Here is a 56,058-nt window from a genome sequence, read left to right as displayed (position 1 = left end):
ACGCCGCGCCCGACGCGGTGCAGACGCTCGACGCCGAGCGCGTCGCGCAGATGATGAAGTTCAACGAGGACCTGCAGAAGGCCGGCGTGCTGCTGGCGCTCGACGGGCTGCATCCGCCTTCGATGGGCGCGCGCGTCTCGTTCAAGGACGGCTTGGCGAGCATCACCGACGGCCCCTTCGCGGAGGCCAAGGAAGTCGTGGGCGGCTACTGGATGATCCAGGTGAAGTCGCGCGACGAGGCGCTCGCCTGGGCCAGCCGCTGCCCGGCCTCCGACGACGAGGTGATCGAGGTACGCCAGGTGCAGGAGTTCGCCGACTTCACGCCCGAGGTGCAGCAGGCCGCCGGCGGCTATGCCGACATGCTGGCGCAGTCGGCGAACGCCGCCAAACCGTGAGGCGGGAGCGGCCGTGTTGAAGACCCTCGCCCTCTTCGTGCTGATGCTGGTGGTGCTGGCGACCGCCGGCCTCGCGATCTACGCGGCGACCAAGCCGGACAGCTTCCGCGTCGAACGCCGCACGGTGATCCAGGCGCCGCCCGAAAAGATCTATCCGCTGATCAACGACCTGCAGGCCTTCACCAGCTGGTCGCCCTACGACCGCAAGGACCCGGCGATGAAGCGCAGCTTCAGCGGCCCGCAGGCCGGCCCCGGCGCGCTGTACGCGTGGGACGGCAACCGGGAGATCGGCGCCGGCAGCATGCAGATCGTCGAGTCGCGCGCGCCCGACAAGGTGCTGGTGAAGCTCGATTTCGTGCGGCCCTTCAAGGTGCAGAACCACGTCGAGTTCCTGCTCGCGCCGCAGCCGGCCGGCACCGAGGTGACCTGGGCGATGCACGGCCCGAGCCCCTATGTCTCGAAGCTGATGGGCACGATCTTCGACATGGACAAGATGATCGGCCGCGACTTCGAGGCCGGCCTCGCCAACCTCAAGGCGCTGGCCGAGAAGTGAGCGAGCCGCACGACACCGGCGCGACGCACCGTGCGATCGAAGCCATCTGGCGCATCGAGGCCGCGAGCGTCGTCGCCAAGCTCGCGCGCATGCTGCGCGGCGACGTCGGCACGGCCGAAGAACTGGCGCAGGACGCGCTGGTCGCCGCGCTCGAGGACTGGCCCGCCCACGGCGTGCCTGCGAACCCGGGGGCCTGGCTGATGGCCACCGGCAAGCGCCGCGCGATCGACCGCCTGCGGCACCGCACGATGGCCGAGCGCGAGATCGGCGCGATCGGCCAGGACATGGACGCGCTCGGCACGAGCGTCGAGCCCGACTTCGCCGACGCCCTGATCGACGCGATGGACGACGACATCGGCGACGACCTGCTGCGCCTGATCTTCACCGCCTGCCACCCGGTGCTGCCGAAGGAGGCGCGCGTCGCGCTGACGCTGCGGCTGCTGTGCGGGCTCGGCATCGAGGAGATCGCGCGTGCCTTCCTCGCGCCGGTGCCGACGATCCAGCAGCGCATCGTGCGCGCCAAGCGCGCGCTCGCCGAGGCCCGTGTGCCCTTCGAGGTGCCGCACGGCGCCGAGCGCGACGCGCGGCTCGCATCCGTGCTCGAGGTGATCTACCTCGTCTTCAACGAAGGCTACGCGGCGACCGCCGGCGACGACTGGATGCGCCCCGCGCTGGTGGACGACGCACTGCGGCTTGGCCGCGTGCTGGTGGGCCTGGCCCCGCACGAGAGCGAGGTGCACGCGCTGGTCGCGTTGATGGAGATCCAGGCCTCGCGCATCGCCGCGCGCGCCGCGGCGAACGGCGAGCCGATCCTGCTGCTTGACCAGAACCGTGCGCGCTGGGACCCGCTGCTGATCCGCCGCGGCCTGGCCGCGCTCGGGCGCGCTCAGCAGCTCGCCGACGCGAAAGGCGCCGGCCTCGGCGCCTATGCGCTGCAGGCCGCGATCGCCGCCTGCCATGCCCGCGCGCTCAGCGCCGAGGCGACCGACTGGCCGCGCATCGCCGCGCTCTACGACGCGCTCGCGCAGGTGCTGCCCTCGCCGATCGTCGAGCTCAACCGCGCGGTCGCGGTCGCGATGGCCTACGGCGCCGACGAAGGCCTCGCGATCGTCGACCGGCTGCAGGCCGATGGCGTGCTCGACGGCTACCACCTGCTGCCCAGCGTGCGCGCCGACCTGCTGGCGAAGCTGGGCCGGCACGACGAGGCCCGCGCCGAATGGCTGCGCGCCGCCGGCATGACGCGCAACGCGCGCGAGAAGGCGCTGTTGATGAAGCGCGCCGGCAGCGGCGTGCACTGAGGCGGCCGCAGGGCCTCGATCGCGGCCGAAGCGTCGGCGCAGGCTCGCTGACTAAGATCGTCCGCCGAGGAGACCGACGATGGCCTACATGCTGATGATCCTGGAGCCGCGCGAGCAGCGCGGCGAGCGCAGCCTCGACGAGGGCAAGCTGCTCTACCAGCGCATGCTCGACTGGGGCGACGAGCTTCGAGCCCGCGGCATCTTCAAGGCCAGCGAATCGCTGCGCCCCGATGCCGACGCGGTGCGCGTGCAGGTGCGCGAGGGCCGCCGTGTGCTGGTCGACGGCCCGTTCACCGAGGCCAAGGAAATGGTCGGCGGCTTCTACCTGCTCGACTGCAAGACCCGCGACGAGGCGATCGCGCTCGCCGCCGAATGCCCGGCCGCGCAGTGGTGCAGCGTCGAGGTGCGCGAGGTCGCGCCCTGCTACATCGCGTGAGCTGAGGCGAAGCGGGCGGCGGCAGCAGCCGCGGCTGGACACGGGTACAGCGCTTGCCAGGAAGCGGGCCCATGCAGCCCGCCCTTGCATCGTGAGAATCGCCCAGGTCGCACCGTTGTTCGAAAGCGTTCCGCCGCGAGCCTACGGCGGCACCGAGCGCGTCGTCTCCTACCTCACCGAGGCGCTGATCGAACAAGGCCACGAGGTGACGCTGTTCGCGAGCGGCGACTCGGTCACCTCGGCGCAGCTGGTGCCGATGAGCGAGCGCGGCCTGCGGCTCGACCCGAGCCGGCCCGACGGGGTGATGCGCCACCTGGTCATGGTCGATCGCGTGTTCGAGCAGGCCGGCGATTTCGACGCGATCCACTTCCACATCGATGCGCTGCACTACCCGCTGGCCTGCCGCTCGGCGACGCCCTGCGTCACCACGCTGCACGGCCGGCTCGACCTGCCGGACCTGAAGCCGCTGCACGCGCAGTTCCGCGCCCATCCGCTGGTGTCGATCTCGCAGGCGCAGCGCGAGCCGCTGTCCAACGCGAACTGGTGCGCGACCGTCCACCACGGCCTGCCGCGCGAGCTGTACCGCTTCCATGAACGGCCCGGCGACTACTTCGCCTTCATCGGCCGCGTCTCGCCCGAGAAGCGGCTCGACCGCGCGATCGAGATCGCGATCGCCTGCGACACCCCGCTGCGCATCGCGGCGAAGGTCGACGATGCCGACCGCGCCTACTTCGAGCGCGAGATCGCGCCGCGGCTCGACCACCCGCTGATCGAGTTCGTCGGCGAGATCGGCGACGTCGAGAAGAACGATTTCCTCGGCCAGGCCCGCGCGCTGCTGTTCCCGATCGACTGGCCCGAGCCTTTCGGGCTGGTGATGATCGAAGCCTTCGCCTGCGGCACGCCGGTCGTCGCCTGGCGCTGCGGCTCGGTGCCGGAGCTGATGCGCGACGGCGTCACCGGCTTCGTCGTCGACGACCAGGAGGGCGCGATCGACGCCGCGCGCCGCATCCACCGGATCGACCGTCGCAGCTGTCGCGGCTTCTTCGAGCGTCGCTACACCGCCGACCGCATGGCGCAGCGCTACCTGCAGGTCTACCAGGCCCTGATCGACGCACGCGCCTGCCCCGACGACGGAGCCGCTGCCGATGCCGCGGAACTGCCGCTCTGAGCCGTGTCGAACCGGGCCGGCCGCCGAGCCGCGCCTCCTCCAGGAACACGCCCGTGACCGAGACGATCCAGATCGGCAACCAGTGGTACGTCGCCGCCGCCGCGGCACGCGCCGACGAGCAGCCGCACGTGGTGAAGTGCGACGACAGCTTCGCGCTGTTCGACCGCCACGGCGACATCCACCCATGGGGCGCCGGCGAGCAGGGCCTGTACCACGAGGACACGCGCTTCCTCTCGCACGCCGAGCTCACCCTCAACGGCGTGCGGCCGATGTTCCTGGGCGCGACGGTCAAGGAGCGCAACAACCTGCTGATCGTCGAGCTGATGAACCCGGACCTCGTCGTCGACGGCCGGCTCGCGGTGCCGAAGGGCGAGATCCACGTCTTTCGCGCCAAGCTGCTCTGGGACGGCGCCTGCTATGAACACATCCGGCTCGGCCACCACGGGCTGGAGCCGGTGGACCTCGAGCTCGCGCTGCGCTTCGACGCCGACTTCCGCGACCTGTTCGAAGTGCGCGGCACGCCGCGCGCGAAGCAAGGCGAGCGCCACGCGCCGCGCTGCGGCGACGACGAACTGGTGTTCCGCTACAGCGGCCTCGACGGCCGCCAGCGCGCGAGCCGCATCCGTTTCGCGCCCGCGCCGAGCGCCTGGGACGATCGCTGCGCCCGCTTTCGCCTGCGGCTCGAGCCGGGCTGCGACCACCATCTCTACTGCACGGTGGACTGCGACATCGAAGGCCAGCCGCGCCGGCGCGCCGAAAGCTACGACGCCGCCTTCCGCGCGAACGCCGAGGCGCGCGCGCGGCAGTCCGGCGAGCAGTGCCGCATCGCGAGCTCGAACCCGCTGGTCGACCGCTGGATCGAGCGCTCCACCGCCGACCTGGCGATGCTGACCACGGAGCTCCCGACCGGCCCCTACCCGTATGCCGGCGTGCCCTGGTACTCGACGATCTTCGGCCGCGACGGCGTGATCACCGCGCGCGAGATGCTGTGGACCGACCCGTCGCTCGCGCGTGGCGTGCTCGCAAGCCTCGCGACGCTGCAGGCGACCGAGCAAGACCCGGCGCGCGACGCCGAGCCCGGCAAGATCCTCCACGAAGCGCGCAAGTGCGAGATGGCGCAGACCGGCGAGGTGCCGTTCGGCCGTTACTACGGCACGGTGGACGCAACGCCGCTGTTCGTCGGGCTGGCGGGCGCCTACTGGCGGCGCACCGGCGATCTCGATTTCGTTCGCTTCCTGTGGCCGCACCTGCTGGCTGCGCTGCGCTGGATCGACGAGAGCGGCGACAGCGACGGCGACGGCTTCGTCGAATACGCGCGCCGCACGCCGCAGGGCCTGCTGCAGCAGGGCTGGAAGGATTCGCACGATTCGATCTTCCATGCCGACGGCCGCATGGCGCAGGCGCCCATTGCGCTGTGCGAAGTGCAGGCCTACGTCTACGACGCCAAGCTCGGCGCGGCCGAGCTGGCCTCGGCGCTCGGCGACGGCACGCTGGCCACGCGCCTGTTCGCCCAGGCGCAAGCCTTGCGGCAAGCCTTTCAGCAGCGCTTCTGGTGCGAGGAGCTCGACTGCTACGCGATCGCGCTCGACGGCGACAAGCGGCCCTGCCGCGTCGCCAGCTCGAACGCCGGCCACGCGCTGTGGACCGGCATCGCCGCACCCGAACACGCCGCGCGGATGGCGCGCCGCTTCGCGCAGCCGGACTTCTTCTCCGGCTGGGGTTTGCGCACGGTGGCGAGCAGCCAGGCCCGCTACAACCCGATGGCTTATCACAACGGTTCGGTGTGGCCCCACGACACCGCGCTCGTCGCCGCCGGGCTCGCGCGCTACGGCCACACCGACACGGCCCTAACGCTGATGGGCGGCCTCTTCGAGGCGACGCTGCACTTCGACCAGCACCGCATGCCCGAACTCTTCTGCGGCTTCCATCGCCGCGACGGCGAAGGCCCGACCCTCTACCCGGTCGCGTGCGCGCCGCAGGCGTGGTCGGCCGCCGCGGTGTTCGCGATGCTGCAGGCGGTGCTCGGCATGGAGATCGACGCGCCGCGCGGCGTGCTGTCGTTCCGCACGCCGCGACTGCCGGGCTTCATCGGCACGCTGGAGCTGCGCGATCTGCGCGTCGGCGCAGCAAGCGTCGACCTGCTGCTGCAGCGGCACGACCAGCACGTCGGCGTGCAGGTCATGCGCAAGGGCGGCCCGCTCGAGGTGCGCGTCGCGGTCTAGCGATGCGCCGCGGCAGCGCCCCGCGCGCTCTCGATCAGTGCCGCGTGGCCGTCATCATCCGGCCCGACGAGATGCGCATGTCGGGCGGCTGGTCGAAGTTCTCCAGCGCCGCGCCGCGCATCGATCGCGGATCGCCGCCGAGGCCGCCCCGGCCGCTGTAGTCGGTCGTCTGCCGCGCGGCATGCGCTTCCTGCTGCAGCGTCTTCGCGCAGATCAGGTCGAGCAGCGTGACGCCGGCGACCGCGAACAGCGCGGCGACCGGATGGCCCGAGCGCGGACGCGGCGCCACGGCGGCCGCCGCGAGCGTCGTCAGGTCGAGCGCATCGCCGGCGACGCGCGCGCCGACCCAGCTCGCCGCCGAGCCCGGCTGCCGCGATGCCAGCAGCCCCAGGCCGTTGACGATCTCGCGCAGCCCGTAGGCGCGCAGCAGCGACTCGTGCCCCGCCAGCCCGATGCCGCGGGCCAGCGGCCGTGCGGCGAGCAGCTCGACCGCGCCGAGCCCCAGGCTGAACCAGCCGAGGCCCCGCGCCAGCGTGCGCGATGCGCTCGGCCGCTGCCCCGAAGCAGGCTGCAGTGCGGCGATGAACGAGCGGGCCTTCCGGTCGAGCGAGGAAGGTTCGTGGGTCAGTTCGGTGTTGGCCATGGTGGGTCCTCAGGGCTTGAGCACGACCTTGATGCAACCTTCCTTCTTGTCGCGGAAGGTCTTGTACATCTCGGGTCCGTCGGCGAGCGACTCGGTGTGGGTGATGACGAAGGTCGGGTCGATCTGGCCCTGCTGGATGCGGCGCATCAGGTCGTCGGTCCAGCGGTTCACGTGGGTCTGGCCGGTGCGCACGGTGAGGCCCTTGTTCATCAGCATCCCGAAGGGGATCTTGTCGACCAGGCCGCCATAGACGCCGGGGACCGACAGCACGCCGGCCGGCCGGCACACGTAGATCATTTCGCGCAGCACGTGCGGCCGGTCGCTCTCGGCCATCACGGCCTGCTTGGCGCGGTCGTAGAAGGTGTCGACCGTCGAGCCGACGTGCGACTCCATGCCGACCGCGTCGATGCACTTCTCCGGGCCCTTGCCGCCGGTGAGTTCGTTCAACCGCTCGACGACGCTTTCCTGGTCGAAGTTGATCGTCAGCGCGCCGCAGGCCTTGGCCATGCTCAAGCGATCGGGCAGGCGGTCGATCACCACCACCTCCTTCGCGCCGAGCAGGATCGCCGCACGCGCGGCGAACTGCCCGACCGGCCCGGCGCCCCAGATCGCCACCGTGTCGGTGCGCTGGATGTCGCACTGCACCGCCGCCTGCCAGCCGGTGGGCAGGATGTCGCCGAGGAACAGCACGCTCTCGTCGCTCATGCCATCGGGCACCTTGACCGGCGCGACGTCGGCATACGGCACGCGGATGTACTCGGCCTGGCCGCCGGCATAGCCGCCGGTCAGGTGCGTGTAGCCGAACAGGCCGGCCGTCGTGTGGCCGAACACCTTGTCGGCGATGTCCTTGTTGCGGTTGCTGCGCTCGCACACCGACCAGTTGCCCCGCTGGCACTGCTCGCATTCGCCGCAGCAGATGGTGAAGGGCACGACGACGCGGTCGCCGACCTTCAGCTTCTTGTTGCCCGAGCCGACCTCGACCACCTCGCCCATGAACTCGTGCCCCATCACGTCGCCGGCTTCCATGCCGGGCATGAAGCCGTCGAACAGGTGGAGGTCGGAGCCGCAGATCGCGCAACTGCTCATCTTGATGATCGCGTCGCGCGGCTCCTCGATCTGCGGATCGGGGACCGTGTCGTAGCGGATGTCGTGCTTGCCGTGCCAGCAGAGGGCTTTCATGAGGTGCTCCAGGTCTGGGCCTCACAGGAAACGCGAAGCCATGCGGGCTGTTCGGCAATCGACGTTCCGAGCGGTCGGCCCGCCCGAGGCCGGCACGCCGGCCCTCTCGCGGCCCGCACGTCGCGGCTCGCGTCGTCAGGCCGAGCTGGCCAACAGGCGCGCCGCGCCATCCCTCGGTCGGCTTGCGGCGGTGCGCGCTGCGGCTTGCCGCCGGCGGTGCCCGACCCCTAGAGTCGCCCGCATGCCGCCCCCGCCGTCCCGATGCGCCTGACGCGCGCGCTGCCCGTCCTGCTCGCGGGCCTGCTGCTGGGCGGCTGCGCCATCGTCGACTACGAGCAGCGCCGCTGGATCTTCATGCCGACCAAGCAGGTCCAGCCGCGAGCGGCGGCCGCGGCGCTCGGCATGCAGGACGTGTGGATCGACTACGTCTCGGCCCACCCCGAGCACACCGGCGCCGCCGTGCGCCTGCACGGCCTGTGGCTGCCGCAGGCCGAGGCCGCCGCGCCGGTGCTGCTGTTCCTGCACGGCACGCGCTGGGACGTGCGCGCCAGCGCGCCGCGCATGCGCCAGTGGCACGCGCTGGGCTTCTCGGTGCTGGGCGTCGACTACCGCGGCTTCGGCCGCAGCAGCGACGCCCTGCCGTCCGAGACGATGGCCATCGAGGACGCCCGCGAGGCCTGGGCCTGGCTCAACCGCACGCAGCCGCAGTCGCGCCGCTACATCGCCGGCCACTCGCTCGGCGCGGTGATCGCCGTGCAGCTCGCGCAGCAGGTGAGCGACGAGCGCGGCGTGATCGCCGAAGGCGCCTTCACCTCGGTCGTCGACGTGCTCAACAGCACGCGCTGGGGCTGGCTGCCGATCCAATGGATGATCACGCAGCACTTCGACGCGGGCTCGCGCATCGCGCAGATCGGATCGCCGGTGCTCGTGATCCACGGCGCCGACGACACGATGGTCTCGCCTCGACTCGGCCGCGCGCTGTACGAGCGGGCGGTGGAGCCGAAGCGCTTCCTGCTCGTCGAAGGCGCGGTGCACGAGGACACCGACGTGGTCGGCCACCGGCACTACCGTGAAGCCTTGCACGAATTCTTCGGGCTGGGCCGCTCGCCCTGAGCGCCGCCCCGGGCCGGCGTGCGCCGCCGCAAGAAAACGCCTGTTGTTCCGCTGATCGCGCGGTGACGCGCATGCCGACCATGCGCGCCCATGCAGTCATCGAAGCACGTGCGGCACGGGCCTTCCGGCGTCATCACCCGCTTCGTCGCGACGGCGCTGGCCGCCTTGCTGAACGCGTGCGGCGGCGGCGGTGCGGACGAAGCGCTGACGTCTTCGAAGGCCACCGCCACCGTGGTGGTGCGCGCGCCGCAAGGCACGCTGCTGCAAACGACGTGGAGCGCCTATCCGCGCCTCGTGCGCCTTGCGCATCAGGCCGACCCGGCGCGCAACGGCCGCATCGTCGCTAGCCTGACCGAGTTCGACGGCGGCGTGCTGCAGGCCGGCTTCCACGCCAGCGGCCACGACGGCGCCACCTTCACGCGGCTCGGCACGCTGCACGATGCCGCCTTCGCCGGCGGCCTGTGCTGCGGCACGCTGTTCGAGATGCCGCGCACCGTCGGCGCGCTCGCGGCAGGCACGCTGCTCTACGCCGCATCGGTCGGGCAGGACCAGACCGGCGCCGCCATGGAGCACCTCATCTTCCGCAGCGACGACGGTGGCGCGAGCTTCCATCGCATCGCCGGTGCCGCCTGCGGCAAAGCGGCCGTGCCGCGCCGGCCCGGCGCCGACGGCTCGGGCGTATGGGAGCCCGAGTTCCTGATCGCCGCCGACGGCCGGCTCGCGTGCATCTACTCCGACGAGACCGAGCCCGGCTATTCGCAGGTGCTGAAGATCACCTCGACGACCGACGGGCTCACCTGGACCGCGCCGCACGTCATCGTCGCCGGCCCCGACGCCACCGACCGGCCCGGCATGGCCGTCGTGCGGCGGCTACCGAGCGGGCGCTATGCGATGAGCTACGAGCGCTGCAGCACACGGCGGCTGGATTGCACGGCGTACCTGCGGTTCTCCGACGACGGGCTCGACTGGGGCGCACCGGCGACGAGCGGGTTTCAGCCGCGCACCGCCGACGGCCACGTGCTGCGGCATGCGCCGACGATGGTGTGGGTGCCGACGGCGGGGACGGCGCACGGGGCGCTGTTGCTAATCGGGCAGCTCGTCAGCGTCGAGGGCGGCGGCGTCGATGCGGCGGTCAACGGGCATTCGATGTTTGTCGACGACCGTGGGGATGGCAGCGGGCCGTGGCGGCTCGTCGCGGCGCCGATCGGCTTGCCTGTGGCGCCGGCGGTGGGGAACTGGTGTGAGAACTACAGCACGCAGTTGCTGCCATCGAGCGATGGGACGGGGCTCGTTTCGCTGCAGACCGACTTCGATGACGAAGGCAAGTGTCTTGCTCGGCACGGTCGAGGTGCCTTAGCGAATTGAGGTCGGTTGTCTACGCGTTGCAAGACGACGAAAACAACGTCAATGTGCTCGCGCTGCAGACGCTGCAACCGATTCAAATGTGTTCGATGCCTCGCGCGACGTTCGTGCGCCTTGGAGAAAGGGGCGACGTGGGAGTAGGCGGGAACGTATTTCGATTGCGTGTCGCGATCGCGGATGCGGCGGTGGGGGTGGAGGCGGGGACGCTTGGGTGGCAGGGGTCGTAAGCAATTGATTAGGCCTAATGGTGGGACGACTGCTTAAGACTGAGTGCTGACAGTCGACTTGAGGCACTGAACGTCAGCAGTTGCGGCAAGCGTTCGTTGACCAATTTGGGAGGCCAGCCGATCAATGTCGAACGCCGACGTTCAGTCGAAGATACGGCGGGGTCCGAACGTGTCATTGATCAGGTGGTCCGTGCGTAGTGCACGGGCTTAACGTGCCACCTTTAAATCCGGCGCCGCAACTACTTTCGTAACGTCGACATAACATAGCCGATGGGGACAGGTTTGAATTGGGCGTTCTTAACCTTGCGGCGTTGCTCGGCTCGAAGTTGCTTGTAGTCAATCTCGCCGAGAACGTAGTAGTCACTCACGCCCCCCTTTACCTGGACAACGTCTCTTGCGTAGCCTTGACTGGCGGGGGCCCTAATTCGGCTGTCGCCATATTTTCGGTTGTTGGTCTGTACAACAAAAGCGTGCAAGTCATTGGCGGCGGACTCAACGAGAGACGCGAACGTTCTCGTGTCGGGGTTCCACTCCAAGACGAATAACGCATCGACCTCGCCTCTTAAGTCACGCCGGTGAGAGATGTTCGTGAGATCGCTGCAGATTAGCGGGGAGAAGAAGAAACCGCAATGTCCGTATACCGTAGGACGGGCTTTGGCTCCGGTGGGCTTGAAGAGCCGGTCACTCCCGCCTAGCAGCTTTCTGAGCTGCAGGCGCTCGCCATGAGATGGTTCAAACTTCGGCTGGAGTACCACGATGCTGCTTGCGTATCCCGGCCAGAAGGTGGTCAATGACACGAGGCAATCGTTTCGCATCCGCCGGGTGACTCGATCACGATGGTATTCAACACCGGCCAGCAGGGACACGCCATTGGTTGCGAGCTTGCGCGCGGCTCGGAGCGCCCAGCGCAGAGGAATGCTCAGCTCCGGCATGACGATATAGTCGGGACGCTTTGGCTCTTTCAGGATGCGATTGACTAGCCCATTAAATGCCACGTAGCGTGCCCCTGAACGATCTTGCTTTCCCCGTACCGCAGCTTCCCATTGCGCATCGGTTGTTTCCAAGCTGGTCACGGCGATTCGAATGCGCTCTCTTGGCTTACCAGGTGCGACGAAGTTCGAGATTGGAGACCCATCATCATTCGGGGCGAAGCCTAGGGATCGCGAGGACACAACTTCCGCACCCCGAAGAAATCGAATCACATTCCGAAAGAGAGCCGGATCAGACAGGACAGCGGGTGCCACCAAGCCCATCTCGTCAATGCGGAGAGGTCGCGTGGGGAAAGCCAGCGCGGGCCAATGCGGCACTTTGAGATCAGTCGCCTCCAGCCGAAAGCGGCGTATCGCTCCAAGGCGCAACTGTCGACGGACCTCCAGCTCGCGCGGCACCTTTGGTCCAATCTCATCTGCATGCTGATCTTGAAACCAGTGCTCCTTATACGGTCGACGACCCCAATCAGCGAGCAGTACCTGCTTTACCAGCGTGTCAAGCCCTCGAACCGTCGACGGCACCCTCAAGCCGCGACTCAGCACCTTCAGTTTGCGAAGTACACCCAGGTACCCTGAACTTAGTTCAACGATCCGTAGCGTCGCGGCCTGCAGTCCAGCTTGCAGTAACGCGTTGGCGTACTGCTGTAGGCAGAGTTCGAAGGCCTGCTTGCTGTCGACCCGGCCGAGCGTCGTCGTCGCACGCAGCAGATCAGCGATCGTCGAGATATCCGTGATAAGTCTCTTGGCCTCTTTCACATCCCCGCAACTTAGCATGAGGCCGAAGACGCGCGGGATATAGCCAACGAATTCAAAGAATCCGCTGGGGGTAACGACATGTCGACTGACGAGTCCATAGAACTCTTTACGAATCGGTCGCCATGAGTTCGGACGTAAGTCGGCGGCGTACGTTTCAATGTCACTGAGCAGAAGTGAAAACCCGAGTCGACGCACCGAGACAACATCCGCCTTTCTGAGCGCATCTGCCTGCAAGGCCGCGTTTGGCGTGGCAAGAAGAGCCCGCGAAGCCATCGCAATGCCGGTCTCGGGGACTGCCGGCAAAAGGCGGTATTCGCTTGACTGCTGTCGTATCTGATCTCGAACGTGATGCACCAGATCGGAGCCATGTGCAGACGAAAGCGCGAAGACTTTCTGCTTCGGACTGGCGAAGACGAGTTCTGAATCCCTCGCGTACGGCAGCTGAAGAGTGAGTGAACCAGGGCCACCATCGTTCTTTTTTACTTTAACCAGCGTTGAAAGAGTCTCCGCAATTCGACCTGTGACGCGCTGAGCACCGTAGTCGTCGCCAGAGGCCTTCAGCACCAAGAAGATGTCGTCAACATACCTGCCATAGTAGATTGGCTCAAGCTTTGCGATTACCGTTTGATCAAATTCCGCCAAGAGAACATTGGCGATGATCTTCGATGCGGACAGTCCAACGGGGATGGCGCCCTGGGGGCGAACTTCGAAATCTGGGGTGTTTCGATACCAAGAATTCATCGCGTCGAGGAGCCGCTCTGTGAAAAGACGCTCCGTTGGCGACAGATGCAGTTGCACAAACTCTAGAAACCTGGGCCTCAACAGAAATTTCGGCGAGACACGGTGGTAGAACTTCTCAATGTCCATCGTGATGGCCAGAATGCTCTCTCCTGCCTCAAGAGCACTCTGCATTGACGAAAGACCTCTCTCCCTCCAATCTCGGTAAGCCGAGAAATACGGTGCGAACAGGCCTGGTGTCGAAAGATTAACGTTAGGCGCTTTGGTTCGATCATCGTTTGACCGGCCGTGAGACCTTCGAAGGCGGTTGCCGAACGAAGTCTTACGATCAAGTGTGGCATCAAACAAATGTCCAACAAAAATGATCCACAGCGCAGAAATGATCTGAAAATCGACAGTCGGTCTAATTACCAAACGGAGAGACGCGCGTGCGGGCTCACCCGACTCATTGAAGCGATGCTGCCAATCCTGCCGCGGATCGAGGGCCCGAAAATGGCCATCGTCATTTGCGTCCCATGGGCCGCAGTCGACAGACTTTGGCAGATACGCATGATCGCCGAGAAAGCTTAGGTCGGCTTGCCAGTCTGGCTTACGTGTCACCAGCCGGGCACGGAGCTTTCGAAGGTTTGCATCAAGCGCCTGCTCGTACTTCGTGAAGGCGAGAGCGTGAAAGTGAGTGTTCTCATAGAACGCCTCAGCCTTCGCTTTTCGGTAGGCAACGTACAAGTTGCCGAGACTGAACATCTCTGTCTGAGTTGTTGACATGGGCCTACGTCTTTCTTCTCTTTGGCGAGTTGGCCACCATGTCGACCAATGGCAATCGGCCCTACGGTAGGTTGCTCTAAGAAATCGGGGGAATTTTCAGCGTGTCTGCGCTGCAAGACTTGCATTGAGTCATCTAATACTGATGACAGTGAGCTTCGTGTTTGAACTTAGGGTTCTTATGGCGCGGCTTCGGCACTGGTGTGTTCTGGGTCATCAATTCACCTACAAGAAACTCGATCTCGTCGAGCGGAACACGCACGTCCTTCGCGATTGTGCCTCTTGTGACGCCGGACTTCCATATCTCTTCAACACCACCTCCCAGAGAAATGATTTCTCACAGGGTAGGCCGCAAACGTGCAAGCTACCGCAGCCTAGGCCTGCATTCGACCAGAATCGGCCCGCCTCGAGAGTCCACATTTAGGCTAGCCAGCCCCCGATATGCGGTCTGCTTCATCGATATAGACTCAAATCGTCTGCACTGGGAACTGCCGATCTGTGCAGTTCTTCGTTCCTTATGCCAAAAGGGATAAGGACCGACGGCGTTGTTGCGGCGGCAGGTTCTAGATGAGAAAGCTGGTCGTCGAAGAAGATGTGCGGCTTGAGCACGTCTAGTACCCGCTTCTTCTCGATTCCTCCCAGCAGGAAGAGCTCGGCCGCTCCAAATCCCCACTCGTGAAGCGATGTGATCATTCGCTCATTGGCCGGCGCGTTCCTGGCCGTGACGATAGCGACACGTAGTGCTGGTATATATGACGGATCTTCAAGGGTTCGGCGCGCCTCTAGCTTTTGAAAGAACCCAATTTTTGTAAAGAGGTCCTTGAGCGGGCCTGGGTCGTGTGGCCTACGCGCGTGAGTCACTTCGTGCTCGTGGAAGTCGCCGAGGTGATCTCGCTTGGCATAAACACGTTCGGATTCGTCATTGGCTAACACACCATCAAAGTCGAAGGCAATCCGGAGCTCATGATCTGTAGCATCGTCTTCTTGCTTTGTTGGCAAGACTAATCCAGCTGGAAAACCACGAAGCGTCGCGTCTACTACGTCCCCGCGCTGAACACTCAAGAAGAGTGATGCGTTGAACGCGCCGATGTAGTGGTGCGGCGACTGCCCGGCCAGGAATGCCCCCCTTGAGATTCCAAGTCCATAGTGCTTGCAGGTCCGAAAGAATCGTTGACCAGTGTCCGCACTATTCCTCGAAAGCACTACTACCTCAACGGGCATCTGGTCAGGGTACAACTCATTAAGGCGAAGGAGCCGTCTAATAAATGGAAATGCGACCCCTCGACCAAATGGCTCGTCTAATCGGGCAAGCTGGTAGTTTCTGTAAGCCTCGACGCCTTCCTTGTCGAAAATAGAGTTAGCGTCATCCATGGCAAATACCGCGCTACTGGACACGGCAATCACAAGCTTTTTCTCTATCGGATAGGGCATGCGCCGATACTATCTTCGCTCGTAGGGCTCGTCATCCAGGGATGCACCGCCTTTGTCCCCCGGTGTGGACGCGGCCCGCTGTACCGACGCTCTCGTCTATGAGTTGAGCAGCCCACTTTGCCAATAAGTCCTTAACGGTGACCGTAGATGTCCGCTGCCGCTGCGCAACTATCGAACGCTCGCCGGCTGAGCGACGGCGACTGGTCGGGAGTGCCGTTCGTGCGGTCGAGAAACGGTTGCCGAGACGATCCGGACCGGCTTGTGCGTGCACTACGACCTTAGTGCCTCGTACAGCTGCCGTTTGTGTTGTCGCCGATCGGCGCGCCGAACGACCGCCTGATGGCGGTGAGCGTGAGTGCATCCACCGACCGCCAACGACAACAACCGCTGCAGAGCGGCCACTGCTTCCCGCTGGCAGAACGACGGAAGCCACAGCAGCACCATCACTCGCGACTTGCCACCCGCTGCTCCATCAGCGACATTCGCAATTCGCGAATAGCGAATGACCGCAGATGGACCTCAAGCCTCAAGACCTCCTCGTGCTGCTGAAGGTGGCCGCCCACCCGCCGCAGCGCTGGACTTATGCCGCGCTTGGGGAAGCGCTTGCCATGAGCGCGTCCGAAGTGCACGGGAGCGTGAAGCGTGCGGTGGCATCGGGCTTGGCGGTCGCACCCTCGCGCGGGGAGTGGTCACCGGTGCGGCCGAACCTGCTGGAGTTCGTGTTGCACGGCGTGCGCTACGTCTGGCCGGCCACGGCCGGGCCGGTCAAGCGCGGCGTGCCGACTGCGTTTGCTGTCGAGCCGCTGGCGGAACTGCTGACGGCAACGCCCAAGGAGGCGCCGGTATGGGCCCACCCGAACGGCAGCGCCAAAGGGCCGACGCTTTCACCGCTCTACCGCACGGCACCGCAAGCCGCGTTGGCGGACGCCGCGCTGCATCGCCTGCTCGCCCTGTTGGACGCCTTGCGCATCGGCCGGGCGCGCGAGCGCAGCCTGGCGGCCAAGCTGATGGAGGCCGAACTGATGCGAGCTGATTCAGCGGTGGCCGATGCGGGCGGATGACCCGAACCTGCCCTACCTGCGCCGCATCGCCGAGGCGCTGGGCGAGCTGCGCGAGCCCATGGTGTTCGTCGGCGGCGCCGTGGCGGGCCTGCTGGTGACCGATCCGCTGGCCGACAGCGTTCGAGCCACCCGTGACGTGGATGCGGTGCTGAACGTCAGCCGGGCAGGCTTCCATCGCATCGAAGAAGCGGTGGCGCAGCGCGGGTTCGCGCGCGACATGCACAGCGATGTGATCTGCCGCTGGGTGCACAAGGATTCGGGCGTGCTCTTCGATCTGATGCCGGTGCAACCCGACGTACTCGGCTTCTCGAACCGCTGGTATCCCTATGCGGTCGAGACCGCCGAGCCGGTGGAACTGAGCCCGGGCGTCTCCATCCGGTTGATCAGCGCGGTCGCTTTCGTGGCGACCAAGCTGGAGGCCTTCGCCGGCCGTGGCGGCGGCGACTTCCTGAGCAGCCACGACATCGAGGACGTGCTCAACATCGTCGATGGACGCGAGGAACTGGTCGAAGAGATCGCCGCCGCCCCCGTCGAACTGCGGCAAGCGGTGGCCGAGGCCTTTCATCGGCTGCTGACCCACCCGGATTTCGCGAACGTGCTGCCGGGCCTGATCGCCGAGCCCGAACGTGCGGGCCTGATCACACAGCGCCTGCATGCCATGTGCCGATGAACAACCATCGAAAACACCCCTCGGCACGCGCGACCGACGCCCTACTCCCCCCACCCCTCCCGCCGCCTCTCCTCCCGATCCGCCCGATCCTGCGCAAACAACTCCTCCAGCTGCTGCCGCCCCGCCTTCGCCATCGAAATCACCTTCGCCTGATCCTTCCGGTGCGGCAGCATCTCTTCCAGCTGATCGACGTTGTGCTTGCGAAACCGCATCGCCAGCGTCCGCGCGCGGTGCGGCTCCCAGCCCATCAGTTCGAGCACGCTGCGCGCGGTCTGCAGTGAGCTGTCGAGGATCTCGCGCTCCGCGTGCTGCACGCCGCGTTCGCGCAGTTCGTACCAGTGCTGCACGTTGCGCGCGCGGGCGACGACCTTCAGGTGCGGGAAGTGCTCGCGCGCGAGGTCGACGACCTTGAGGCTTTGCTCGACGTCGTCGATCGCGACGACCAGCACCTTGGCCTTCTCGGCGCCCGCGGTGCGCAACAGGTCGAGCCGGGTCGCGTCGCCGTAGTAGACGGTGAAGCCGAAGCGGCGCAGCACGTCGATGGCGTCGGCGTCCAGCTCCAGCACCGTCGGCTGGATGCCGTTGGCCACCAGCAGGCGCGTGACGATCTGGCCGTAGCGGCCGAAGCCGGCGACGATCACCGGCGCGTCCTGCGGCTCGTCGATCTCCTTCATGCGCGGCGTGCGGGCCTCGCGCGCGGCGCGCGCCGCGGTCCAGCGGTCGGTGGCGATCAGCGCCAGCGGCGTGAGCAGCATCGAGATCGCGATCGCCGCCACCAGCAGCGAGGACGAGGCCGCGTCGATCACGCCGGTGCCGGCCGCCGTCTGGAAGACGACGAAGCCGACCTCGCCGCCTTGCGCGAGCAGCACGACGTAGGTCGGCCGCTCGCGCGCCGGCACCGGGACCGCATAGGCCATCGCCACGAGCACCAAGGTCTTCAGCGTCAGGAAGCCGGCGACGATCGCGGCGACGACCAGCGGCTGCGCGGCCACCACGTCGAAGTCGATGCTCATGCCGATGGCGATGAAGAACAGCCCGAGCAGCAGGCCCTTGAAGGGCTCGAGGTCGGTTTCCAGCTCGCGCTTGTATTCGCTCTCGGCGAGCAGCACGCCGCCGAGGAAGGCGCCGAGCGCCATCGACAGCCCCACCCACTGCATCAGCGCCGCGACGCCCACCACCAGCAGCAGCGACGCGGCGGTGAAGATCTCGGGCGTGCGGCTGCGGGCGATCCAGCGCAGCAGCGGGCGCAGCAGCAGGCGCCCGCCGAGCACGATGGCGACGACCGCGCCGAGCGCCTGCGCGCCGGCGAGCCAGCCGCCGCCCTGCTGCTGCACCGCGCCGACGGCCAGCAGCGGCAGCAGCGCGAGGATCGGGATCACCGCCACGTCCTGCAGCAGCATCACGCTGAGCATGCTGCGGCCCGACGAGGTGCCCAGCAGGTTGCGCTCCTGCGCGATGCCAAGGCCGGTGGCGGTCGACGAGTCGGCCAGGCCGAGCGAGGCGACGAGCGCGAGGCGCCAGTCGACGCCGAGGGCGACCGCCACGCCGGTCATCAGCGCCGCCGAGCCAAACAGCTGCACGCTGCCCCAGCCGAAGATCGGCCGGCGCATCGACCACAGCCGGCGCGGCTCCAGCTCCAGGCCGACGAGAAAGAGCATCAGCACGACGCCGAACTCGGCGAAGTGGAGGATCGTCTGCGGGTCGCTGACAAGGCCGAGCCCGAAGGGCCCGATCAGCAGGCCGGCGGCGAGGTAGCCGATGATCGATCCGAGCCCCAGCGCCTTCGACAGCGGCACGACGACGACCGCGGCGCCGAGGAAGATCAGGCTGCTGGTGAGCCAAGGCGAGACGCTCGCGGCCTCGACGCTCATGAAAGCCCCCTCGGGCCTGCGGCCCGTCCCCCCGCGGGGGAGTTCGCGCTCGGGAGACCCTCGCCGCTCGCCGCTCACGGCGTCACCTCCTCGGCCATCACCGCGTCGCTCGGCCGCTCGTTCGCCGGCACCACGCAGGCCGGGCAGTTCAGCACGTCGTCCATTTCGGGCCAGGCCGGGTAGCTGCGCAGATGCTCGACGAAGCGCGCGACGTGATCGCCGACGGCCTCCGGCGTGGCCGTGTGCGCGCCGTGCAGCACCAGCGGCGGCAGGAAGCGCAGGCCGCACAGCGCGGCCGTCTGCTCGCAGGGCGGCAGGAAGGCGTCGAAGAAATAGCGGTTGTAGCCGTCGGGTCGGTAGGCGGCTTCGGAGCCCCCGGTCGAGAGCACGAGCCAGAGATCCTTGCCCTTCAGGGCCGTGCCGTTCGCGCCGTAGGCCCAGCCGAGCGCGAGCACGTCGTCGAGCCACAGCTTCATCAGCGGCGGCATCGCGTACCAGTGCACCGGGTGCTGCCAGACGATGAGATCGGCGCGCGCCGCGTGCTCCTGCTCGGCGGGCACGTCGATGACGTAGTCGGGATAGAGCGCGTACAGGTCGCGCACCTCCACGCTGTTGGCGCCGGCGGGGCCGGCGGCGACCTCGCGGGCCGCCTTCAACAGCGCGCGGTTCACGCGCGACTGGCGCAGATCGGGGTGGGCGCAGAGCACCAGGACACGGGCCATGACGATCCTTCACATCGAGCCGGCATGCGCCGCGCGGCACCTGCCGCCGCGGCGAGGTGCCCGCTAACATCCGGCGCGCATTCTCCGGCCCGGCCGTGAATGCGCCGCCGAGCGGTCCTGCAAGGAGCAAGCCATGCCTGTCTTCGTGGTCGCCAATCCCAAGGGCGGTGTCGGCAAGTCGACGCTCGCGACCAACCTTGCAGGCGCGTTGGCGCGCCAGGGCCACGCGGTGATGCTCGGCGACATCGACCGCCAGCAGTCGTCGCGCACCTGGCTGAAGCTGCGGCCCGAAGGCGTGCCCGCCATCCGCAACTGGGACGTGAGCGCCGACGCGATCGCCAAGCCGCCGAAGGGCACGACGCACGTGGTGCTCGACACCCCCGCCGGCCTGCACGGCAGGAAGCTCGACGAGGTGATGAAGATCGCCGAGCACGTGCTGGTGCCGCTGCAGCCGAGCATCTTCGACATCTACGCGACGCAGGCCTTCATCGCCGACCTGGTGGCGCGGCGCCGGCACGCGGGCGTCGAGGTCGCGGTGGTCGGCAACCGGGTGCGCGAGGGCAGCATCTCGGCCGGCCAGCTGCAGAGCTTCCTCGCGACGCTGGGCGTGCCGCTGCTGGGCGCGCTGCGCGACACGCAGAACTACGTGCACCTGGCCGCGCGCGGGCTGACGCTGTGGGACGTTGCGCCGAGCCGTGTCGAGAAGGATCTCGAACAGTGGCAGCCGATCCTGCGCTGGGCCGGCGGCGACCGTGCGGCCCGCCCGGCGCGCAACCTCGAAGGCGCCGCCGCGTGAAGCTGCGCTTCGAAAGGCTCGCCGAGCTGCACGACCGCGTCGGCGAGAGCCTGGGCAGGAGCGACTGGATCACCGTCGATCCATCGATGATCGAGCGCTTCGCCGATGCGACGCTCGACCACCAGTGGCTGCACGTCGATGCGGAACGCGCGGCCGCCGGCCCCTTCGGCACGACCATCGCGCACGGCTTCCTCACGCTGTCGCTGCTGCCTGCGTTCTTCGACACCGCCTTCGAAATCGCCGACACGAAGATGGGCATCAACTACGGCCTGAACCGCGTGCGCTTCACCGACGTCGTCCCGGCGGGCAGCCGGCTGCGCGCGCACTTCAAGCTGTTGGCCTTCGACGCGATCGCCGGCGGCGCGCAGATGGTGGTCGAGGCGAGCATCGAACGCGAGGGCGCGACCAAGCCGGTGTGCGTGGCGGAGTCGGTGACGCGGCGCTACGTTTAGCGCGCGCTTCGGCCCGCCGCGCCGATCGTCTTAGGGAGCCTCGAAACACCCCCCATCGCTACCATCGCCGCCACTACAACATTCAGGAGGAACACGGCGATGAAGGTGCTGCTGATCGACGATCACCCATTGATCCTTTCGGCGCTGAAGGCCGTGGTGCAGGGCTTCGGCGAGAACGTGGAAGTCAAGGGTGTCGAGACCGCCGCCGCGGCGCGCACGAGCCTCGCGGCCGATGCCGACTTCGACCTCGCGCTGCTCGACCTGCAGCTCGGCGACGCCGACGGTTTCGAGCTCCTCGGCGAGCTGCGCAACACCTATCCCGCGCTGCCGATCGTCGTGGTGTCGGCCAGCGACCGCACCAGCGACGTGATCCGCTCGATCGACATGGGCGCGATGGGCTTCGTGCCCAAGCGCGCGAGCAACGAGACGCTGCTCGAAGCGCTGCGGCTGGTGATGTCCGGCGGGATCTACGTGCCGCCGATGAGCATGGACTCGACCGGCGGCACGACCAACCCGCGGCCGATGAACCCGTCGCTGGCCTCCCACGCGGTCGGCCACCACGCGAGCCAGGGCGGCTTCCAGAAACCTCCGACGCTCGCCGGCCTGGGCTTGACGCCGCGCCAGACCGACGTGCTCGCGCTGTTGCTGCAGGGCAAGCCGAACAAGCTGATCGCGCGTGACCTGAACGTCTCGGTCGAGACGGTGAAGGACCACGTCGCCGCGGTGCTGCGCGCGCTGAACGTCAGCACGCGCACGCAGGCGGTGCTCGCGGTTGGCCAGATGCAGCAGCAGTCGGGCGGAAGCCTCCCTTCGTGGCAGCGGCCGGCGCGCTGAGCGGCACCGGCGCCGCGCCGTGAGCCCGGGCCGATGAACGCCCTGCCGTCGCCGGCGGTCCTCGCGCCGAGGCGCGACGCCGCCGCCGTCGGCGAGCGCATCGACGCGGCCGAGCTGCGGCCCGACGTGGTGCGCAGCATCTACGGCCAAGCCTCGCCGGCGCTGTGGGCCTACCTGCTCGGCGGCGTGCTGCTGGTGGCGATCTTCGCGGGCGTCGCGCCGCGCGCGCAGCTCGTGGCGTGGAGCGCGAGCTTCGCGCTGGTGTGGCTGGCGCGCTGGGGGATCGTGCGCTGGTACGCGCGCACGCCGCATGCGCGGCGCAACGCCGAGGCCAGCGCCTGGCTCGCACGCTGGTGCGCGGGCGCACTGGCGGCCGCGGCGGTCTGGGGCCTCGCGGCCTGGTTGTTCTACGGCCTCGGCCGCACCGCGCAGCAGGCGACGGTGATGCTGCTGATCTACAGCTACTGCGTGGGCGCGATCCAGCTGCTGGCGTGGACCTACCGCGTCTTCATCGGCTTCCTGTCGCTGTGCTTCGTGCCGCTGATCGCGCGGGTGCTGCTGAGCGGCGATGCGGACCGCATCGCGCTGACCGTGCTGCTGATCGTCAGCTACATGATGGCGCTCGCGCTCGCCTGGACCTACCGCCGCGTGTTCGAGCGCGCGATCGTGCTGAAGGTGCGCAACGAGCGGCTCGCCGCGCAGCTCAAGGTCGAGAAGCAGATCGCCGACGAAGCCCGGCAGGTCGCCGAGACCGCGAACCGCGCGAAGACGCAGTTCTTCGCCGCCGCGAGCCACGACCTGCGCCAGCCGCTGCATGCGATGGGGCTGTTCGCCGAGGCGCTGCGCGCGAAGCTCAGCGCGCCGCAGCCCGGCGGCAGCGGCGGCGGCAACGCCGAGGTGCTGCACCTCGTCGGCAGCATCGACGCCTCGGTCGACGCGCTCGAAGGCCTGTTCGGCGAGCTGCTCGACATCACCAAGATCGACACCGGCGGCGTCGAGCCGAGGCCGGTCGACTTCTCGCTGCGCGAGCTGTTCCGCCGGCTCGCGCTGCAGTACGAGCCGACGGCTTTCGAGAAGGGCCTGGCGCTGCGTTTTCGCGGCCACCACCGGCACGTGTTCGGCGACCCGGTGCTGGTCGACCGCATCGTGCGCAACCTCGTCAGCAACGCGATCCGCTACACGCGCGACGGCGGCATCCTGGTGGGCGCTCGGGTGCGCGCGGGTCGCGTGCTGATCCAGGTCTGGGACACCGGCGTGGGCATCCCGAAGGCCGAGCAGCCGCGGGTGTTCGACGAGTTCTACCAAGTGCAAGGCGGCGGTGCGGACGCCCCGCTCGATGCGCATCAGGCCAAGGGCCTGGGCCTGGGCCTCGCGATCGTGCGCCGGCTCGCGCTGTTGACGGACGCGCCGCTGTCGCTCGCCTCCGAGCCGGGGCGCGGCACGGTGTTCACCGTGTCGCTGCCGCAGGGCAAGCCGCCGCCACCGAGCCTCGCGCCGGCGCCGATCGCCGCAAAGCCGGTGCTCGGGCTGACGCTCGAGCATCGCCGCATCGTCGTCGTCGAGGACGAAGCCGCGGTGCGCGAAGGCCTGAGCCTGCTGCTCACCGGCTGGGGCGCCGCGGTGCAGAGCTTCGAGACGGCCGCGCGCCTCGAAGCCTGGCTCGCCGGGCCGGCGGCCACGAAGCCGGACCTCGCGATCGTCGACTACCGCCTGCCCGAGGGCCGCACCGGCCTCGACGCGCTGGCCGCGCTGCGCGCGGCCTTCGCCGCGCCGCCGGTGCCGGCGATCGTGGTCACCGGCAGCACCATCGGCGGCCACGAGGACGAGGCCGCGGCGCACGACTTCCACCTGCTGATCAAGCCGGTCGCGCCGACCAAGCTGCGCGCGATGATCGCGTTCAAGCTCGGCTTGAAGTGACCCACCCGCGTTGCGGCTTCGCCGCTCCGCCTCGAGGGGGCCGCCGGCGGACCGGCGGAGCCGGATGCGCGGCGGCTGCTCGCTTGCCCCGGCTCGCGAGGCCGCTGCTTCTTCAGTACCCGTCGATCAGGCCCTGCTCCTTCGCATAGCGCAGCAGCTCGACCGCGCTGCCCACGCCCAGGGTGTGGCGGATGCCGGTCTGGTAGTTGGCGACGGTCTTCGCCGAGAGCCGCAACGTCTGCGCGATCTCCTCGACGCTGCGGCCGGCGATCAGTTGCTGGAGGATGTCGAACTCGCGGCTGGAGAGCCGGGTGTGCGGGGGCTGGCCGGGCGCGCGCGCGGCGGCGGACGCGAGCGCGACCATGTCGGGCGACAAGGCGATCTCGCCGCGCGCCGCGCGCCGCACCGCATCGACCAGCACCTCCGGCGCGCTGCTCTTGGTGACGAAGCCGGCCGCGCCGGCGCGCAGGCACTGGTCGAGCATCGCGGCGCTGTCGTGCATTGTGAACACCAGCACCGGCAGCTCGGGCAGGCGCGCGGCCAGGCGGCTCAGCAGGTCGAGCCCGCTGCGCCCGGGCATCGAAAGGTCGAGCACCAGCAGGTCGGCCGCCGGCGCCGATGACGCCGACGCCACGGTGAGCGCCGAATAGGCCGCATCGGCGTCGCCGAACTCGGCGACGACGGCGATGTCGGGCTCCAGCTCGAGCAGCCGTCGGTAGCCGGCGCGCACCACGGCATGGTCGTCGGCCAACGCGACGCGCAGCGTGCGGCTGCGCAGCGGGGCCTCGGGGAATCGAGGGTTCATGAGGTCGAGGTCGTCGTGGTCGTCGTGGTCGTCGGCGCGGCGCACGCAGCCGCAGGCGACGGGCTTTCGAGGGCGCCGCGCGCGGGCACGGGAATGGCCAGCGTGGCGCGCAGCCGCAGCCCGGGCCAGTGGCCGGCGTCGAGCCGCCCGGCGCGGCAGGGCTCGATCACCAGATCGCCGCCGGCCGCCCAGATGCGTTCGCGGATGCCGGCCAGGCCGTTGCCGCGCGGGCCGGCACGCGCGCCGTCGAAGCCGCGGCCGTCGTCCTCGACCTGCCATGCGATCCGCGCCGCGCCGCCCTCGCCCGCCGCGCCGGCGATGCGCACCGCGAGCCGCGCCTCGCGCGCCTGCGCATGGCGCGCCACGTTGGTCAGCGCCTCCTGGCTGATGCGGTAGACGCACAGCACCAGCTCGCGCGGCAGCGGCAGCTTCGCGACGGCATCGTCGAGCTCGAACCGCAGCTCGAAGCGGGTGGACTGCCCCGGCGACTGCGCCCACGCGGCGACGAGCGCTTCCAGCAACCCGCGCAGCCGCTCGGCGCTTTCGAAGGCCGGCGCGCCGCCGCTCGGCGCCGAGCCGAGCAGGCCGGCTTCGCCCAGCGGACGCAGCCGGCCGAGCAGCGCACGCACCTCGGCCTGCACGCGGCCGCACTGCTCGCTCATGCCGGCGACCACGGCACGCAGCTCGGGCTCGTCGGCGAGCCGGCGTTCGAGCCAGGCGGCGTCGACGCGCAACGCGGTGAGGTGCTGGCCGAGCTCGTCGTGCAGCTCGCGCGCGAGGCGGCTGCGCTCGTCCTCCTGCAGCGTGTGCACCTGCGCGGCGAGCTGGCGGCGCTGCGCCTCGGCCTCGTCGAGCGCGCCGCCCAGGTGGCGCAGCGCGCCGGCGATCGCCTCCAGCTCGCGCACCGGCATCGTCGGCAACGCGCGCAGCGCGCGGCGGTCATGCCGCTCGACGCGCTCGATCGCCGCGAGCAGCGGCGCGAGCGGCCGGAACGCGCGCTGCATGCGCCAGCGCATCACCAGCAGCAGGAGGCCGCTGCAGCCGGCCAGCAGCAGCATCGATTCGATCAGCTGCGCCGAGGCCTCGCGCTGTTCGTAGTCGTGCGAAGCGGTCCACTGCGCCTGCCAGGTGCTGCCGTCGGGCCGCGGCAGCGCGATGCGCACGCTGCGGTCGGGCGGCGGCGGGAACAACCGGTCGGCCAGCGCCGCCAGCGCGGCGAGGCCGTCGTCGCGCGGCACCGGGTCGGCGAGCGCGAGCCGCACGCGCCCTTGCGCATCGACCAGCCGCAGCGTCAGGTGCCGCGAGCCTTCGCGCGGCGCCGAGTCGCCGCTCGCCGGCGCGCGTTCGAGCGACGCGCGCAAGGCCGCGATCAGCGCGGCGTCGTCGAGCTCGTGCGCCGAGGCCAGCAGCGCGCTGCTGCGCGCGAGCGCGATCGCGCCGGCCAGCTCGTCGCCCATGTCGGCGCGTGCGCGCCACAGGCCCAGCAGCAGGCCGAGCAGCAGCGCGAGCGCGACGACCGCGAGCGCGCCGCGCATGACCGCGCCGGGCAGGTCCATCGGCGCCTTCGCGGCTGCCGCAGGGGCCGGCGCGCTCGGTGTTTCTCCGGGGCCGGCCGGGCCGAGGTCGGGAGGCTTTCCCGTCGAGTCCACCGAGATCGACCTCACAAAATCGCCCGCGCCCCGCACCGCGAGAGACGGCCGACGAGGCGCCGCAGACCCATAACGACGAGAGACGAGATCCCCACCATGGCGTTCGATTCACCCTGCGCACCGGCCGCGAGCCGGCTTGTTTCCCTGCGGCGCGGCCCGTGCCGCGCGCACCCCTCACCGCGTGCCGGCCTGCCGCCCAGCGCATCACGATGGCCGAGTCTGCATGCACTGGCAAGTGCGGCGGCGCTCGCGGTCGCCGGCTTCGCGGGCCACGGGGACGCGGCGGCGCAAGCCGCGGCCAACACCGCGGCCGGCGCGACGCAGCTCGATCGCGTCGAGGTGATCGGCGTCTCGCCGCTGCCCGGCCAGGGGATCGACCGCGATCTGCTGCCCTACTCCACGCAGGTGATCCGCCGCGGCCAGCTCGACGACGCGCAAGGGCAGACGCAGGTGGACTACCTGAACCGCCGCGTGCCGGGCGTGCAGATCAACGACATCCAGGGCAGCCCCTACCAGGGCGACCTCACCTACCGCGGCTTCCGTGCCTCGCCGCTGCTCGGCGCGGGACAGGGGCTGTCGGTGTTCCTCGACGGCGTGCGGATCAACGAGCCCTTCGGCGACGTCGTCAATTTCGACCTGGTGCCCGAGTTCGCGATCGGCACGATCTCGCTGGTGCCCGGCGCGAACCCCGCCTTCGGCCTCAATTCGCTCGGCGGCGCGCTGTCGTACACCACGCTCGACGGCCGCAGCGCGCGCGGCGTACGCGCCGAGGTGCAGGCCGGCAGCTTCGGCCGCCGGCGCGTCGATGCGAGCTACGGCACGAGCAGCGATGCGGGCTGGCACAGCTTCGTCGCCGCGTCGGGATTCCGCGAGGACGGCTGGCGCGACGCCTCCGAAGGCAAGCTCGGCCAGGTCTTCGCGAAGATCGGCCACGACGACGGCAGCACCAGCTGGAGCCTCGGCGTGCTCGGCGGGCGCAGCAAGCTCGTCGGCAACGGGCTGCTGCCGGCCTACACGATCGACGACACCGAGCTGGCGCCCGACCTCTACGTCTCGCGGCGCGAAGCCGTCTACACCTTCCCCGACGAGACCGAGAACAAGCTCGGCCAGGTCGCCTTCAACTTCCAGCACGCGCTCGACGCGAACGGCTCGATCGCCGCGCTCGTCTACGTGCGCCGCAGCACGCGCGACACCCTCAACGGCGACGAGGCCGAGGAGGAACCGGTGGATGCCGACGACCCGAACGCCGCCTTCAACACGACCGGCACGCGCCAGACGGGCTACGGCGCCGGCCTCAGCTATGCGCGCAAGAGCGGCGCGCACCAGTGGCAGGTGGGTGCGTCGGTGGACACCGCGAAGGTGCGCTACCGCCAGCTCGAGCGGGAGGGCTTCTTCACGCCGGAGCGCGGCGTGATCGCCGATGAGGGCGAGGAGGCGGAGCTGTCGGCCAACGTCGAAGGCAAGACCACGAGCTTCGGGCTGTTCGTCACCGACACGTGGTCGCTCACCGGGCAGACGCATCTCACCGCGACCGCGCGCTACAACCGCTCGACCGTGAGCAACCAGCTCACCACGCGCGACGACGACACCGACGTGCTCGAAGCCAAGCCGAACGAGCGCTTCACCTACAACAGCGTCAACCCGGCGATCGGCCTCGCGCACCGGCTCGGCGCCTCCACGCGCACGCCGACGCTCTACGCGAACCTCGCGCGCAACACGCGCGTGCCGACCGTCATCGAGCTCGGCTGCGCCGACCCGGAGGAACCCTGCCGACTGCCTTCCGGCCTGCAGGCCGACCCGTACTTGAAGCAGGTGAAGTCGACCACCGTCGAGGCCGGAGCGCGCTGGCCGCTGGCCGAGGGCATGCGGGTCAACCTCGCGCTTTACCGCACCGACAACCGCGACGACATCCTGTTCCGCAGCACCAGCGTCACCGGCCAGCTCGGCTACTTCGCCAACTTCCCGAAAACGCGCAACCAGGGCCTCGATGCCGAGTTCGCGCTGACGCGCGGGCCGCTCGACCTGGGCGTGGGCTACAGCTTCCTGCAAGCCACCTACGAGGCCGACGGCGTGCTGCGCCAGGGCGAGCGCAACGTGACGATCACGCCCGGCACCCGCATCGCCGGCCTGCCGCGCCACACGCTGAAGCTGGCGGGCGACTGGCGCATCGGCGCCGGCTTCAGCGTCGGCGCGGACCTGCAGGCGGTCGCAAGCCGCACCGTCTCGGGCAACGAAGACGGCCTGCTCGAAGACCCGGAAGACGGCGAAGCGCCCGAGGCCCGCCGCCTGAAGATCCCCGGCTACACGCTGGTGAACCTGCGCGCCGCCTGGAAGGCGACGGCGAACGTGGAGCTGTTCGCCAACGTCAACAACGTCTTCGACAAGCGCTACGAAACCTTCGGCGCGCTTGCCGAGACGGTGTTCACGCCCACCGGTGCCTATGCCGGCGACGAGGCCGACGCGCTGTTCGTCGCGCCCGGCGCGAAGCGTTCGTTCTTCGTCGGAGCGCGCCTGAAGTTCTGACGCGAGCCGCTTGCAGTCGTCCCTCGAGTGGGGCGGATCGGGTGGCGCGACGGCCGCCCGGTCGCCCACCGTTGTGCCCCGGCGGTCGGCCGACCGCCGGGGCTTTTTTCCACCGGGACGGGACAGTCTGTGCGCGCTTCGGCACAGCGGCCGCCAGAGCGCGGACTTTGGAACACGCGGCGGCGCAGGAACAGGGTTTGCTCGCAGGTCGCGCCATCGCGCCACCCGCTACGGTCGGCCGACCCGCCCGATCCGCCCGATCCGATGAGCTCCCCGAACCCCGCCAACGACACCCGGCACGACGGCCGCTGCGTCGCCGTGCGCGCGCCGGGCCGGCTGCACCTCGGCTTCCTCGATCCTTCGGCGACGCTCGGCCGGCGCTTCGGCAGCCTGGGCCTGGTGATCGACGGGCTCGAGACGGCGGTGGAGCTGCGCGCCGCGGCGACCGCGCAGGCCGTCGCGGCCGCGGGCATCGATCGCGCCGAACTCGATCGCGCCGCGTCGCACCTCGCGTCGCTGCAGCGAGCGGCCGGCCTCGACGCGCCGCTGCAACTGCACCTGGCCGCCGCGCTGCCGGCGCACGCCGGCTTCGGCTCGGGCACGCAACTCGCACTCGCGGTCGGCCGCGCGTTCTGCGCCTGGCACGGGCTCGACTGGCCGACCGAGCGCATCGCCCGCCTGCTCGGCCGCGGCACGCGCTCGGGCATCGGCATCGCCGGCTTCGACCGCGGCGGTCTGCTGCTCGACGGCGGCCCCGGCGCCGACGGCAGCCCCGCGCCGCTCGTCGCGCGCATCGAGCCGCCGCCGGACTGGCGGGTGCTGTTGATCCTCGACGGCGCCGAGCGCGGCCTGAGCGGCAGCGACGAAAAGCAGGCGATCGCCGCGCTGCCGGCCTTCGGCCGCGAGCACGCCGCCGCCGTCTGCCACGAGGTGCTGATGCGCGTGCTGCCGGGCGCCGCCGGCGGCGACTTCGCCGCCTTTTCGGCCGGCATCGCGGCGGTGCAGAAGCTCGTCGGCGGCCACTTCGCGCCGGCGCAGGGAGGCCGGCTCTATGCGAGCGCCGCGGTGCAGCGCGCCTGCGACTGGCTCGCCGCGACGCGCGGCCTCGCGACCGGCCAGACCTCCTGGGGCCCGACCGGCTTCGCGCTGCTGCCCTCGAAGGCCGAGGCGGACGCCGCGGCTGGCGCCCTGCAGGCGTCCGGCGTCTGCGCCGCGACGCTTGCGCTGCGCATCGTCGCCGCGCGCAGCCGCGGTGCATCGATCACGCACCGCGCCGCGGGCACCCCGGCGCCTTCGTCTTGACGACCCGATCCTTCGAGCCCCCATGAGCAACGTCACCATCCCCGACCGCCGCCGCAGCTTCGACCGCCCTTTCGTGCTGCACATGTTCACGCCGGGCAAGCAGATGAGCCCGTTCGACATCAACATGGCCGCCGACGCCGGCTACCAGCTGCTGCCGACCTACAGCGAGGTGACGCTCGCGAACGTCGCGGGGCTGACGCAGGACGCGATCTTTTCGCGCGGGCCGAAAGGCGTCGGCCGCACCGCGATCTTCATCGGCGGGCGCGACGTGATGCTGGCGGCCGACATGATGGACGCGGCGCGCCGCGCGATGGTCCCGCCCTTCGTCGTCTCGGTGATGGCCGACCCGAGCGGCTCCTTCACCACCGCGGCGGCGCTGATCGCCTGCGTCGAGCGGCAGCTCGAGAAGCTGCACGGCATCGACCTGAAGGGCAAGCGCGTCACCATCCTCGGCGGCGCCGGCACCGTCGGGCGCATCGCCGGCGTGCTCGCGCATCGGGTCGGCGCGCACGTCCGCCTTTCCAGCCACCTCGGCCTCGACGCGGCGAAGCGCGCGGCCGACGAGACCAACGCGCGCTTCGCGAGCGGCTGCGAGGGCGTCTCCGGCGCCGATGCGCGGGCCGTGTGCGATTCGATCGCCGATGCCGACGTGGTGCTCGGCTGCGCGGCGGCGGGCGTGCAAGTGCTGTCGGCCGCCGACCGGGCGGGCGCCAAGCAGCTGCTGGTGGCCGCCGACATCAATGCGGTGCCGCCGATGGGGCTCGAAGGCGTCGGCGTGATAGACAGCGGCAAGCTGCTGAGCGCACCGGGCGGCGGCTACTCGCAGACGGTGGGCATCGGTGCCCTCGCGATCGGCAACGTCAAGTACCAGACGCAGCACCGGCTGCTGACGCAGATGCACCGCGCCGGCAGCGACGGCGAGCCGGTGAACCTGAGCTTTGTCGAGGCGCTGACGATGGCGCGCGAGTTCCTCGCCGAATCGGCGGCCTGATGGTGCTCCGCCCCGTCGCGGCTTCGCCGTGGCCCCGCGGCGCCGGAGGACCGGCGGCGCGACCCTTGGGGGCGCCATGGGCGGACCGGCGAAGCCGCATCCGCGGCGCCGGCGGGGCGGGCCGCGGCAACGGGCGGGAGCTCGTCGGCAACCGGCGCCGATGACGGCGCGCGGCGACACGCTGGTGGTCGCGGCGCGCTCGGCGCGGCTGCTCGCCGAAGCGGCAACGCGCGAGGGCTTTCGCGTCGTCGCGCTCGACGTCTTCGGCGATCTCGACACGCGGCGCGCCGCGCACGAATGGCAGTCGATCGCGAGCGACGCGGCGCACGGCGTGCCGGCGATCGACGGCGCGAAGCTCGTCGCGGCCCTCGCCGCCCACCGCAATGCGCTCGGCTGGATCGCCGGCAGCGATCTCGACGGCCGGCCCGATGTGCTGCAAGCCGGCGCCGGCGCGCTGCGCCTGATCGGCAGCACGCCGGCCGACGTGCGACGCGTGCGCGACCCGCGCGGCTTCTTCGGCTTGCTCGAGCAGCTCGGGCTCGCGCATCCCGAGACGGCCTTCGAGCCGCCGTCGCATCACGGCGGCTGGCTGCGCAAGCACGCCGACGGCTGCGGCGGCTGGCACATCCGCCGCGCCGCTGCGGCGGATGCGAGCCCGGCGGCCACGGCCTACTTCCAGCGCGAGGCGCCGGGCACGCCGATGTCGGCCCTGTTCGTCGCGGCGCTCGTCGGCCCGGGGGCGCTGCGCCATCGGCTCGTCGGCATCAACCGGCTGATCGTGCGGGCGTTCGGCGCGCATCCGTACGTCTATCGCGGCGCGATCGGGCCGGTCGGCTTGCCGGCCGCGGCGATGCGCGCGCTGCGCGAGGCGATCGATGCGCTCGTCGAAGCCTTCGCGCTGCGCGGGCTGGCAAGCCTCGACTTCCTGTGGCACGACGGCCGTGCCTCGCTGCTCGAGATCAATCCGCGCCCGTCGGCGAGCATGGCGCTCTACGCGGCCGAGCCGCTGATGCGCTGGCACCTGCAGGCCTGCGGGCTTGCGGCGCACGAGGCGCCCGACGTCGCGGCCGTGCCGGATGCCGGTGTCGCGGGCATCGAGACCGTGTTCGCGCGGCGCGCCTTCACGCTCACCGGCGAGCAGGCCGGCGCGCTCGCCACACGCGCCGACGCCTGCGACCTGCCGGCCGCAGGCAGCCGCTTCGAAGCCGGCGATCCGGTCTGCAGCCTCGCAGCACGCGACGCAAATGCCGCCGCGGTGCAGCGCACACTCACCGCCAGGCGCCAGGCGCTGCGGGCCTGGCTGGCCGCCTGAACCACGACATCGAAAGACGAGCGAGACGAGCATGAGCAGCGATCCCCATCCTTCGCCGACGCCGACGCAGGCAGCGTTCGCGAGCAGCCCCTTGAGCGTCAACCGCAGCGCGCAGGCGCTGCTGCAGCGGCTGGTGGACGACGCCGAGCGGCTGCGCGTGGGCGTCGCCCTCCACCCGAGCGGCGTGCGCATCGTCGATGCAGGCATCGCGATGCCGGGCAGCGTCGAGGCCGGACTGCTGGTCGGCGCGATCTGCATGGGCGGGCTGGGCAGCGTCTCGCTGCGCAGCGCGCTCGCGCCGGTGGCCGACGGCTGGCCGACCTGGCTGCAGGTGTCGAGCAGCCAGCCGGTGCTCGCCTGCCTGGCGAGCCAGTACGCCGGCTGGTCGCTCGCGGCGAGCAAGGAGGAGACCGGCGGCAAGAAGTTCTTCTCGCTCGGCTCGGGCCCGGCGCGCGCGCTCGCGTGCAAGGAGGAGCTGTTCAAGGAGCTGGGCTATCGCGATCCGGTCGCGCGCGCGGCCGGCGCCGAGGCGCCGAGCGGCGTGCTGGTGCTGGAAGTCGATCAGCCGCCTCCGCAGGTGGTGATCGACAAGGTGCTGAAGGATTGCGGCCTGAGCGCCTCGCAACTCAGCTTCGTGCTGACGCCGACCAAAAGCCTCGCCGGCACCACGCAGGTGGTGGCGCGCGTGCTCGAAGTCGCGCTGCACAAGGCGCACGAGCTGCACTTCCCGCTCGAACGCATCGTCGAGGGCAGCGCCAGCGCACCGCTGCCGCCGCCGGCCGGCGACGGCCTCGCCGCGATGGGCCGCACCAACGACGCGATCCTCTACGGCGGCCGGGTGCAACTCGTGGTCGACGCCGGCGACGACGAGGCGCGCCAGCTCGCGAAGCAGCTCCCTTCGCTCAACTCGCGCGACTACGGCCGCGGCTTCGCCGACATCTTCAAGGCCGCCGACTACGACTTCTACAAGATCGACGGCGCCCTGTTCGCGCCGGCGGAGGTGTGGGTGTCGAGCCTGCAGTCGGGGATGACCTGGCATGGCGGCAGGCTGAACCTGGAGCTGCTGCGCGGGCAGTGGCTGGGCGAGGCCTGACGCCGCGGCATGCGCGTCGCCCTCCTCACCGACGAAACCGGCTGGCACACCCGCCAGCTGCAGGCCGCGCTGCGCGCGCGCGGCGCCGAGGGCCGCTGCGTCGATCTGGAGGACTGCCGCATCGACACGACCGTCGCCTGGCACGGTCTGGCGATCCCCGGCTTCGGCCGCGAGCTGCCCGATGCGGCGATCGTGCGCGGCATCGCCGGCGGCAGCTTCGAGCAGGTGACCAAGCGCCTCGCCGTGCTGCATGCGCTGCGCGAGCTGGGCGTCGCGGTCTACAACGATGCGCGCGCGATCGAGCGCAGCGTCGACAAGGCGACGACCAGCTGGCTGCTGCATGCCGCGAACGTGCCGACGCCGCCGGCCTGGGCGATCGAGTCGCCGGCGCAGGCGCAGCGGCTCGTCACGCGCGAGAGCGCGGCCGGGCATGCGCTGGTGCTCAAGCCGCTGTTCGGCTCGCAGGGCAAGGGGCTGCGGCGGGTCGGCCTCGTCGACGGCGAGCACGTGCCGCTGCCCGCCCTGCAGGACTTCGGCGCGCTCGCGTACCTGCAGCGCTTCGTGCCGGCGCTGCAGAGCCCCGGCTTCGACTGGCGCGTGCTGGTCGTCGGCGGCCGCGCGCTCACCGCGATGAAGCGCATCGGCCGCGGCTGGATCCACAACGTCAAGCAAGGCGCGCGCTGCGTCGCGCAGCCGCTCGATGCGCCGCTGGCGTCGATCGCCGAGCGCGCCGCAGCGGCCCTGCGGATGGACTACGCCGGCGTCGACCTGATCCCCGCGCCCCACGGGCCGCAGGTGCTCGAGGTCAACGGCGTCGCGGCCTGGCAGGGCCTGCAGCGGGTGACGCCGTTTCCGATCGCGCGCGCGCTGGTGGACGACCTGCTCGATCGCAAGCTCGCGTCGGCCGCACCCGCGCGGCGCGCATGACGGCCGTCGATCCGGCCACCGCCTTCGTGCGCGCTTGCGCGCTCGACGTGGCGGTGCGCAAGCCGGGCAACGTGAGCGCCGCATCGCCGGGCCACGGCATGGACGCGCAGCTCTTCCTCGACAGCGCCGAGGCCGCGCGAGCGGGGCTGTTCGCGCGCGGCGCGCGGGTCGGCGCGCGCATCGAGGCGGCGATGCGCGCCACGCTCGACGTCGCCGGCTGCAACACCAACCTCGGCATCGTGCTGCTGTGCGCGCCGCTCGCCGCGGCGATCGAACGCTGCCCCGCGCCATGTGATGCGCAGGCCTTGCGCCGCACGCTGCAAGGCGTGCTCGGCGCGCTCGATGTCGAGGATGCCGGCGGAGCCTTCCGTGCGATCGCCGCGGCGCGTCCCGCCGGGCTCGGCCAGAGCGCGCAGCAGGACGTGAACGCGCCGCCGAGCCTGAGCCTGCTCGAGGCGATGCGACTGGCCGCCGGTCGCGATCGCGTCGCGCGCGCCTACGCGACGAACTTCGACGAGGTCTTCGGCACCGGCCTGTCCTCGCTCGCGGCCGATGGCGGCCTGCACGACACGGCGACGGCCACGCGCGCCGTGCAGCGCCTCTACCTGCGCCTGCTGTGTGCCGATCTCGATTCACACATTGTTCGCAAGCACGGCGTGGCGGCGGCACAGGCTGTCACCGACGAGGCCGGACCGTGGCTGGCGCGGCTCGAAGGCGGCGAGTTGGTCGACGCGGCGCCGGCCTTCGCGCAATGGGATGCGAGCCTCAAGCAACGCCGACTGAACCCTGGCACCTGCGCGGACCTGACGGTCGCGACGCTGTTCCTTGCTGGCGCACTCGGCATCGAGCTCGGGACGGGTTTGTCTCAAGGCGATTCGTGATTGCGCCACTGGCATGGAACGTGTAAGTTCCCCCGCGTGCCGGCTCGTGCCGGTGCGCAATCCCCTTCCCTCAGAAAGCTCCTGGAGACCCACATGGCAAAGATCGATCGGATGATGGTCGGCGAATCGCTCGTCGGCGACGGCAACGAAGTGGCCCACATCGACCTGCTGATCGGGCCGCGCGGCAGCGCTGCCGAAACCGCGTTCGCCAACAGCCTGACGAACAACAAGGACGGCTTCACCTCGCTGCTCGCCGTCGTCGCGCCGAACCTGCTGTGCAAGCCGGCCACCGTGATGTTCAACAAGGTCACGATCAAGGGCGCCAAGCAAGCGGTGCAGATGTTCGGCCCGGCCCAGCGCGGCGTCGCGATGGCGGTGGCCGATTCGGTCGAGGACGGCACCATCCCGGCCGACGAAGCCGACAACCTGTTCATCAGCGTGGGCGTGTTCATCCACTGGCTCGCCGACGACGACAAGAAGATCCAGGAATACAACTACCAGGCCGTGCGCGAGTCGATCAAGCGCGCCGTCTCGGGCTCGCCGACCGCGCGTGAAGTGGTCCAGAAGAAGGGCAGCGCGGCCCACCCGTTCGCCGCGAAGTAATCGCTCGGCGTTCAGCTCGAACAAAAGCCGCCCTCGGGCGGCTTTTGTTTTGGGAGCGTGCTGTGCTCAGCGCCCGCCGGGCACCATGCCGGCGCCGATCAGGCTCAGCACCGTCGCGCCGGTGCGCGCCGCGCTGCCCGGCGCGGCGCGGCGGCGTTCGATCGCGACGCCCACCGCATCGACGTCGTCGAACTTCCTCGGCTTGACGACCGCGACGCGCACCCAGTGCGCGCCGAACTCGCGCAGCAGGATGTCGGCCACCTCCTCGGCGAAGCTTTCGAGCAGCGTGTGGCGGTGCTCGGCCAGCAGGCGGCGCAGACGGTCGCGCACGACGCCGTAGTCGATGGTGTCAGCGATCTGGTCGGTGTCGCAAGCGCGGCTGTGCGGCAGGCCGGCGGTGACGTCCATGCGCAGCGGCTGCGGGCGGTGCAGCTCGTTGTCATGGATGCCGATCACCGTCTCGCCGGTGAAGCCTTCGATGAAGATCAGGTCCATCGGCGCGCCGGCGGCTTCGTCGGTGGGCCATGCATGCACGGGCGGGGGAAGCGAGCGGGCGGCGGTCATGTCGTTCTCCTCGGCGGCGTGCCACGCGACCGCGCATCATCGGCAAGGCCGGCCGATGGCAACGGCTGGCGGCGACCGATTCTGTGGCAATTCGTCCAAGCGGCTCGCCGCACGGGCCGCGCCGTGGGGCCTCGCGCCAGAATCGACACAGCATGACCCGACGGGGCGACACGCTCTGCGGCCCCACCGAAGGCATGCCGGTGCCGCCGCGACGCCCAGGCCCATCGCCTTGCGTCCGACCGGCGAGCCGCCGACAACGACAAGGGGACCGCATGAGCAGCACCACCACCCACCGCCTGCCGGCGGCCGCACCGGCGTCGACGGACCCGGGCGGCGCATCGGCCACGCCGCGGGTTCGCACGAGCGGCGAACACGCCGACCGCATCCTGTGTGCCGTGCGCGAGGGCGCACGCGGCCGCGAAGACGATCTGATGGCGCGCTCCTGGACGCGCTGCCTCGACGAATACCGGCTGCATCCCGACCGGCCGCTGCGTCCCTCGGTGCTCTCGGCGGCCGAACTCGCGCAACGCCAGCAGCGGCTCGCCGACGTGCTCGACTGCGCGCGCCACGAGATGGCCACGCTCCACCAGCAGCTCGCCGACGACGAATCGGCGGTGGTGCTGACCGACACCGACGGCGTGATCCTGCACATGGTCGCGTCGCCCGAATTCGCAGGCGCGGTGACGCCGCTCGGCTTCCACGTCGGCGCCGTCTGGAGCGAGGCCGAGGCCGGCACCAACGGCATGGGCACGTGCCTCGTCGCGGCCAGCCCGGTGGCGGTGCGGCGCGAGGATCATTTCTTCACCCAGCTCACCTCGCTCACCTGCTCGGCGGTGCCGGTGTACGACCCGCAGGGCCGGATGACCGCGGTGCTCGACGTCACCAGCCGCTCCAGCCTGCAGCAGCAGCATTCGCTCGTGCTGCTGGGCATGACCGCGCAGATGATCGAGAACCGGCTGCTCGAGTCGCGCCATCCCGAAGCGCACCTGCTGCACTTCCACAGCCGGCCGGAGTTCATCCACACGCTGCACGAAGGCAGGCTCGCGCTCGACGATCGCGGCGCCGTCGTCGCCGGCAACCGCAGCGCGCTGTTCCAGCTGGGCCTGCGCTCGATGGGCGAGCTGCGCGGTCGCCGGCTCGAGGAGCTGCTGCATGCGCGGCTCGCCGATCTGGTGGATCGCGGCCGGCGCAGCGCCTTCCATCCGGTCGTCAGCTACGGCGCGCAGGGGCAGAGCCGCTTCTTCGTGGTCGCGCGCCCGCCGGCGGCCGAGCTCGAAGCCGGCGAGGCGGGCGGACTGGTGCCACGTGCGCGTGCGCTGCCGCCGCGTGCCGAGGCGCGGCGCGCGCCGCCGGCAGGCCCCGCGCCGAGCTTCGGCGACGCGCGGCTCGCGCGGCTGCTCGCGCAATCGAGCCGCGCGATCGCGCGCGACATCCCGGTGCTGCTGCACGGCGAGACCGGCTCGGGCAAGGAAGTGTTCGCACGCGCGCTGCATGCCGCGAGCCCGAAGGCCGCCGGCGGCTTCGTCGCGGTCAATTGCGCCAGCCTGCCGGAGAGCCTCATCGAGGCCGAGCTGTTCGGCTACCGTGCCGGCGCCTTCACCGGCGCGCTGCGCAGCGGGCGGCGCGGCAAGGTGCTCGAGGCCGACCGCGGCACGCTGTTCCTCGACGAGATCGGCGACATGCCGCTCGCGCTGCAGGCGCGGCTCCTGCGCGTGCTCGACGAACGGCGCGTCACGCCGCTCGGCGCCGAGGAGACGATCGACGTCGACTTCCAGCTCGTGAGCGCGAGCCACCGGCCGCTGGCGCAGATGGTGGCCGACGGGCGCTTCCGCGAGGACCTGTACTACCGGCTCTGCGGCTTCGAGGTCGATCTGCCCGCGCTGCGCGACCGCACCGACAAGCGCGAGCTGATCGACGCGATGCTCGCGCTCGAATCGGGCGCGAAGGCCAGCCTCGCGGCCGACGCCCGCGCGCTGCTCGAAGGCCACCGCTGGCCGGGCAACGTGCGCCAGCTGCGGCATGCGCTGCGCGCCGCGCTCGCGCTGGCCGGCGACGACGGCCGCATCGAGGTCGAGCACCTCGGCCGGCTGCGGGCCGAGCCCGCACCGCTCGCGCCGGCAAGCGTCCACGTCGACAATCCCGCGACGCCGCCGGCGACCGACGGCACGCCGGCCCGACCCGCGCTGAACCCGATCCAGCGCAAGGAACGCGAAGGCCTGCTGCAACTGCTGGAAGACCACCGCTGGAACGTGAGCAATGTCGCCAAGGCGCTCGATGTCAGCCGCAACACCCTCTACCGCAAGCTGCACAAGCTGCAGATCGCCTTGTCGCACCCGGCTTGACCGGCCGAGCCGATGAACGCCGGCAAGCCGCATCCGCTCGTCGGCGAAGACGCGAAGCGCTGGGCCGCCGAACTCGGCGACGAGCACGCGAGCGCGACCGACGAGCCGCCCGCGTCGCGCTTCGCCTGGTGCGTGACCGGCTCGGGCCACTACCTGGAGGAGTCGATGGCGCTCGCGCAGCGGCTGCCGAACGTCGACCTCTACCTGAGCGCCGCGGCCGACGAAGTGCTGCCGCTGTACGGCTGGCGGCTCGAAGCGCTGCGCGAGCGCTTCCGCGTGTTCCGCGACAAGAGCGCGAGCTCGGTGCCGGTCGGCCGGCTGTATGCCGAGGCTTACCACACGGTGGTGATCGCGCCGGCCACCAGCAACACCGTCGCGAAGTGCGCTTTCGGCTTTTCGGACAGTCTGCCGACGAACATGTTCGCGCAGGCCGGCAAGCTCGGCGTGCCGAGCCTGGTGTTCGCCTGCGACACCGAGCCGGTGGTCGTGACCAAGGCGCCGCGCAACCATGCGAGCGAGTGGCTGACGCTGCGGCCGCGCCGCATCGAGCTCGACAACGTCGATCGCCTGCGCGGCTTCGAGCATTGCATGGTGGTGGACACGCCGCAGTCCCTGGAGGCGGCGCTCGACGTGCGGCTCTCCGCATTGAAGCTCGCATGGAACGCATCGTTTTCCTGACCGGGCGGCTGGCCGAGGCGAACCTGCGCAGGGTGCTCGCGAGCATCGAACCGCCGGCCTTCGAGTGGAACGTCCGCGAAATCGGCCTGCAGGTCGCCGCGCTGATGACGGCCGACATGATCCGCCGCCGCGTCGCCGCGCCCTTGGTGTTCACGCAGGCGGACGGCCGCGAACTGCCGGCCGAGCGCGTGATCGTTCCGGGCCGCTGCCGCGGCGATGTCGAAGGCTTGAGCGGGCACTTCGGCATCCCGGTGCAGCGCGGGCCCGAGGAGCTGAAGGACCTGCCGCGCTTCTTCGACCGCGCGGCCAAGCCGATCGAGCTGGACGAGTACCGCGTCGCGATCTTCGCGGAGATCGTCGATGCGCCGCGGCTTTCCGTCGAGCAGGTGGTCGAGCGCGCGCGCGCCTACGCGGCCGACGGCGCCAACGTGATCGACATCGGCTGCCTGCCGGCGACGCCCTTCCCGCACCTGGAAGACTGCGTGCGCGCGGTGCAGGCGGCCGGGCTGGAAGCCAGCGTCGATTCGATGGATGCCGACGAGCTGCTGCGCGGCGGCCGCGCCGGCGCCGACTACCTGCTGAGCCTGAAGCTCGACACGCTGTGGATCGCCGACGAGTGCGAGTCGGTGCCGGTGCTGATCGCGCAGGACCAGGCCGACATGGCGACGCTGTACGAGGCGATCGAGCGGATGGAAGCACGCGGCAAGCCCTACCTGGCCGACCCGATCCTCGACCCGATCCCCTTCGGCTTCACCGCCTCGCTCGTGCGCTACCAGGCGCTACGCGCGCGCTTCCCGCAGGCGCCGATCATGATGGGCATCGGCAACCTCACCGAGCTGACCGAGGCCGACACCAGCGGCATCAACGCGCTGCTGTTCGGCGTGTGCGCCGAGCTGGACGTCGCCGCGGTGCTGGCGACGCAGGTGAGCCAGCACGCGCGCCGCGCGATCGCCGAGGCCGACGTCGCGCGCCGGGTGATGCACGCCGCACAGCGGCACCAGCAGCTGCCCAAAGGCTTGAGTGCCGCGCTCGCGACCGTGCACGCGCGCCACCCCTTCCCCGACAGCGCCGACGAGATCGCCGCGACCGCCGCGCAGGTGAAGGACCCGAACTTTCGCGTGCAGATCGCGCCCGAGGGCCTGCACGTCTACAACCGCGACGGCCTGCGCGTCGCGCAGGACGCCTTCGCGCTGTGGCCGCAGCTGGGGCTCGAAGACGACGCGGCACATGCGTTCTACATGGGCGTCGAACTCGCGCGCGCCGAGACCGCCTGGCAGCTCGGCAAGCGCTACGTGCAGGATCAGCCGCTCGACTGGGGCGTCGCGGTGAGGCGACCGGCCGACGACGCCGAAGGCTGGTGCGCGCCGGGCACGACGCTGACGCACGGCCGCAGGAAGCCCTGACGACGATGGCGAACGAGGTGATCTTCGAAGCGGTGATCACGACGCTCGACGCCGACGGCGCCGTGCACGTCGCGCCCTTCGGCGTGCGCTACGACGGGCGGCAGGTCGTGCTCAAGCCGTTCAAGCCGAGCGCCACGCTCGAGCACATCCGCGCGCGCGGCCACGCGGTGCTGAACCTCACGACCGACACGCGCGTCTTCGCCAGCGCGGTGTGCGCGCGCTGGCTGGGCGAGAAGCGCTGGCCCGACGAAGCGCTCGAACTCGTCGCGACCCGCTTCGTGCCCGGGCTGCGCCTGGGCGGGCCGCTGGCGCTCGCGCACAGCGAGCTGCGCCTGGCCGCCGACGACGACGACGCCGAGCGCCCGACGCTGCGGCTCGACCGCGTGCACGACGCGACGCACGCGCCCTTCCCCGGCTTCAACCGCGCCCAGGCCGCGGTGCTCGAAGCCGCGGTGCTGGTGAGCCGGCTGCAGATGCTGAGCGCCGACAAGATCGACGCCGAGCTGCGCTACCTGCAGATCGCGATCGACAAGACCGCGAGCGCCGCCGATCACGAAGCGTGGGGCTGGCTCAACGAAGCCGTCGCGCGCCAGCGCGCCCAGCGCGAGGCGGCGCGGTGACGCAGTTGCTGGTCAGCGTGCGCGACGAGCACGAGGCGCTGAGCGCCGCCGAGGCCGGCGCCGACCTGATCGACATGAAGGAGCCGCGCGCCGGCGCGCTCGGTGCGCTGGGCTTCGACGCGGTCGAGCGCATCGCCGCGCGGCTGCGCGAGCATGCCCCGGGCCGGCGCCTCAGCGCGACGGTCGGCGATCCGCTGCCGCCCACGGCCGCGAATGTGGCCGCGACGCTCGCGCGCGTGCGGCGCATGGCCGCCTGCGGGGTCGACGACGTGAAGGTCGGCATCGCCGCCGATGGCGCGCCGCTGATCGACGCGCTGGCCGCCGGCCGCTGGGGCACGGCGACGATCGTGCCGGTGCTGATCGCCGACGACGGCGTCGCGCCCGCGCTGCTCGCGCGCGCCTGCGCCGGCCCCTTCGCCGCGCTGATGCTCGACACCTTCGACAAGCGCGGCGGCAGCCTGATCGAGCGGCGATCCGAGGCCGAGCTGCGCGGCTTCGTCGAGGCGGTGCGGTCGAGCGGCAAGCTCTGCGGCCTGGCCGGCTCGCTGCGCACGGCCGACCTGCCGGTGCTGCGGCGCCTGGGCGCCGACTTCGCCGGCTTCCGCGGCGCGGTGTGCGACGGCGATCGCGCGCACGCGCTCGATCCGCGGCGCGTCGCGGCCTTGAAGGCGGCGCTGCCCGCCGGCGCGCGGTTCAGCGCCGCAAGCCCTGCCTGACGCGATCGAGCTGCTCCTTGTGCAGCACCTCGATCGTCGGCGTGCCGGTCCCGGCGCGCCGTGCGAACGCGGCGTCGAGCACGCCGGCCTGACCCAGCTGTTCGAGCGACGCGCCTGCATCGATCGCGCAGGACTTGACGATGAGCAACCGCTCGGCCCGCAGCCGCTGCGCGAGCCACAGCGCGAGGCTGTCGGAGGTGACGCTCCAGTCGGTCAGCTCGTCGGCGTGCTCGCGCAGCAGCTCGGTCGGCCACCACAGCGCGGTACGGCCGCGCTGCAGCGCCGCGCGCAGCGCGGCTTCGTCGCGCGCGAGCTCGAGCGCCGGGCACAGGCCCTTCATCAGCGAGGCGGTCTGCGCCATGCCGAGCACCGCGATGTTGTGCGCGGCCACGTCGTCGAGCGACCACCAGGCCTGCACGTCGCGCGCCTGATCGGCGAAGACGCCGCCGCCGGGCACGACGACCACCCGGCCGCCGCCGTCTTCGGCCAGCAGCTCGAGCCAGCGGCGCAGCAGCGGGTCGCGGCCCAGGCTGCCGCCGAGCTTCACGACCCACATCGTCGGTGCGGCTTGCCGTCGGCGTCGTTCGCGGCTTCGCTTTCGTCCCGCGCCGCCGGGTGCATCGAGGCGAACAGCAGCGCGACGGCGACGGCCGGCGCCGCAAGCTGGATCGCGCGGCGGCGCTCGTCGCCCGCTGCGCCGGGCGGCGCTGCCGCGTCGCCAAGCACCAGCGCGTCGAAGCGCATGCAGGGCCGACCCAGCCGGCGCGCGAGCTCGAAGGCGAGGAAGTCGCCGCAGCCGGCCGCGACGACCGGCGCGTCGGCCGCGAGCGCCGCGGCCTGCACGACCCGTTCGGCGTTCTCGCGCAGCGCGCCGAGCTGCGCCTCGCGCCAGCAGGCGGCCAGCGCGTGCCAGTCGTCGTCCACGGCGTCGCGCGCGTCGAGGCCGATCATCCGCGCGAGCCGTCGGCGCGTGGCCGCGAGATCCTTCGGGCCGCCGTCGGCGGTGGGCTGCTGGTCGTGCGCGGTGTCGAGCTGGCCGAGCAGGCGATGCACGTCGGCCGTCGTCGCGAAGCACTCGTTCATCACGTTGAGCGCGCGGCCGCGGTGCTCGATGCGCGGCGCCAGCGCGCACAGCGGCGTGCGCACCACGCCCTGGTAGAGCAGCTCGCCGCTGGCGAGCCGGTCGGCGTCGCTGCGGCTCGCGCTGCAAGGCGCGCCGTCGCGCAGCGCGACGAGGTCGGTGGTGGTGCTGCCGATGTCCACGAGCAGCGCTTCGCGGCCTTCGAGCCGGCGCGCGGCGAGGCTGGCGGTCGCCGCCCAGTTCGCCGAGGCCACCTGCGGCCAGCACGCGCGCAGCGCGCCCGCCCCGCACCAGCCGCCCTCGCCGGCCCAGAACGCAAGCCCGTCGCCGAGCGCGGCGCTCAGCACCTCGGCGAGCACCAGCACGCCGGCCTCGCGGTGCTCGAACAGATCGACCATCTCGCCGGTCATCGTGACCGCGTGGCGCGCACCGTCGAGCTCGGGCCACAGCGCACGGGCCTCGGCGAGCACCGCGTCGAGCCGGTCGAGCCCCTGCCACAACGGGCAGGGCCACTGCTCGGCGGCGATCGGCACGCACTCGTGCGCCGAGCCGCCGCGCGGCGCGACGAGGCTCAGCTTGACGTGCGCACCGCCGATGTCCCAGCCGGCGACGAGCGGCTCGTCACGACGCGGCAAGCAGCGCCTCCTGCCGCGGCGCCGGGCGCGCCGCCGCGAGCGCGGCCTGCTGCGCGAGCTGCGCCTGCAGGATCTCGCGCGCCAGCGGCCGGCCGAGCGCGGCCGAGAGGCCGACGAAGGCGCAGGTCAGCCGCGGATTCACTTCGATGACCGCCGGCCCGCGCGCCGCGTGCCACACGAGGTCGATGCCGACGAAGCCGCGCAGCCCCGGCACCGCGGCGCCGACCGCGCGGCCGACGCGGCGCAGCGCCTCGGCCCGCTCGCCGACGCGCGGCTCGCGATCGATCGCGACGCCGTCGTCGCGCAGCCGCACGCGGCCCTCGGCCTCGGGCAGCACCGCGATCGACTGGTGATGGATGCCGAGCAGCTCCGCCCCGCCCGGCCCGCACAGCAGCGAGATGCTGATCGCCTGCCCGTCGATCCAGGGCTCGAGCGTCGCCGACTCGCCGCGCGCGCGGCGCTCGTGCAGGTCGGCGCGCGCGGCCGCATGACCGAGGTGCACCACGGTCGCGACGCAGCCGGCGCCGTCGTCGGGCTTCACCACCCAGCGCCGGGCCTCGCCGTCGAAGGCCAGCGGCGTGACCAGGCCGTGCGCCGCGAGCCGCGCGATCGTCGCGCGCTTGCGCGAGGCCAGGTGCAGCGCGTCGCGCGTGCAGCCGATCCAGCGCGGCGCCTCGACCGCGGCCGCCAGCCGCATCAGCACGCCGTCGGTTTCCGGCGCGACGATCCAGGCCTGCGCGTGCCGCGCGGCATGGCGATGGACGAAGCCGGCCGCGTCCTCGCCGGGGCGCGGCCAGACCCAGCGCACCGCGCCTGCGCAGCGGCTGCGCAGCAGGCCCGCCTCGGCTTCGTCGCGACAGGCTGCGGTGAGCGCGAGGCCGGGGACGTCGGCCAGGTCGGCGACCAGCGCGTCGCGCATCGCGCGGCCGGCGTCGAGCAGCTCCGCCGCGCACGCCGCGCCGGCGTTCGCGCCGCCCCCGCTGCAATACTCGTAGACGAAAACTCGCATGCGTCGCCGATGTTGATCGTTCCCGTGATCGACCTGAAGGCAGGCCGGGTCGTCCATGCCACCGGCGGGGAGCGTGCGCGCTACCGGCCGGTCGAATCGGCAATCGTTTGCAGCACGCACCCACAGGCGGTGGCCGCGCGGCTCTGCGAGCACTGTGCCACCGGCACGCTCTACCTCGCCGACCTCGATGCACTCCAGGGCGGCGCGGTGCAGCTCACGGCGATCGCCGCGCTCCTCGAGGCCTTGCCGCGACTGACGCTGTGGCTGGACGCCGGCTTCAGGCAGGCAGCGGACATCGATCGCTGCATGCAGGCCCTGGGCGCGCCGGCCGAGCGGGTGCAGCCGGTGCTCGCGAGCGAAAGCCTCGAAAGCCTCGCGGCGCTCCAGGAGGCGATCGCGGCGTGGCCCGCGGCGCTGCTGTCGCTCGATAGCCGCGACGGCGTGCCGCTCGATCGCGGCGGCCTGTGGTCGGCCGCCGAGCACTGGCCCACACGGCTGATCGCGATGGAGCTGGGGCGCGTCGGCTCGGCGCGCGGGCCTGACCTGGCGCACATGGCCGCCTTGCGTTCGCGCGCGCCGCACGCGGGCTGGATCGGCTCCGGCGGCATCCGCGACGAGGGCGATCTGGTGCGCGCCGCGGCCTCCGGCGCGCAGGCCTGGCTGGTCGCGTCGGCGCTGCATGCCGGCCGGATCGCCCCGCGCGGCTCGGCGGCGAACGGCGCGACAGACTGTGGCGCGGCCGGCGGCGCGGGCCACAGTGTGTCGCGCGCTGCTCAGCGCTCGCACACTGCCGGGTGAGCAGTGCGCCGCGGGCGGCGGAGTTCCCCGGAGTACGCGGGCGCGGGCTTTGCAGCACACTGCCTTCGATGACTTCGAGTGCTTCCGTGGCCGCACCGGCGGCTCTCTCGACCGCTTCCGTTTCCGCCGTCGGCGCGTCGCCCTGGACCTGCCCCTTCTGCACGCTGCTGTGCGACGGCTTCGCGCTCGCGCCGGCCGACGCGGCGACCGGCGCGCCGATGCGCCTGCTCGGCAGCGACTGCCCGATCGCACAGTCCGCGCTCGCGCGGTTCAGCGCGCCAAGCGTTGCGGCCTGCCGCATCGGCGACGAGGCGACGAGCCTGGACGCCGCGATCGAAGCCGCAGCGCAGAAGCTCGCCGCCGCGCGTCAGCCGGTGGTCGGCGGCCTCGGCCTCGACGTCGCCGGCGCGCGCGCGCTCTACCCGCTCGCCTGCGCGAGCGGTGCGGTGCTCGACGGCGGCACGTCCATGCTGCACGGCCTGCGCGCGCTGCAGGACCGCGGCCAGTTCACCGCCACCTTCGCCGAGGTGCGCAACCGCGCCGATCTCGTCGTCTGCCTCGGGCCCACGCCGCGCGACGCGCATCCGGAGATCTGGCGCCGGCTCGGCTTCGGCGAGGCGCTGGTCGCGTCGCGCGAGATCGTTTTCCTCGGCGCTGCAGCCGATCCGGCACTGGCCGGCGTGCCGAACACGCGCGTGAGCGCGATCGCCAGCGACGGCGACGCCTTCGATGCGGTCTCGCGGCTCGCGGCCTGCGTCGCGGGGCGGCGCATCGAGGCGGGCGCCGAGCTGGTCGCGCTCGCCGGGCGGCTGCGTGCCGCGCGCTACGTCGTGCTCACCTGGAACAGCGCCGGGCTGCCGGCGCACGGCAGCCTGATCGTCGAGGCGGCGAACGCCATCGTCGCCGAGCTGAACCGCACGACGCGCGCCGCGGTGCTCGCGCTTGGCAGCGGCGCGCCGCTGTCGTCGCAGCAGACGGTGACCTGGCTCTCGGGCCTGCCGCTGCGCAGCCGCGCCGGGCCGTTGGGGCTCGAGCACGAGCCGCTGCGCTTCGACGCGAAGGCGATGCTGGCGGCGGGCGACGCCGATGCGCTGCTGTGGATCGCGAGCTTCGGCAACGAGTACGAGCTGCCGCCGGTGCCGAACGGCCTGCCGCTCGTCGTCATCGGCCATGCGCAGATGCGGCCGCCGGCCGAGGCGGTGTTCATCCCCGTCGCGACGCCGGGCCTCGACGACAGCGGCGACCTGTTCCGCGTCGACGGCAGCGTGACGCTGCCGCTGGCGCCGGTCGCCCTGCCGGCGCGTGATCGCAAGCTGCCGGGCGCCGCCGAGGTGCTGAAGCGGCTCGCGGCGCGCGTGCAGTCGCTCAAGGGCGGTGCGCGATGAGCGGCACGCTGCGCATCCGCGGCGGCCGCGTCGTCGATCCGGCCCAGGGCATCGACGCGGTGCGCGATGTCGGCATCCACGACGGCCGCATCGCCGAGCTGCACCCGCAGGAGCAGGCTGCCGAGGACATTGACGCGACCGGTTGCGTCGTGATGGCCGGCGGCATCGACATGCACACGCACATCGGCGGCGGCAAGATGAACCTGGCGCGGCTGCTGCTGCCCGAGGACCATCGCTTGAACCGCGAACCGCAGCCGCTGCCGACCAACCCGCTCGAACTGGCGTCGAGCGGCTGCTGTGCACCGGGCACGCTCGCCACCGGCTACCGCTACGCCGAGATGGGCTACACCGCGGCCTTCGAGCCGGCGATGCTCGCGATCAACGCGCGGCACACGCACATGGAGATGGGCGACATCCCCATCCTCGACCACGGGGCCTACGTGATGCTCGGCAGTGACGAGCTGTTCCTGCAGCTGCTCGCCGAAGGCCGCGACTTCGAGACGATCCGCGACTACGTCGGCTGGACGATGCACGCCGCGAAGGCGCTCGGCGTGAAGGTGGTCAACCCGGGCGGCATCTCGGCTTTCAAGTTCAACCAGCGCCGGCTCGATGTCGACGAGCAGCACGCGCACTGGCGCGTGACGCCGCGCACGATCGTGCACACGCTCGCGCGCGCGCTGCACGAACTCGGCGTGCCCCATCCGCTGCACATCCACGCAAGCAATCTGGGCGTGCCGGGCAACATCGAATCGACGCTGGCGACGATCGAGGCGCTGGAAGGCCTGCCGGCTCACCTGACGCACATCCAGTTCCACGCCTACGGGACCGAAGGCCCGAAGAAATTCTCGTCGGCCGCGCGCCGTCTCTGCGAGGTGGTCAACGCGAATCCGAACGTCAGCCTCGACGTCGGCCAGATCATGTTCGGCCAGACCGTCACCGCCAGCGGCGACACGATGCGCCAGCACGCGAACGCCGGCGTGGGCCACCCGCGCAAATGGGTCGGCGCCGACATCGAATGCGAGGCCGGCTGCGGCGTCGTGCCGTTCAAGTACCGCGACACGAGCTTCGTCAACGCGCTGCAGTGGCTGATCGGGCTCGAGATCTTCCTGCTGATCGACGACCCCTGGCGGGTGGTGCTGACCACCGACCATCCCAACGGCGCGCCCTTCACCAGCTACCCGCACCTGATCCGGCTGCTGATGGACAAGAGCTTCCGCGACGAGCAGATGAGCAGGCTCAACGCCGATGCGGTCGCGATGAGCTCGCTCGGCTCGATCACGCGCGAGCTGAGCCTGAACGAGATCGCGGTCATGACGCGCGCCGGCCCGGCGAAGCTGCTCGGCCTGAAGGACCGCGGCCACCTCGGCACCGGTGCGGCGGCCGACATCGCGGTCTACCGCGAGGATGCGGACCGCGAGGCGATGTTCACCGCGCCCGAGCACGTCTTCAAGGACGGCGTGCGCGTCGCGCGCGCCGGCCGCATCACCGCGACCCCGACCGGCGGCACGCACTACGTCGAGCCGGTGTTCGACCGCGGCATCGAGAAGCTGGTCGCGACGTACGCGGACCGGCACCTGTCGGTGGCGCCGCGCAACCTCGTGATCGGCCACGACGAGCTTTGCCGCTGCTGCAATGGCGGGCGCTTGCTGCCGGCGGCGTGCTTCGAGACGCGGGTGAACTGAGCGATGCAACTCAACGGCATCACCATCGACGACAGCTTCGCCGAAGCCTTTCCGATGAAGGGCACGCGGCTCGTCGTCACCGCGCACGACGCCACCTGGGCGCGCCATGCCGCCGTCGCGACGACCGGCTTCGCGACCTCCGTGATCGCCTGCGGCTGCGAGGCGGGCATCGAGCGCGAGCTGTCGCCCGACGAGACGCCCGACGGGCGCCCCGGCGTGTCGATCCTGATCTTCTCGATGAGTGGCCGCGAGCTCGCCAAGCAGGTCGAAAAGCGCGTCGGCCAATGCGTGCTGACCTGTCCGACCACCGCGGTCTACGCCGGGCTGTTCGAGGGCGATGCGATCGCGCTCGGCAAGAACCTGCGCTTCTTCGGCGACGGCTGGCAGACGAGCAAGATGATCGGCGGCCAACGCTACTGGCGCGTGCCGGTGATGGACGGCGAGTTCGTTGCGCAGGAGACGACCTGGGTCACGACGAAGGCGGTCGGCGGGGGCAACCTGCTGCTGCTGGCGACCGACACCGCGGCCGCCTTGCGCGCCGCCGAGGCCGCGGTCGCGGCGATGAAGCAGGTGCCCAACGTCATCATGCCGTTCCCGGGCGGCGTGGTGCGCTCCGGCTCGAAGGTCGGCAGCAAGTACCCGACGCTTGGCGCCTCGACCAACGACGCCTACTGCCCGAGCCTGCGGGAGATCGCGAAGCACTCCGACCTGAGCCCCGACATCGCAAGCGTGATGGAGATCGTGATCGACGGCCTGACCGACGCCGACGTGTCGGCGGCGATGCGCGCCGGCCTGAAGGCGGCGATCGACCTTGGCGCCGACTCCGGCCTCAGGCGCATCGGCGCCGGCAACTACGGCGGCAAGCTCGGGCCGTTCCTCTACCACCTGCACAAGCTGGTGCCGGGAGCGGCGGCATGAGCGGCAAGCGCTCGTCGGGCGCGAAGCACGTGGCGTGGCGAGCGGCCGCCGGCCGCAGGGAGTTGCCATGAGCGCTTGGCGGCTTTCGTTGAAGCAGGCGCCGGCGCTGCGCGTCGATGCGCGCGGCTTGTCGCCGGCGGCGCTGGCCGGGCTCGACGCGGTGGCGGTCGGCGAGCTCGCGCTGTGGCACGGCAACGAGCGCGTGGCGCTCGGCGACCTGTTCGCCATCGAAGCGCACGCCGAAGAAGGCGAGCTGCGGCTCGAAGGCGAGCTGAGCAAGTTCGATCGCATCGGCTGGCAGCTCGCGGCCGGCTCGCTGCGCATCGACGGGCCGGTCGGCGACTACCTCGGCGCCGGCATGAGCGCCGGCGCGATCGTCGCGAACGGCGACGCCGGCGTGCTCGCGGCCTGCGAGATGTCGGGCGGCCGCCTCGACGTGGCCGGCAGCGTCGGCGACTTCGCCGCGAGCGCACTGCCCGGCAGCATGGACGGCATGCGCGGCGGCACGTTCATCGTGCGCGGCCATGCCGGCGAGCGCTTCGGCGATCGCATGCGCCGCGGCAGCGCGATCGTCTTCGGCGACGCCGGCGACTTCGTCGCCTCGCGCATGGTCGCCGGCACGATCGCCGTGGCCGGCGCCATCGGCGCCCACCCTGGCTACGGCATGCGCCGCGGCACGCTGCTTGCCGCCGGGGCGCAGCCGACGGTGCCGCCGTGCTTCGTCGGCAACACGGTCGACATCGGCGTGTTCTGGCAGTTGCTCGCGCGCGATCTCGCGCGACACGGCGGCCCTTTCGCGGCATTGGCGAAGCGCGCGGCGCCGCGGCGCTTCGTCGGGGACCTCGCGGCCGGCGGCAAGGGCGAGCTGCTGATCGCCGGCTGATCTGCGGCCGCACGAAGCGCACGGCCGCCTCACGGGAGTACGCGATGAACCAGCGCTGCGCGCGTCTGTTTGTCCTGTCGGCCTTGTCGCTGATGACGGCTTGGCTGCCCGCCGGTGCCGGCGCGGCGAGCAAGCCCACCGACAGCCAGCGCAGCACGCTTGAGCAAGCGGTGCGCGACCACGACGCCGGCCGCATCGACCGTGCGCGCCGCGCTTTCGAGCGACTCGCCCGCGCCGGCGTGCCCGCCGCCGACTACAACCTCGCGGTCATGCACCTGAAGCGCGAGCTGCCGAAGTCCACGCCGAAGGACGCGCTGCGCCACATGACGCGCGCGGCCGAGCGCGGCTTCGTTTCGGCGCAGTTCGGGCTGGGCCAGCTGCACGAGAACGGGCTGGTCGGCGCGCGCGATCTGGCGCTGGCGAACCGCTGGTACCTGGAGGCGGCCCGCAACGGCAGCGTCGATGCGCAGGTGGCGATCGCCACCGCCTACTTCCTCGGCCGCGGCGCGGTGAAGGACATCGAGGCGGCCGCCGAGTGGTACCGGGAGGCCGCGAAGGGCGGTGACGTGGGCGCGCAGTACCTGATCGCCTCGCTCTACGAAGCGGGCGACGGCGTGTCGCGGGACCTGCGGCTTGCGCGCTACTGGTACGACATCGCCGCGCGCAACGGCGACGATGCGGCCGCCTTCAAGGTCATGGAGCTCGACGAGCGACTCGCCGCGCCGGCGAGCTGAGTCGCCGGGCTCGCCGGCGGCCCGTTACCGGTCGCGAGCTGCCGTTCGCCGCCGGCCGCGGCTTGCAAAATGCCGCGCTTCGTCACCCGCCCCGCCCCTTCGAGCCATGAGCAAGCACCACCACACCTTCCATGCCGGCGAAGCCACCGTGCTCGCCGCCGACGGCCAGTTCACCGACGCGATGCCCGAGATCCTCATCGGGCGCACCGACGGTCCGGTCGGCCAAGCGTTCGCGAACATGATGGCGCAGAGCAAGGGCCACACCGCGATGTTCGCGATCCGCGCGTGCAACCAGATGGTCCGCCCCGCGACCATCACCGTGCCCAAGGTGACGCTGAAGGACAGCGCGAACATTGACCTGTTCGGCGGCGTCGTGCAGGCCGCGACCGCCGACGCGGTGCTCGACAGCGTGATCGACGGCGTGATCCCGAAGGACAAGGTCGACGAGCTGTGCATCGTCAGCCTGGTGTGGATCGACCCGCGCTGCGCGAAGGATCCGAACCTGGACAAGAAGGACATGTACCGCACGAACTACGAGGCGACCAAGCTCGCGATCAAGCGCGCGATGAACAACGAGCCGTCGATCGACGAGCTGATCGCGAACCGCCACAAGATCAAGCACGACATGGACGACTGGTCATGACGCCCACCCCCGTTGCGGCTTCGCCGCTCCCCCTCGAGGGGGCGCCGCTGGCGGACCGGCAAGGCCGGATCCGCGGCGGCTGCTCGGTGGGTGAGCGCCTGGGCGTCTGAGCGCGTGCGGTGAAGTCCGTCCCCAGCCACTCGGCCTTCGCGCTGCTCGACGACCGCCACGCCACCGCCGCGAAGCCGACGAGCCGGCTCTACACCGACCACGCCCGCACGCGCCGCTGCGAGGACCCGCGCGAGCTCGACGCGCTGTGGCGCGCCGTCGAGGCCGACCAGCGCGACGGCCTGCACGCGCTGCTGCTGATCGACTACGAATGGGGCGCGAAGCTCGTCGGCGCCGGCCGGCGTGCCGGCGACGAACGTGCGGCGCTTCGCGTGCTGCTGTTCCGCTCGCTGCAGCGGCTCGCGGCCGACGAGGTGGCCGACTGGCTCGGGCGGCAGGAGGGGACGGCCGAGCCGCAGGCCGCCGGTGCGATCGACGTGCGCGCGAGCGTCGACGAGGCCGCCTTCCATGCGGCGATCGACGCGATCCACGAGGCGATCCGCGCCGGCGAGACCTACCAGGTCAACTACACCTACCGCTTGGACTTCCAGGCGCACGGCACGCCCACCGCGCTGTACCGGCGGCTGCGCGCGCGCCAGCCGGTGCCCTTTGGCGCGTTCATCGCCTTGCCGGCCGACGAGGCCATGGCCACCGGCCACACGCACGTGCTGTCGTGCTCGCCCGAGCTCTTCGTGCGCCACGCGGACGGCGCGCTGGTCGCGAAGCCGATGAAGGGCACGGCGCCGCGCCGGGCGGTCTTCGAGGGCGACAGCGAGACCGCGCGCCACCTGCAGCTCGACACCAAGAACCGTGCCGAGAACCTGATGATCGTGGACCTGCTGCGCAACGACCTCGGGCGCATCGCCGAGGTCGGCTCGGTGAAGGTGCCGCAGCTGTTCGACATCGAGTCGCACGCAACCGTGTTCCAGATGACCTCGACGGTGCACGCCACGATGCGCGCGGACCTGGGCTTCCCCGCGGTGCTGCGCGCACTGTTCCCCTGCGGCTCGATCACCGGCGCGCCGAAGCATCAGACGATGAAGCGCATCGCCGAGCTCGAATCGACGCCGCGCGGGCCGTACTGCGGCGCCATCGGCTGGATCGATGCGCCGACCGCCGGCGCGGCCTGCGCCGACTTCTGCCTCTCGGTCGCGATCCGCACGCTGACGCTGGGCAAGGAACGCGAGGGGCTGCGCGCCGGCCGGCTCGGCATCGGCGCCGGCATCGTGCTCGACAGCGAGGCGGCCGACGAGTACGCCGAGTGCCAGCTGAAGGCGCGTTTCCTCACCGGGCTCGACCCGGGCTTCGCGCTGTTCGAGACGATGCACGCCACGCGCGCCGGCGGCGTGCGCGACCTCGACCGGCACCTCGCGCGGCTCGCGATCAGCGCTCGGCAGCTCGGCTTTCGATTCGACGAGATCGAGCTGCGCGAGGCGCTGCAGGCCGAGGTGGATCGGCTTGCGGCGGGCGGACCGCATCGCGTGAAGCTCGTCCTCGAGCGCGCCGGCCGCTTCGAGCTGCAGGCCGCGGCGCTGCACCCCTTGCCCGACGGCCCGCCGCAGCTGCGCATCGCCGACGAGACCCTGCCCGACGCCCGGCCGCTCGCCGGCCACAAGACGACGCTGCGCGCGCTCTACGACGCCGGCGTGCGCGCGGCCGAGGCGCAGGGCTGCTTCGACAGCCTGTTCTTCACGGGCGACGGCCGGCTCGTCGAAGGTGGCCGCAGCAACGTCTTCGTCAAGCTCGGCGGCCGCTGGTTCACCCCGCCGCTCGCCGACGGCGCGCTGCCGGGCATCGCGCGCGCGACGCTGCTCGCCGACGCCGCCTGGGCCGCGCGCGAGCGCAGCCTGACGCGCGACGAGCTGCGGCGTGCCGAAGCGATCGTCGTGTGCAATGCCCTGCGCGGCGCGCTGCCCGCACGGCTCGCGTGAAACTCGCCGCGATGCGCCTCGCGCTCTTCGACCTCGACCACACGCTGATCCCCTTCGACAGCGGCATGGCCTGGCTGCGCTTCCTCGCCGACCGCGAGCGCACCACGCCGGAGGTCGTCGCGCGCTACCTCGACGTGTGCCTGCGCTACGTCAGGAGCGAAGCCGACGTGCGCACCGTGCAGCGCGCGCTGCTCGCGCCGATGGCCGAAATCGCGCGCGCCGACCTGCGTGCCTGGACCGCCGAATTCGCGGCGACGGTGCCGGCCAGCCTGGAGCCGTCGGCGCGCGCGCTCGTGAAGCGGCACCTCGACGCCGGCGACCGCTGCGTGCTCGTGACCGCAACGACGCGCTTCATCGCCGAGGTCTACGCGCAGGCCTTCGGCATCGGCGAGACGCTCGCGAGCGAGGCGCTCGCCGATTCGCACGGCCAGCTCACCGGCGAGCTGGCCGGCCCGCCGTGCGCCGGTGCGCAGAAGCTGGCGAAGCTGCAAAGCTGGCTGCAGCTGGAAGGACTCGCGCTCGCGAGCTTCGAACGCAGCTTCTTCTACAGCGACTCGGCCGGGGACCTGCCGCTGCTGGAGGCCGTCAGCGAGCCGGTGGCCGTGCGGCCCGAGCCGCGCCTGAGGCAGGTGGCGGCCGAACGGGGCTGGGCGATCGTCTGAACCGAAGGCGCCGCGGCGAACTCAGCGCTCGATCACCGCGAACGCGCTGTGCGCGTGGATCGACTCGAAGTTCTCGACCTCGACCCGGTAGCGCCCCAGCCGCGCATCGGCGTTCAGCCGCAGCGCCACGTCGCGCACGAGGTCCTCGACGAACTTCGGGTTCTCGTAGGCGCGCTCGGTGATCCACTTCTCGTCGCTGCGCTTGAGCAGGCCCCAGATCTCGCTGGAGGCGGAGGCCTCGGCGTGCTGCACCAGGTGCTCGAAGCCGACGGCCGCGCCGTCGTGCTCCAGCAGCTCGGCGCGGATCGTCACGTGCGAGCGCTGGTTGTGCGCGCCGTAGTCGCTGATCTCCTTCGAGCAGGGACACAGGCTCTTGACCGGGACCACCGCCTCGCACCAGATGGTGATGACGCCGGCACGCCGCTCGGCGATCCACGCGCCTTCGTACTCGAGCAGGCTCGCGACGCCGGAGACCGGCGCGTGCTTGCGGATGAAGAACGGAAAGCGCGCCTCGATGCGGCCTTCGTCGGCATGCAGCTTGTCGAGCATCGCGCCCAGTTCGACGCGCAGCGCGCCGGCATCGAGCGGCACGCCGGCCGCGGCCAGCGCGTCGAGCCATGCGACGAAGCGCGACATGTGCGTGCCCTTCTGCTCGGCCGGCAGCGCCACGTCGAGGCTCCAGCTCGCGACCGTCGTCGCCGCGGTGCCGGCGACGCGGATCGCGAGCGGATAGCGCAGCGCCTTCACGCCGACGCGCTGGATCGTCAGGTGACGCTCGTCGCGCTCGCTTTGCGTGTCGGGAATGTGCATCCCGGCGAGCAGCGATGAGGAGGCGGGGTGGGTCATGTCGTTCATGGCAAGCGTCGGGATGCTCGGTTCAGACGGGGCGCAAGGCAGTCGCGAGCATGACAGCGGCAACGAGGCCGTGGGTTCGAAAGGTCTGATCGCAGCGATGCGTGCGGTTCAAGTCGCACGCGCCGCCCGGCTCGCGCCTTCGATGCCCGGGCGCTACAGCTCCAGGGTCATGAACACGCTGTGCGGATCGGGCCGGTAGTCGCCGAACGGTCCGCAGGGGCGGAAGCCGACGCTCTCGTAGAGCTTGTGGGCCGCGAGGAAGGTGGCGACCGGGCCGGTCTCGAGGCTGACGCGCCTGTAGCCGCGCTTGTGCGCTTCGCCGAGCATGTGCGCGAGCACCGCCCGGCCGGCGCCTCGCCTGCGGCCGGTGGACGGCGTGCGCATCGACTTGAGCTCGCCGTGCCCGGGGTCGAGTTCCTTGAGTGCGCCGCAGCCCAGCAGTTCGTCGCCGTCGCGCACGGTCCAGAAGCTGATGTCGGGGGCCTTGAGCCGCGCGACGTCCAGCGCGTGCACGCTCTCGGGCGGCGAGATCGCGTGCATGTCGCGCAGATGCTCCTCGAGCAGCGCGAGCACGTCGGGCCGGGCGGGATCGTCGAGTTCGATGCGCATCGCGTCGGCGCTTCTTCAGCCGTTGATCGCCGGGCGCACCAGCTCCAGCTTCGCGCCGAAGCGCTTGAGGATGCTCTGCTCGATGCCGGCCGCGTCGAGCCCCTGCTGCGCCAGCAGCTTCGCCGGGTCGCCGTGTTCGATGAAGACGTCGGGCAGGCCGAGCATCAGCACCGGGTTGGCG

At 71.0% G+C, this 56,058-nt stretch carries 51 protein-coding genes (2 of these 51 running past the window's edge); 36 read left to right on the top strand and 15 right to left on the bottom strand.

What is annotated here, in order from left to right; all coding sequences use genetic code 11:
- The 6 genes from VFR90_RS11990 to VFR90_RS11965 all read left to right on the top strand — a co-directional run.
- Positions 1 to 395, top strand: partial view of a YciI family protein gene (locus VFR90_RS11990; RefSeq protein ID WP_326406369.1) — the 3' portion only. Its footprint begins 40 nt before the window's first position; the window shows 395 of its 435 coding nt (coding positions 41–435); the start codon falls outside the window, past its left edge; it ends in the stop codon at positions 393 to 395.
- 13 nt (positions 396 to 408) lie between these two features.
- Positions 409 to 948: an SRPBCC family protein gene (locus tag VFR90_RS11985; RefSeq protein WP_326406368.1), complete on the top strand. Its 540-nt coding sequence runs from the start codon at positions 409 to 411 to the stop codon at positions 946 to 948.
- Positions 945 to 2,246, top strand: a complete 1,302-nt coding sequence (locus tag VFR90_RS11980) for an RNA polymerase sigma factor (protein WP_326406367.1) — start codon at positions 945 to 947, stop codon at positions 2,244 to 2,246. The genes VFR90_RS11985 and VFR90_RS11980 overlap by 4 nt, the downstream gene beginning before the upstream one ends.
- A 79-nt stretch (positions 2,247 to 2,325) precedes the next feature.
- On the top strand, positions 2,326 to 2,682 hold the full coding sequence (locus VFR90_RS11975) for a YciI family protein (RefSeq protein WP_326406366.1): 357 nt from the start codon (positions 2,326 to 2,328) through the stop codon (positions 2,680 to 2,682).
- A gap of 91 nt (positions 2,683 to 2,773) precedes the next feature.
- Complete coding sequence (locus VFR90_RS11970; protein WP_326406365.1) at positions 2,774 to 3,850, top strand: glycosyltransferase family 4 protein; 1,077 nt, start codon at positions 2,774 to 2,776, stop codon at positions 3,848 to 3,850.
- A gap of 53 nt (positions 3,851 to 3,903) precedes the next feature.
- Complete coding sequence (locus VFR90_RS11965; RefSeq protein ID WP_326406364.1) at positions 3,904 to 6,072, top strand: amylo-alpha-1,6-glucosidase; 2,169 nt, start codon at positions 3,904 to 3,906, stop codon at positions 6,070 to 6,072.
- A 34-nt stretch (positions 6,073 to 6,106) separates the two neighbouring features.
- Here the strand turns inward: VFR90_RS11965 and VFR90_RS11960 are convergent, their stop codons facing one another.
- On the bottom strand, positions 6,107 to 6,715 hold the full coding sequence (locus tag VFR90_RS11960; protein WP_326406363.1) for a hypothetical protein: 609 nt from the start codon (positions 6,713 to 6,715) through the stop codon (positions 6,107 to 6,109).
- Between the two features lie 9 nt (positions 6,716 to 6,724).
- Positions 6,725 to 7,894, bottom strand: a complete 1,170-nt coding sequence (locus tag VFR90_RS11955; protein WP_326406362.1) for a zinc-dependent alcohol dehydrogenase — start codon at positions 7,892 to 7,894, stop codon at positions 6,725 to 6,727.
- 261 nt (positions 7,895 to 8,155) lie between these two features.
- On the opposite strand from VFR90_RS11955, the gene VFR90_RS11950 reads away from it, so the two are divergent.
- Both VFR90_RS11950 and VFR90_RS11945 read left to right on the top strand, forming a co-directional pair.
- The gene (locus VFR90_RS11950) at positions 8,156 to 9,007 is read left to right on the top strand and encodes an alpha/beta hydrolase (protein WP_326406361.1); all 852 of its coding nucleotides are present in this window, start codon (positions 8,156 to 8,158) and stop codon (positions 9,005 to 9,007) included.
- Positions 9,008 to 9,097: 90 nt separating this feature from the next.
- Complete coding sequence (locus tag VFR90_RS11945) at positions 9,098 to 10,372, top strand: sialidase family protein (RefSeq protein ID WP_326406360.1); 1,275 nt, start codon at positions 9,098 to 9,100, stop codon at positions 10,370 to 10,372.
- A 463-nt stretch (positions 10,373 to 10,835) separates the two neighbouring features.
- On the opposite strand, the gene VFR90_RS11940 is transcribed toward VFR90_RS11945, so the two are convergent.
- Both VFR90_RS11940 and VFR90_RS11935 read right to left on the bottom strand, forming a co-directional pair.
- Positions 10,836 to 13,823, bottom strand: a complete 2,988-nt coding sequence (locus VFR90_RS11940) for an RNA-directed DNA polymerase (RefSeq protein ID WP_326406359.1) — start codon at positions 13,821 to 13,823, stop codon at positions 10,836 to 10,838.
- A gap of 471 nt (positions 13,824 to 14,294) precedes the next feature.
- On the bottom strand, positions 14,295 to 15,272 hold the full coding sequence (locus tag VFR90_RS11935; protein ID WP_326406358.1) for a 5'-nucleotidase: 978 nt from the start codon (positions 15,270 to 15,272) through the stop codon (positions 14,295 to 14,297).
- A gap of 512 nt (positions 15,273 to 15,784) precedes the next feature.
- Here VFR90_RS11935 and VFR90_RS11930 point away from each other — a divergent pair.
- Complete coding sequence (locus tag VFR90_RS11930; RefSeq protein ID WP_326406357.1) at positions 15,785 to 16,333, top strand: hypothetical protein; 549 nt, start codon at positions 15,785 to 15,787, stop codon at positions 16,331 to 16,333.
- A 58-nt stretch (positions 16,334 to 16,391) separates the two neighbouring features.
- Positions 16,392 to 17,003 carry a hypothetical protein gene (locus VFR90_RS11925; protein WP_326406356.1) on the top strand — a complete coding sequence of 204 codons (612 nt, stop codon included), beginning with the start codon at positions 16,392 to 16,394 and terminating at the stop codon, positions 17,001 to 17,003.
- 41 nt (positions 17,004 to 17,044) lie between these two features.
- Here VFR90_RS11925 and kefC read toward each other — a convergent pair whose 3' ends face one another.
- Together kefC and kefF are read right to left on the bottom strand one after the other, a co-directional pair.
- Positions 17,045 to 18,874 carry a glutathione-regulated potassium-efflux system protein KefC gene (gene kefC, locus VFR90_RS11920; protein ID WP_326406355.1) on the bottom strand — a complete coding sequence of 610 codons (1,830 nt, stop codon included), beginning with the start codon at positions 18,872 to 18,874 and terminating at the stop codon, positions 17,045 to 17,047.
- 74 nt (positions 18,875 to 18,948) lie between these two features.
- Positions 18,949 to 19,596, bottom strand: coding sequence for a glutathione-regulated potassium-efflux system oxidoreductase KefF (gene kefF / locus VFR90_RS11915; protein ID WP_326406354.1), 648 nt, complete (start codon positions 19,594 to 19,596; stop codon positions 18,949 to 18,951).
- Between the two features lie 133 nt (positions 19,597 to 19,729).
- Between kefF and VFR90_RS11910 the strand changes: the two genes are divergently transcribed.
- From VFR90_RS11910 to VFR90_RS11895, 4 genes are all read left to right on the top strand, one after another.
- On the top strand, positions 19,730 to 20,392 hold the full coding sequence (locus VFR90_RS11910; RefSeq protein ID WP_326406353.1) for a nucleotide-binding protein: 663 nt from the start codon (positions 19,730 to 19,732) through the stop codon (positions 20,390 to 20,392).
- Complete coding sequence (locus VFR90_RS11905; protein WP_326406352.1) at positions 20,389 to 20,844, top strand: MaoC family dehydratase; 456 nt, start codon at positions 20,389 to 20,391, stop codon at positions 20,842 to 20,844. The genes VFR90_RS11910 and VFR90_RS11905 overlap by 4 nt, the downstream gene beginning before the upstream one ends.
- Positions 20,845 to 20,943: 99 nt before the next feature.
- Positions 20,944 to 21,678 carry a response regulator gene (locus VFR90_RS11900; protein ID WP_326406351.1) on the top strand — a complete coding sequence of 245 codons (735 nt, stop codon included), beginning with the start codon at positions 20,944 to 20,946 and terminating at the stop codon, positions 21,676 to 21,678.
- Between the two features lie 33 nt (positions 21,679 to 21,711).
- Positions 21,712 to 23,595 (top strand): ATP-binding response regulator, encoded by a 1,884-nt coding sequence (locus VFR90_RS11895; protein WP_326406350.1) that lies wholly within the window; start codon positions 21,712 to 21,714, stop codon positions 23,593 to 23,595.
- Positions 23,596 to 23,707: 112 nt separating this feature from the next.
- On the opposite strand, the gene VFR90_RS11890 is transcribed toward VFR90_RS11895, so the two are convergent.
- Together VFR90_RS11890 and VFR90_RS11885 are read right to left on the bottom strand one after the other, a co-directional pair.
- Positions 23,708 to 24,400: a response regulator gene (locus VFR90_RS11890; protein WP_326406349.1), complete on the bottom strand. Its 693-nt coding sequence runs from the start codon at positions 24,398 to 24,400 to the stop codon at positions 23,708 to 23,710.
- Complete coding sequence (locus VFR90_RS11885; protein ID WP_326406348.1) at positions 24,397 to 25,956, bottom strand: histidine kinase; 1,560 nt, start codon at positions 25,954 to 25,956, stop codon at positions 24,397 to 24,399. Before VFR90_RS11885 ends, VFR90_RS11890 begins: the two co-directional genes overlap by 4 nt.
- Before the next feature lie 189 nt (positions 25,957 to 26,145).
- Here VFR90_RS11885 and VFR90_RS11880 point away from each other — a divergent pair, with 189 nt between their 5' ends.
- The 8 genes from VFR90_RS11880 to fae (VFR90_RS11845) all read left to right on the top strand — a co-directional run bounded on the left by VFR90_RS11880 (position 26,146) and on the right by fae (VFR90_RS11845) (position 35,681).
- Complete coding sequence (locus tag VFR90_RS11880; RefSeq protein WP_326406347.1) at positions 26,146 to 28,572, top strand: TonB-dependent receptor; 2,427 nt, start codon at positions 26,146 to 26,148, stop codon at positions 28,570 to 28,572.
- Between the two features lie 264 nt (positions 28,573 to 28,836).
- Positions 28,837 to 29,874, top strand: coding sequence for a beta-ribofuranosylaminobenzene 5'-phosphate synthase family protein (locus tag VFR90_RS11875; RefSeq protein ID WP_326406346.1), 1,038 nt, complete (start codon positions 28,837 to 28,839; stop codon positions 29,872 to 29,874).
- Positions 29,875 to 29,896: 22 nt separating this feature from the next.
- Entirely contained in the window at positions 29,897 to 30,865 is a 969-nt protein-coding gene (locus VFR90_RS11870; RefSeq protein ID WP_326406345.1) for an NAD(P)-dependent methylenetetrahydromethanopterin dehydrogenase, read from the top strand.
- Positions 30,866 to 31,025: 160 nt separating this feature from the next.
- Positions 31,026 to 32,177 (top strand): ATP-grasp domain-containing protein, encoded by a 1,152-nt coding sequence (locus VFR90_RS11865; RefSeq protein WP_326406344.1) that lies wholly within the window; start codon positions 31,026 to 31,028, stop codon positions 32,175 to 32,177.
- 31 nt (positions 32,178 to 32,208) lie between these two features.
- Entirely contained in the window at positions 32,209 to 33,270 is a 1,062-nt protein-coding gene (mch, locus tag VFR90_RS11860) for a methenyltetrahydromethanopterin cyclohydrolase (RefSeq protein WP_326406343.1), read from the top strand.
- Between the two features lie 9 nt (positions 33,271 to 33,279).
- Positions 33,280 to 34,197: an ATP-grasp domain-containing protein gene (locus tag VFR90_RS11855; RefSeq protein WP_326406342.1), complete on the top strand. Its 918-nt coding sequence runs from the start codon at positions 33,280 to 33,282 to the stop codon at positions 34,195 to 34,197.
- Positions 34,194 to 35,078: a triphosphoribosyl-dephospho-CoA synthase gene (locus tag VFR90_RS11850; RefSeq protein WP_326406341.1), complete on the top strand. Its 885-nt coding sequence runs from the start codon at positions 34,194 to 34,196 to the stop codon at positions 35,076 to 35,078. The genes VFR90_RS11855 and VFR90_RS11850 overlap by 4 nt, the downstream gene beginning before the upstream one ends.
- Positions 35,079 to 35,171: 93 nt before the next feature.
- Positions 35,172 to 35,681 (top strand): formaldehyde-activating enzyme, encoded by a 510-nt coding sequence (gene fae, locus VFR90_RS11845; RefSeq protein WP_326406340.1) that lies wholly within the window; start codon positions 35,172 to 35,174, stop codon positions 35,679 to 35,681.
- Positions 35,682 to 35,747: 66 nt separating this feature from the next.
- Here the strand turns inward: fae (VFR90_RS11845) and VFR90_RS11840 are convergent, their stop codons facing one another.
- The gene (locus VFR90_RS11840; protein ID WP_414676529.1) at positions 35,748 to 36,176 is read right to left on the bottom strand and encodes a dihydroneopterin aldolase; all 429 of its coding nucleotides are present in this window, start codon (positions 36,174 to 36,176) and stop codon (positions 35,748 to 35,750) included.
- Positions 36,177 to 36,517: 341 nt separating this feature from the next.
- On the opposite strand from VFR90_RS11840, the gene VFR90_RS11835 reads away from it, so the two are divergent.
- Genes VFR90_RS11835 through VFR90_RS11815 form a run of 5 tightly spaced genes read left to right on the top strand, consistent with a single transcriptional unit; the run spans position 36,518 to position 42,004 of the window.
- Positions 36,518 to 38,587, top strand: coding sequence for a sigma-54-dependent Fis family transcriptional regulator (locus VFR90_RS11835; protein ID WP_326406338.1), 2,070 nt, complete (start codon positions 36,518 to 36,520; stop codon positions 38,585 to 38,587).
- A gap of 12 nt (positions 38,588 to 38,599) precedes the next feature.
- The gene (locus VFR90_RS11830; protein WP_326406337.1) at positions 38,600 to 39,265 is read left to right on the top strand and encodes a flavoprotein; all 666 of its coding nucleotides are present in this window, start codon (positions 38,600 to 38,602) and stop codon (positions 39,263 to 39,265) included.
- Entirely contained in the window at positions 39,244 to 40,668 is a 1,425-nt protein-coding gene (locus VFR90_RS11825) for a DUF6513 domain-containing protein (RefSeq protein WP_326406336.1), read from the top strand. Before VFR90_RS11830 ends, VFR90_RS11825 begins: the two co-directional genes overlap by 22 nt.
- Before the next feature lie 5 nt (positions 40,669 to 40,673).
- Positions 40,674 to 41,288 (top strand): DUF447 domain-containing protein, encoded by a 615-nt coding sequence (locus VFR90_RS11820; RefSeq protein WP_326406335.1) that lies wholly within the window; start codon positions 40,674 to 40,676, stop codon positions 41,286 to 41,288.
- A complete protein-coding gene (locus VFR90_RS11815; RefSeq protein ID WP_326406334.1) occupies positions 41,285 to 42,004 on the top strand; it encodes a (5-formylfuran-3-yl)methyl phosphate synthase in 720 nt (239 codons plus the stop codon). The genes VFR90_RS11820 and VFR90_RS11815 overlap by 4 nt, the downstream gene beginning before the upstream one ends.
- Here the strand turns inward: VFR90_RS11815 and VFR90_RS11810 are convergent.
- Genes VFR90_RS11810 through VFR90_RS11800 form a run of 3 tightly spaced genes read right to left on the bottom strand, consistent with a single transcriptional unit; the run spans position 41,982 to position 44,729 of the window.
- Positions 41,982 to 42,560, bottom strand: a complete 579-nt coding sequence (locus VFR90_RS11810; protein ID WP_326406333.1) for an amino acid kinase family protein — start codon at positions 42,558 to 42,560, stop codon at positions 41,982 to 41,984. The two genes, VFR90_RS11815 and VFR90_RS11810, sit on opposite strands and share 23 nt — an antisense overlap.
- A complete protein-coding gene (locus tag VFR90_RS11805; RefSeq protein ID WP_326406332.1) occupies positions 42,548 to 43,720 on the bottom strand; it encodes a hydantoinase/oxoprolinase family protein in 1,173 nt (390 codons plus the stop codon). Before VFR90_RS11805 ends, VFR90_RS11810 begins: the two co-directional genes overlap by 13 nt.
- Positions 43,707 to 44,729: an ATP-grasp domain-containing protein gene (locus VFR90_RS11800; RefSeq protein WP_326406331.1), complete on the bottom strand. Its 1,023-nt coding sequence runs from the start codon at positions 44,727 to 44,729 to the stop codon at positions 43,707 to 43,709. The genes VFR90_RS11805 and VFR90_RS11800 overlap by 14 nt, the downstream gene beginning before the upstream one ends.
- Before the next feature lie 9 nt (positions 44,730 to 44,738).
- Between VFR90_RS11800 and VFR90_RS11795 the strand changes: the two genes are divergently transcribed.
- The 9 genes from VFR90_RS11795 (at position 44,739) to VFR90_RS11755 (ending at position 54,413) form a co-directional block, all read left to right on the top strand.
- Positions 44,739 to 45,527, top strand: coding sequence for a HisA/HisF-related TIM barrel protein (locus tag VFR90_RS11795; protein ID WP_326406330.1), 789 nt, complete (start codon positions 44,739 to 44,741; stop codon positions 45,525 to 45,527).
- Positions 45,528 to 45,613: 86 nt separating this feature from the next.
- Positions 45,614 to 46,912, top strand: coding sequence for a molybdopterin-binding domain-containing protein (locus tag VFR90_RS11790; RefSeq protein ID WP_326406329.1), 1,299 nt, complete (start codon positions 45,614 to 45,616; stop codon positions 46,910 to 46,912).
- Complete coding sequence (locus tag VFR90_RS11785; RefSeq protein ID WP_326406328.1) at positions 46,909 to 48,594, top strand: formylmethanofuran dehydrogenase subunit A; 1,686 nt, start codon at positions 46,909 to 46,911, stop codon at positions 48,592 to 48,594. The genes VFR90_RS11790 and VFR90_RS11785 overlap by 4 nt, the downstream gene beginning before the upstream one ends.
- Before the next feature lie 3 nt (positions 48,595 to 48,597).
- Positions 48,598 to 49,512: a formylmethanofuran--tetrahydromethanopterin N-formyltransferase gene (gene fhcD, locus VFR90_RS11780; RefSeq protein WP_326406327.1), complete on the top strand. Its 915-nt coding sequence runs from the start codon at positions 48,598 to 48,600 to the stop codon at positions 49,510 to 49,512.
- Between the two features lie 67 nt (positions 49,513 to 49,579).
- On the top strand, positions 49,580 to 50,395 hold the full coding sequence (locus tag VFR90_RS11775) for a formylmethanofuran dehydrogenase subunit C (RefSeq protein ID WP_326406326.1): 816 nt from the start codon (positions 49,580 to 49,582) through the stop codon (positions 50,393 to 50,395).
- 44 nt (positions 50,396 to 50,439) lie between these two features.
- Complete coding sequence (locus VFR90_RS11770) at positions 50,440 to 51,129, top strand: tetratricopeptide repeat protein (protein WP_326406325.1); 690 nt, start codon at positions 50,440 to 50,442, stop codon at positions 51,127 to 51,129.
- A gap of 106 nt (positions 51,130 to 51,235) precedes the next feature.
- A complete protein-coding gene (fae, locus tag VFR90_RS11765; protein ID WP_326406324.1) occupies positions 51,236 to 51,772 on the top strand; it encodes a formaldehyde-activating enzyme in 537 nt (178 codons plus the stop codon).
- A gap of 119 nt (positions 51,773 to 51,891) precedes the next feature.
- Positions 51,892 to 53,751, top strand: coding sequence for an aminodeoxychorismate synthase component I (pabB, locus tag VFR90_RS11760; RefSeq protein ID WP_326406323.1), 1,860 nt, complete (start codon positions 51,892 to 51,894; stop codon positions 53,749 to 53,751).
- A gap of 11 nt (positions 53,752 to 53,762) precedes the next feature.
- Positions 53,763 to 54,413: an HAD family hydrolase gene (locus VFR90_RS11755; RefSeq protein ID WP_326406322.1), complete on the top strand. Its 651-nt coding sequence runs from the start codon at positions 53,763 to 53,765 to the stop codon at positions 54,411 to 54,413.
- 21 nt (positions 54,414 to 54,434) lie between these two features.
- On the opposite strand, the gene folE2 is transcribed toward VFR90_RS11755, so the two are convergent.
- From folE2 to dxs, 3 genes are all read right to left on the bottom strand, one after another.
- Positions 54,435 to 55,268: a GTP cyclohydrolase FolE2 gene (gene folE2, locus VFR90_RS11750; RefSeq protein WP_326406321.1), complete on the bottom strand. Its 834-nt coding sequence runs from the start codon at positions 55,266 to 55,268 to the stop codon at positions 54,435 to 54,437.
- Positions 55,269 to 55,421: 153 nt separating this feature from the next.
- Positions 55,422 to 55,877 carry a GNAT family N-acetyltransferase gene (locus tag VFR90_RS11745; RefSeq protein WP_326406320.1) on the bottom strand — a complete coding sequence of 152 codons (456 nt, stop codon included), beginning with the start codon at positions 55,875 to 55,877 and terminating at the stop codon, positions 55,422 to 55,424.
- Positions 55,878 to 55,892: 15 nt separating this feature from the next.
- Positions 55,893 to 56,058, bottom strand: partial view of a 1-deoxy-D-xylulose-5-phosphate synthase gene (gene dxs / locus VFR90_RS11740; RefSeq protein ID WP_326406319.1) — the end only. 1,730 nt of this gene lie beyond the right edge of the window; 166 of the gene's 1,896 nt are visible here — the last part of the coding sequence; the start codon falls outside the window, past its right edge — the gene reads right to left on this strand; the stop codon is at positions 55,893 to 55,895.

Origin of the sequence: Methylibium sp. (assembly GCF_035762065.1) — a bacterium.
GTDB lineage: Bacteria > Pseudomonadota > Gammaproteobacteria > Burkholderiales > Burkholderiaceae_C > Methylibium.
Note: the sequence above shows the minus strand (reverse complement) of the source record. Positions and strands in the feature narration are given on the sequence as shown.

Excerpts from the sequence above, each read along its gene's own strand:
- VFR90_RS11975 (WP_326406366.1), top strand. The coding sequence starts at position 2,326 with ATGGCCTACATGCTGATGATCCTGGAGCCGCGCGAGCAGCGCGGCGAG.
- VFR90_RS11960 (WP_326406363.1), bottom strand. The coding sequence starts at position 6,715 with ATGGCCAACACCGAACTGACCCACGAACCTTCCTCGCTCGACCGGAAG.
- VFR90_RS11955 (WP_326406362.1), bottom strand. The coding sequence starts at position 7,894 with ATGAAAGCCCTCTGCTGGCACGGCAAGCACGACATCCGCTACGACACG.
- VFR90_RS11950 (WP_326406361.1), top strand. The coding sequence starts at position 8,156 with ATGCGCCTGACGCGCGCGCTGCCCGTCCTGCTCGCGGGCCTGCTGCTG.
- VFR90_RS11945 (WP_326406360.1), top strand. The coding sequence starts at position 9,098 with ATGCAGTCATCGAAGCACGTGCGGCACGGGCCTTCCGGCGTCATCACC.
- VFR90_RS11940 (WP_326406359.1), bottom strand. The coding sequence starts at position 13,823 with ATGTTCAGTCTCGGCAACTTGTACGTTGCCTACCGAAAAGCGAAGGCT.
- VFR90_RS11935 (WP_326406358.1), bottom strand. The coding sequence starts at position 15,272 with ATGCCCTATCCGATAGAGAAAAAGCTTGTGATTGCCGTGTCCAGTAGC.
- VFR90_RS11930 (WP_326406357.1), top strand. The coding sequence starts at position 15,785 with ATGGACCTCAAGCCTCAAGACCTCCTCGTGCTGCTGAAGGTGGCCGCC.
- VFR90_RS11925 (WP_326406356.1), top strand. The coding sequence starts at position 16,392 with ATGGTGTTCGTCGGCGGCGCCGTGGCGGGCCTGCTGGTGACCGATCCG.
- kefC (WP_326406355.1), bottom strand. The coding sequence starts at position 18,874 with ATGAGCGTCGAGGCCGCGAGCGTCTCGCCTTGGCTCACCAGCAGCCTG.
- kefF (WP_326406354.1), bottom strand. The coding sequence starts at position 19,596 with ATGGCCCGTGTCCTGGTGCTCTGCGCCCACCCCGATCTGCGCCAGTCG.
- VFR90_RS11910 (WP_326406353.1), top strand. The coding sequence starts at position 19,730 with ATGCCTGTCTTCGTGGTCGCCAATCCCAAGGGCGGTGTCGGCAAGTCG.
- VFR90_RS11900 (WP_326406351.1), top strand. The coding sequence starts at position 20,944 with ATGAAGGTGCTGCTGATCGACGATCACCCATTGATCCTTTCGGCGCTG.
- VFR90_RS11895 (WP_326406350.1), top strand. The coding sequence starts at position 21,712 with ATGAACGCCCTGCCGTCGCCGGCGGTCCTCGCGCCGAGGCGCGACGCC.
- VFR90_RS11890 (WP_326406349.1), bottom strand. The coding sequence starts at position 24,400 with ATGAACCCTCGATTCCCCGAGGCCCCGCTGCGCAGCCGCACGCTGCGC.
- VFR90_RS11885 (WP_326406348.1), bottom strand. The coding sequence starts at position 25,956 with ATGGACCTGCCCGGCGCGGTCATGCGCGGCGCGCTCGCGGTCGTCGCG.
- VFR90_RS11880 (WP_326406347.1), top strand. The coding sequence starts at position 26,146 with ATGGCGTTCGATTCACCCTGCGCACCGGCCGCGAGCCGGCTTGTTTCC.
- VFR90_RS11875 (WP_326406346.1), top strand. The coding sequence starts at position 28,837 with ATGAGCTCCCCGAACCCCGCCAACGACACCCGGCACGACGGCCGCTGC.
- VFR90_RS11870 (WP_326406345.1), top strand. The coding sequence starts at position 29,897 with ATGAGCAACGTCACCATCCCCGACCGCCGCCGCAGCTTCGACCGCCCT.
- VFR90_RS11865 (WP_326406344.1), top strand. The coding sequence starts at position 31,026 with ATGACGGCGCGCGGCGACACGCTGGTGGTCGCGGCGCGCTCGGCGCGG.
- mch (WP_326406343.1), top strand. The coding sequence starts at position 32,209 with ATGAGCAGCGATCCCCATCCTTCGCCGACGCCGACGCAGGCAGCGTTC.
- VFR90_RS11855 (WP_326406342.1), top strand. The coding sequence starts at position 33,280 with ATGCGCGTCGCCCTCCTCACCGACGAAACCGGCTGGCACACCCGCCAG.
- VFR90_RS11850 (WP_326406341.1), top strand. The coding sequence starts at position 34,194 with ATGACGGCCGTCGATCCGGCCACCGCCTTCGTGCGCGCTTGCGCGCTC.
- fae (WP_326406340.1), top strand. The coding sequence starts at position 35,172 with ATGGCAAAGATCGATCGGATGATGGTCGGCGAATCGCTCGTCGGCGAC.
- VFR90_RS11840 (WP_414676529.1), bottom strand. The coding sequence starts at position 36,176 with ATGGACCTGATCTTCATCGAAGGCTTCACCGGCGAGACGGTGATCGGC.
- VFR90_RS11835 (WP_326406338.1), top strand. The coding sequence starts at position 36,518 with ATGAGCAGCACCACCACCCACCGCCTGCCGGCGGCCGCACCGGCGTCG.
- VFR90_RS11830 (WP_326406337.1), top strand. The coding sequence starts at position 38,600 with ATGAACGCCGGCAAGCCGCATCCGCTCGTCGGCGAAGACGCGAAGCGC.
- VFR90_RS11825 (WP_326406336.1), top strand. The coding sequence starts at position 39,244 with ATGGAACGCATCGTTTTCCTGACCGGGCGGCTGGCCGAGGCGAACCTG.
- VFR90_RS11820 (WP_326406335.1), top strand. The coding sequence starts at position 40,674 with ATGGCGAACGAGGTGATCTTCGAAGCGGTGATCACGACGCTCGACGCC.
- VFR90_RS11810 (WP_326406333.1), bottom strand. The coding sequence starts at position 42,560 with ATGTGGGTCGTGAAGCTCGGCGGCAGCCTGGGCCGCGACCCGCTGCTG.
- VFR90_RS11800 (WP_326406331.1), bottom strand. The coding sequence starts at position 44,729 with ATGCGAGTTTTCGTCTACGAGTATTGCAGCGGGGGCGGCGCGAACGCC.
- VFR90_RS11795 (WP_326406330.1), top strand. The coding sequence starts at position 44,739 with ATGTTGATCGTTCCCGTGATCGACCTGAAGGCAGGCCGGGTCGTCCAT.
- VFR90_RS11785 (WP_326406328.1), top strand. The coding sequence starts at position 46,909 with ATGAGCGGCACGCTGCGCATCCGCGGCGGCCGCGTCGTCGATCCGGCC.
- fhcD (WP_326406327.1), top strand. The coding sequence starts at position 48,598 with ATGCAACTCAACGGCATCACCATCGACGACAGCTTCGCCGAAGCCTTT.
- VFR90_RS11775 (WP_326406326.1), top strand. The coding sequence starts at position 49,580 with ATGAGCGCTTGGCGGCTTTCGTTGAAGCAGGCGCCGGCGCTGCGCGTC.
- VFR90_RS11770 (WP_326406325.1), top strand. The coding sequence starts at position 50,440 with ATGAACCAGCGCTGCGCGCGTCTGTTTGTCCTGTCGGCCTTGTCGCTG.
- fae (WP_326406324.1), top strand. The coding sequence starts at position 51,236 with ATGAGCAAGCACCACCACACCTTCCATGCCGGCGAAGCCACCGTGCTC.
- VFR90_RS11755 (WP_326406322.1), top strand. The coding sequence starts at position 53,763 with ATGCGCCTCGCGCTCTTCGACCTCGACCACACGCTGATCCCCTTCGAC.
- folE2 (WP_326406321.1), bottom strand. The coding sequence starts at position 55,268 with ATGAACGACATGACCCACCCCGCCTCCTCATCGCTGCTCGCCGGGATG.
- VFR90_RS11745 (WP_326406320.1), bottom strand. The coding sequence starts at position 55,877 with ATGCGCATCGAACTCGACGATCCCGCCCGGCCCGACGTGCTCGCGCTG.